Source organism: Paenibacillus mobilis, assembly GCF_058267595.1.
Genome location: NZ_JBZCMS010000002.1, coordinates 459,548 through 517,218, shown reverse-complemented (window position 1 = coordinate 517,218; position 57,671 = coordinate 459,548). Strand labels below are relative to the sequence as shown.

58 protein-coding genes and 1 pseudogene (1 of these 59 cut by a window edge) are annotated in these 57,671 nt (G+C 51.6%); 53 read left to right on the top strand and 6 right to left on the bottom strand.

Annotation, left to right across the window (positions count from 1 at the left end; translation table 11 throughout):
* From pflA to metG, 11 genes are all read left to right on the top strand, one after another.
* On the top strand, positions 1-392 hold the 3' portion of the coding sequence (pflA, locus tag AC3ZPD_RS05660; RefSeq protein WP_490983287.1) for a pyruvate formate-lyase-activating protein. 370 nt of this gene lie to the left of the window's left edge; 392 of the gene's 762 nt are visible here — the last part of the coding sequence; its start codon lies beyond the left edge, outside the window; the stop codon is at positions 390-392.
* Positions 393-581: 189 nt separating this feature from the next.
* Positions 582-1,979: an extracellular solute-binding protein gene (locus tag AC3ZPD_RS05655; protein ID WP_490983286.1), complete on the top strand. Its 1,398-nt coding sequence runs from the start codon at positions 582-584 to the stop codon at positions 1,977-1,979.
* A 108-nt stretch (positions 1,980-2,087) separates the two neighbouring features.
* A complete protein-coding gene (locus AC3ZPD_RS05650) occupies positions 2,088-2,972 on the top strand; it encodes a carbohydrate ABC transporter permease (protein WP_490983285.1) in 885 nt (294 codons plus the stop codon).
* The gene (locus AC3ZPD_RS05645) at positions 2,972-3,802 is read left to right on the top strand and encodes a carbohydrate ABC transporter permease (RefSeq protein WP_490983284.1); all 831 of its coding nucleotides are present in this window, start codon (positions 2,972-2,974) and stop codon (positions 3,800-3,802) included. Before AC3ZPD_RS05650 ends, AC3ZPD_RS05645 begins: the two co-directional genes overlap by 1 nt.
* Before the next feature lie 32 nt (positions 3,803-3,834).
* Positions 3,835-5,667, top strand: coding sequence for a cache domain-containing sensor histidine kinase (locus AC3ZPD_RS05640; protein ID WP_490983283.1), 1,833 nt, complete (start codon positions 3,835-3,837; stop codon positions 5,665-5,667).
* Complete coding sequence (locus AC3ZPD_RS05635; RefSeq protein WP_490983282.1) at positions 5,657-7,267, top strand: response regulator; 1,611 nt, start codon at positions 5,657-5,659, stop codon at positions 7,265-7,267. Before AC3ZPD_RS05640 ends, AC3ZPD_RS05635 begins: the two co-directional genes overlap by 11 nt.
* A 6-nt stretch (positions 7,268-7,273) precedes the next feature.
* Positions 7,274-8,929: a beta-N-acetylhexosaminidase gene (nagZ, locus tag AC3ZPD_RS05630; RefSeq protein WP_490983281.1), complete on the top strand. Its 1,656-nt coding sequence runs from the start codon at positions 7,274-7,276 to the stop codon at positions 8,927-8,929.
* A 163-nt stretch (positions 8,930-9,092) separates the two neighbouring features.
* The gene (locus tag AC3ZPD_RS05625; RefSeq protein WP_490983280.1) at positions 9,093-11,408 is read left to right on the top strand and encodes a stalk domain-containing protein; all 2,316 of its coding nucleotides are present in this window, start codon (positions 9,093-9,095) and stop codon (positions 11,406-11,408) included.
* A 233-nt stretch (positions 11,409-11,641) separates the two neighbouring features.
* Positions 11,642-12,082 (top strand): Fur family transcriptional regulator, encoded by a 441-nt coding sequence (locus tag AC3ZPD_RS05620; RefSeq protein WP_490983279.1) that lies wholly within the window; start codon positions 11,642-11,644, stop codon positions 12,080-12,082.
* The gene (yidD, locus tag AC3ZPD_RS05615; RefSeq protein WP_490983278.1) at positions 12,079-12,348 is read left to right on the top strand and encodes a membrane protein insertion efficiency factor YidD; all 270 of its coding nucleotides are present in this window, start codon (positions 12,079-12,081) and stop codon (positions 12,346-12,348) included. Before AC3ZPD_RS05620 ends, yidD begins: the two co-directional genes overlap by 4 nt.
* Before the next feature lie 377 nt (positions 12,349-12,725).
* Positions 12,726-14,747, top strand: coding sequence for a methionine--tRNA ligase (gene metG, locus AC3ZPD_RS05610; protein WP_490983277.1), 2,022 nt, complete (start codon positions 12,726-12,728; stop codon positions 14,745-14,747).
* A 109-nt stretch (positions 14,748-14,856) separates the two neighbouring features.
* Here metG and AC3ZPD_RS05605 read toward each other — a convergent pair.
* Positions 14,857-15,133 (bottom strand): annotated as a pseudogene (locus tag AC3ZPD_RS05605) (neutral zinc metallopeptidase); the annotation flags it as partial.
* 195 nt (positions 15,134-15,328) lie between these two features.
* Between AC3ZPD_RS05605 and AC3ZPD_RS05600 the strand changes: the two are divergent.
* Positions 15,329-16,045, top strand: a complete 717-nt coding sequence (locus tag AC3ZPD_RS05600; RefSeq protein WP_490983441.1) for a cytochrome c biogenesis protein CcdA — start codon at positions 15,329-15,331, stop codon at positions 16,043-16,045.
* On the opposite strand, the gene splB is transcribed toward AC3ZPD_RS05600, so the two are convergent.
* Complete coding sequence (splB, locus tag AC3ZPD_RS05595; protein WP_490983276.1) at positions 16,042-17,112, bottom strand: spore photoproduct lyase; 1,071 nt, start codon at positions 17,110-17,112, stop codon at positions 16,042-16,044. The genes AC3ZPD_RS05600 and splB overlap by 4 nt on opposite strands.
* Before the next feature lie 217 nt (positions 17,113-17,329).
* On the opposite strand from splB, the gene mntR reads away from it, so the two are divergent.
* From mntR to AC3ZPD_RS05580, 3 genes are all read left to right on the top strand, one after another.
* Positions 17,330-17,755 (top strand): transcriptional regulator MntR, encoded by a 426-nt coding sequence (gene mntR / locus AC3ZPD_RS05590; protein ID WP_068696119.1) that lies wholly within the window; start codon positions 17,330-17,332, stop codon positions 17,753-17,755.
* Positions 17,756-17,863: 108 nt separating this feature from the next.
* Positions 17,864-19,531, top strand: a complete 1,668-nt coding sequence (locus AC3ZPD_RS05585; protein WP_490983275.1) for a family 10 glycosylhydrolase — start codon at positions 17,864-17,866, stop codon at positions 19,529-19,531.
* Between the two features lie 98 nt (positions 19,532-19,629).
* Positions 19,630-20,598 (top strand): patatin-like phospholipase family protein, encoded by a 969-nt coding sequence (locus tag AC3ZPD_RS05580; RefSeq protein WP_490983274.1) that lies wholly within the window; start codon positions 19,630-19,632, stop codon positions 20,596-20,598.
* Here the strand turns inward: AC3ZPD_RS05580 and AC3ZPD_RS05575 are convergent.
* Both AC3ZPD_RS05575 and AC3ZPD_RS05570 read right to left on the bottom strand, forming a co-directional pair.
* The gene (locus AC3ZPD_RS05575) at positions 20,595-20,924 is read right to left on the bottom strand and encodes a hypothetical protein (protein ID WP_490983273.1); all 330 of its coding nucleotides are present in this window, start codon (positions 20,922-20,924) and stop codon (positions 20,595-20,597) included. The genes AC3ZPD_RS05580 and AC3ZPD_RS05575 overlap by 4 nt on opposite strands.
* 4 nt (positions 20,925-20,928) lie before the next feature.
* Positions 20,929-21,924: a DUF1385 domain-containing protein gene (locus AC3ZPD_RS05570; protein ID WP_490983272.1), complete on the bottom strand. Its 996-nt coding sequence runs from the start codon at positions 21,922-21,924 to the stop codon at positions 20,929-20,931.
* A gap of 197 nt (positions 21,925-22,121) precedes the next feature.
* Between AC3ZPD_RS05570 and AC3ZPD_RS05565 the strand changes: the two genes are divergently transcribed.
* The 37 genes from AC3ZPD_RS05565 to AC3ZPD_RS05385 all read left to right on the top strand — a co-directional run bounded on the left by AC3ZPD_RS05565 (position 22,122) and on the right by AC3ZPD_RS05385 (position 55,742).
* Positions 22,122-22,691 carry a YqhR family membrane protein gene (locus AC3ZPD_RS05565; protein ID WP_490983271.1) on the top strand — a complete coding sequence of 190 codons (570 nt, stop codon included), beginning with the start codon at positions 22,122-22,124 and terminating at the stop codon, positions 22,689-22,691.
* Between the two features lie 79 nt (positions 22,692-22,770).
* On the top strand, positions 22,771-23,223 hold the full coding sequence (aroQ, locus tag AC3ZPD_RS05560; RefSeq protein WP_490983270.1) for a type II 3-dehydroquinate dehydratase: 453 nt from the start codon (positions 22,771-22,773) through the stop codon (positions 23,221-23,223).
* Positions 23,224-23,225: 2 nt separating this feature from the next.
* A complete protein-coding gene (locus tag AC3ZPD_RS05555) occupies positions 23,226-24,299 on the top strand; it encodes a M24 family metallopeptidase (protein ID WP_490983269.1) in 1,074 nt (357 codons plus the stop codon).
* Positions 24,300-24,342: 43 nt separating this feature from the next.
* Positions 24,343-24,900, top strand: a complete 558-nt coding sequence (gene efp / locus AC3ZPD_RS05550) for an elongation factor P (RefSeq protein ID WP_490983268.1) — start codon at positions 24,343-24,345, stop codon at positions 24,898-24,900.
* A gap of 246 nt (positions 24,901-25,146) precedes the next feature.
* Positions 25,147-26,400, top strand: coding sequence for an aspartate kinase (locus AC3ZPD_RS05545; protein WP_490983267.1), 1,254 nt, complete (start codon positions 25,147-25,149; stop codon positions 26,398-26,400).
* Positions 26,401-26,613: 213 nt separating this feature from the next.
* Positions 26,614-26,880 carry a YqhV family protein gene (locus tag AC3ZPD_RS05540; protein WP_490983266.1) on the top strand — a complete coding sequence of 89 codons (267 nt, stop codon included), beginning with the start codon at positions 26,614-26,616 and terminating at the stop codon, positions 26,878-26,880.
* Positions 26,881-26,976: 96 nt separating this feature from the next.
* Complete coding sequence (gene spoIIIAA, locus AC3ZPD_RS05535) at positions 26,977-27,948, top strand: stage III sporulation protein AA (RefSeq protein ID WP_490983265.1); 972 nt, start codon at positions 26,977-26,979, stop codon at positions 27,946-27,948.
* A gap of 50 nt (positions 27,949-27,998) precedes the next feature.
* Positions 27,999-28,517 (top strand): stage III sporulation protein SpoIIIAB, encoded by a 519-nt coding sequence (spoIIIAB, locus tag AC3ZPD_RS05530; protein ID WP_490983264.1) that lies wholly within the window; start codon positions 27,999-28,001, stop codon positions 28,515-28,517.
* A gap of 53 nt (positions 28,518-28,570) precedes the next feature.
* Positions 28,571-28,774: a stage III sporulation protein AC gene (gene spoIIIAC, locus AC3ZPD_RS05525; RefSeq protein WP_068696094.1), complete on the top strand. Its 204-nt coding sequence runs from the start codon at positions 28,571-28,573 to the stop codon at positions 28,772-28,774.
* 10 nt (positions 28,775-28,784) lie between these two features.
* Positions 28,785-29,174 (top strand): stage III sporulation protein AD, encoded by a 390-nt coding sequence (gene spoIIIAD, locus AC3ZPD_RS05520; protein WP_490983263.1) that lies wholly within the window; start codon positions 28,785-28,787, stop codon positions 29,172-29,174.
* A 15-nt stretch (positions 29,175-29,189) separates the two neighbouring features.
* Positions 29,190-30,419 (top strand): stage III sporulation protein AE, encoded by a 1,230-nt coding sequence (gene spoIIIAE / locus AC3ZPD_RS05515; RefSeq protein WP_490983262.1) that lies wholly within the window; start codon positions 29,190-29,192, stop codon positions 30,417-30,419.
* Between the two features lie 25 nt (positions 30,420-30,444).
* The gene (spoIIIAF, locus tag AC3ZPD_RS05510) at positions 30,445-31,308 is read left to right on the top strand and encodes a stage III sporulation protein AF (RefSeq protein WP_490983261.1); all 864 of its coding nucleotides are present in this window, start codon (positions 30,445-30,447) and stop codon (positions 31,306-31,308) included.
* Positions 31,309-31,325: 17 nt separating this feature from the next.
* On the top strand, positions 31,326-31,967 hold the full coding sequence (spoIIIAG, locus tag AC3ZPD_RS05505) for a stage III sporulation protein AG (protein ID WP_490983260.1): 642 nt from the start codon (positions 31,326-31,328) through the stop codon (positions 31,965-31,967).
* Positions 31,968-32,021: 54 nt separating this feature from the next.
* Positions 32,022-32,855 carry a SpoIIIAH-like family protein gene (locus AC3ZPD_RS05500; protein ID WP_490983259.1) on the top strand — a complete coding sequence of 278 codons (834 nt, stop codon included), beginning with the start codon at positions 32,022-32,024 and terminating at the stop codon, positions 32,853-32,855.
* A gap of 266 nt (positions 32,856-33,121) precedes the next feature.
* Positions 33,122-33,592 (top strand): acetyl-CoA carboxylase biotin carboxyl carrier protein, encoded by a 471-nt coding sequence (gene accB / locus AC3ZPD_RS05495; RefSeq protein ID WP_490983258.1) that lies wholly within the window; start codon positions 33,122-33,124, stop codon positions 33,590-33,592.
* A 36-nt stretch (positions 33,593-33,628) separates the two neighbouring features.
* Positions 33,629-34,972, top strand: coding sequence for an acetyl-CoA carboxylase biotin carboxylase subunit (gene accC, locus AC3ZPD_RS05490; protein WP_490983257.1), 1,344 nt, complete (start codon positions 33,629-33,631; stop codon positions 34,970-34,972).
* A 112-nt stretch (positions 34,973-35,084) separates the two neighbouring features.
* On the top strand, positions 35,085-35,495 hold the full coding sequence (locus AC3ZPD_RS05485) for an Asp23/Gls24 family envelope stress response protein (RefSeq protein ID WP_490983256.1): 411 nt from the start codon (positions 35,085-35,087) through the stop codon (positions 35,493-35,495).
* A 68-nt stretch (positions 35,496-35,563) separates the two neighbouring features.
* On the top strand, positions 35,564-36,103 hold the full coding sequence (gene amaP, locus AC3ZPD_RS05480; RefSeq protein WP_490983255.1) for an alkaline shock response membrane anchor protein AmaP: 540 nt from the start codon (positions 35,564-35,566) through the stop codon (positions 36,101-36,103).
* A 15-nt stretch (positions 36,104-36,118) separates the two neighbouring features.
* Positions 36,119-36,352: a DUF2273 domain-containing protein gene (locus AC3ZPD_RS05475; protein ID WP_490983254.1), complete on the top strand. Its 234-nt coding sequence runs from the start codon at positions 36,119-36,121 to the stop codon at positions 36,350-36,352.
* Positions 36,353-36,537: 185 nt separating this feature from the next.
* Positions 36,538-36,984 (top strand): transcription antitermination factor NusB, encoded by a 447-nt coding sequence (gene nusB / locus AC3ZPD_RS05470; protein WP_490983253.1) that lies wholly within the window; start codon positions 36,538-36,540, stop codon positions 36,982-36,984.
* A gap of 35 nt (positions 36,985-37,019) precedes the next feature.
* The gene (folD, locus tag AC3ZPD_RS05465; RefSeq protein WP_490983252.1) at positions 37,020-37,877 is read left to right on the top strand and encodes a bifunctional methylenetetrahydrofolate dehydrogenase/methenyltetrahydrofolate cyclohydrolase FolD; all 858 of its coding nucleotides are present in this window, start codon (positions 37,020-37,022) and stop codon (positions 37,875-37,877) included.
* A gap of 90 nt (positions 37,878-37,967) precedes the next feature.
* Positions 37,968-39,296 (top strand): exodeoxyribonuclease VII large subunit, encoded by a 1,329-nt coding sequence (gene xseA / locus AC3ZPD_RS05460; protein WP_490983440.1) that lies wholly within the window; start codon positions 37,968-37,970, stop codon positions 39,294-39,296.
* The gene (gene xseB, locus AC3ZPD_RS05455; protein WP_490983251.1) at positions 39,271-39,528 is read left to right on the top strand and encodes an exodeoxyribonuclease VII small subunit; all 258 of its coding nucleotides are present in this window, start codon (positions 39,271-39,273) and stop codon (positions 39,526-39,528) included. Before xseA ends, xseB begins: the two co-directional genes overlap by 26 nt.
* A gap of 23 nt (positions 39,529-39,551) precedes the next feature.
* Positions 39,552-40,427, top strand: a complete 876-nt coding sequence (locus AC3ZPD_RS05450) for a polyprenyl synthetase family protein (protein ID WP_490983439.1) — start codon at positions 39,552-39,554, stop codon at positions 40,425-40,427.
* 190 nt (positions 40,428-40,617) lie between these two features.
* Positions 40,618-42,525 carry a 1-deoxy-D-xylulose-5-phosphate synthase gene (gene dxs / locus AC3ZPD_RS05445; RefSeq protein WP_490983250.1) on the top strand — a complete coding sequence of 636 codons (1,908 nt, stop codon included), beginning with the start codon at positions 40,618-40,620 and terminating at the stop codon, positions 42,523-42,525.
* A gap of 39 nt (positions 42,526-42,564) precedes the next feature.
* On the top strand, positions 42,565-43,422 hold the full coding sequence (locus AC3ZPD_RS05440; RefSeq protein ID WP_490983249.1) for a TlyA family RNA methyltransferase: 858 nt from the start codon (positions 42,565-42,567) through the stop codon (positions 43,420-43,422).
* Positions 43,423-43,572: 150 nt separating this feature from the next.
* The gene (locus tag AC3ZPD_RS05435) at positions 43,573-44,037 is read left to right on the top strand and encodes a hypothetical protein (RefSeq protein ID WP_490983248.1); all 465 of its coding nucleotides are present in this window, start codon (positions 43,573-43,575) and stop codon (positions 44,035-44,037) included.
* 25 nt (positions 44,038-44,062) lie between these two features.
* Positions 44,063-44,512, top strand: coding sequence for a transcriptional regulator AhrC/ArgR (gene ahrC / locus AC3ZPD_RS05430; RefSeq protein ID WP_490983247.1), 450 nt, complete (start codon positions 44,063-44,065; stop codon positions 44,510-44,512).
* Between the two features lie 27 nt (positions 44,513-44,539).
* Entirely contained in the window at positions 44,540-46,264 is a 1,725-nt protein-coding gene (gene recN / locus AC3ZPD_RS05425; protein ID WP_490983246.1) for a DNA repair protein RecN, read from the top strand.
* A 114-nt stretch (positions 46,265-46,378) separates the two neighbouring features.
* A complete protein-coding gene (gene spoIVB / locus AC3ZPD_RS05420) occupies positions 46,379-47,707 on the top strand; it encodes a SpoIVB peptidase (protein WP_490983245.1) in 1,329 nt (442 codons plus the stop codon).
* 248 nt (positions 47,708-47,955) lie between these two features.
* Entirely contained in the window at positions 47,956-48,768 is an 813-nt protein-coding gene (spo0A, locus tag AC3ZPD_RS05415; protein ID WP_490983244.1) for a sporulation transcription factor Spo0A, read from the top strand.
* Between the two features lie 592 nt (positions 48,769-49,360).
* Entirely contained in the window at positions 49,361-49,828 is a 468-nt protein-coding gene (locus AC3ZPD_RS05410) for a hypothetical protein (protein ID WP_490983438.1), read from the top strand.
* Between the two features lie 383 nt (positions 49,829-50,211).
* Positions 50,212-50,451: a Ni2+-binding GTPase gene (locus AC3ZPD_RS05405; protein WP_490983243.1), complete on the top strand. Its 240-nt coding sequence runs from the start codon at positions 50,212-50,214 to the stop codon at positions 50,449-50,451.
* A gap of 51 nt (positions 50,452-50,502) precedes the next feature.
* Positions 50,503-51,927, top strand: coding sequence for a dihydrolipoyl dehydrogenase (gene lpdA, locus AC3ZPD_RS05400; protein WP_490983242.1), 1,425 nt, complete (start codon positions 50,503-50,505; stop codon positions 51,925-51,927).
* A 187-nt stretch (positions 51,928-52,114) separates the two neighbouring features.
* Positions 52,115-53,137: a thiamine pyrophosphate-dependent dehydrogenase E1 component subunit alpha gene (locus tag AC3ZPD_RS05395; RefSeq protein WP_490983241.1), complete on the top strand. Its 1,023-nt coding sequence runs from the start codon at positions 52,115-52,117 to the stop codon at positions 53,135-53,137.
* 3 nt (positions 53,138-53,140) lie between these two features.
* On the top strand, positions 53,141-54,127 hold the full coding sequence (locus tag AC3ZPD_RS05390; RefSeq protein WP_490983240.1) for an alpha-ketoacid dehydrogenase subunit beta: 987 nt from the start codon (positions 53,141-53,143) through the stop codon (positions 54,125-54,127).
* Between the two features lie 169 nt (positions 54,128-54,296).
* The gene (locus tag AC3ZPD_RS05385) at positions 54,297-55,742 is read left to right on the top strand and encodes a dihydrolipoamide acetyltransferase family protein (protein WP_490983239.1); all 1,446 of its coding nucleotides are present in this window, start codon (positions 54,297-54,299) and stop codon (positions 55,740-55,742) included.
* Positions 55,743-55,911: 169 nt separating this feature from the next.
* Here the strand turns inward: AC3ZPD_RS05385 and prli42 are convergent, their stop codons facing one another.
* Entirely contained in the window at positions 55,912-56,010 is a 99-nt protein-coding gene (gene prli42, locus AC3ZPD_RS05380) for a stressosome-associated protein Prli42 (RefSeq protein ID WP_490983238.1), read from the bottom strand.
* A 95-nt stretch (positions 56,011-56,105) separates the two neighbouring features.
* On the opposite strand from prli42, the gene AC3ZPD_RS05375 reads away from it, so the two are divergent.
* Positions 56,106-57,236, top strand: coding sequence for a M20/M25/M40 family metallo-hydrolase (locus tag AC3ZPD_RS05375; RefSeq protein ID WP_490983237.1), 1,131 nt, complete (start codon positions 56,106-56,108; stop codon positions 57,234-57,236).
* A 146-nt stretch (positions 57,237-57,382) separates the two neighbouring features.
* Here the strand turns inward: AC3ZPD_RS05375 and mciZ are convergent, their stop codons facing one another.
* Positions 57,383-57,538, bottom strand: coding sequence for a Z-ring formation inhibitor MciZ (gene mciZ, locus AC3ZPD_RS05370; protein WP_490983236.1), 156 nt, complete (start codon positions 57,536-57,538; stop codon positions 57,383-57,385).
* Positions 57,539-57,671: the final 133 nt, after the last annotated feature.

The window sequence follows — 57,671 nt, the reverse complement described above, 5'->3', positions numbered from 1 at the left end:
TGGTTCTCCTGGACCTAAAGCATATCAACAACGAGAAGCATATCAAGCTGACCGGCAAACCGAACGACCGGATGCTGGCGATGGCCGAGTGGCTGTCGGATCATAAGCGCCCGATGTGGATCCGGCACGTCTTGGTTCCTGGAATCAACACCGACGAAGAGGATTTGCTTGAGTTGGGAAGATTTATCGGCGGTCTAAACGCCGTGGAGAAATTCGAAATTTTGCCTTATCACCAAATGGGCATCTACAAATGGGAAGCTTTGAAATGGGCTTATCCGCTTGAAGGGGTGCCGAGTCCTAATCCTGAAGAAGTAGCCAGAGCTTATCAGCTGGTGGAGCAGGGGATGAAAAAAGTGTCGACGGACAAAACTGTCATTGGTTTAACCTCCTGATAGAATCATGTTATATAGAATGACATAAAAGCGGTCAATTCACAGTTTATGTGAGTTTGAACCGCTTTCTTTTTTGCGTTTTGGATAATATTATCCCCCCATTAGAAAAATATCCTCCTTCCTAAGGCAGATGACCTAAAATTATAATAAGTTTGTAAAACAAATCAATATTCGGGGGGATTTTGGAAGATGAAGAAAAGCATGGTTCTGTTACTCACGCTGTTCCTCGCGGCCACGACCCTGCTGTCTGCCTGCGGCAGCGGCAATGGCAACAGCAATTCGGCTGCTAGCAATGCCTCAAATGATTCCGCATCATCCACGCAGCCTAGCGAATCCACAACGGACACTTCTCCATTTGAATTGACTTTACGCCATACCCAGGTAGGAGCCGACAAACAGAAACGCCTGGCGATCCTGAACGATGTCGTAAAGAAGGTAGAAGCGGATGTACCGGGCCTTACGATCAAGCTGGACGGGGTGGAATCGGACGTCAACCGCAAGGAGAAACTCCGCGGGGAAATGGCTGCGGGCAACCCGCCGGATATTTTTGATTTGTTCGGCAGCCCGGACTCCCAGGTCTATGCCAAAGAGGGGATGCTGCTCAACTTAAGTCCGATCCTGGATGAACTGGGTCTGACGGACAGCTTCTCGTCGCTGGAACCTTTTACTTATGAAGGCAACGTCTACGGTCTGCCGATCGGCGGTTCGGGCGAAGGATTTTTCTACAATAAAGGTTATTTTGAGGAAAAAGGCCTGAAGGTGCCAACCACCTGGGCTGAGCTGGAAGACCTGCTGGCCAAAATCAAAGCGGACGGCAAGGTGCCGATGGCCGCTGCATCCAAAGCGGGCTGGGTGCCGCTGATGCTGGCCAACCATCTTTGGGCCCGGTATGCCGGACCTGACGTGACGCAGAAATTTGTGTCCGGTGAAGCCAAATGGTCGGATCCGAACGTGGTGAAGGCTTTTGCGAAATATCAGGAATGGGAAGACAAAGGTTACTTCAAGAAAGGCGAACTGGGCTTTGAGTATGCGGAATATACGACCCAGTTCACCAGCGGCGAAGCGATTCTGATGTATGACGGCACTTGGAAATCATCCGTATTCAAAGAAGGCCAGTCCGGCGAAAATATGATCGGCAAAGTAGGTTTCTTTAACCTTCCGCCGGTAGACGGGGGCGTAGGCGACCAAACGGCGCTGATGCGCGACGTCAATAACGGTTACGGCTTCTCCGCCGCCGTAGAGAAGGATCCAAGAAAACTTCAGGCCGTCAAGTTGTTCATCAAATATATGTACAACGAAGAAATGCAAATCCGGGGCCTTGTCGAAGACGGCGTGCTCCCGTCGATGAAGCTCAGCGAAGACGTGCTTTCGGCAAACATCACGGACGACCTGATGAAAGAGATCGTCAACGTGCTGAACAATTCGAAATCTTCTTTCCCGGCGTTTGACTCCCTGGTGCAAGGCGATGTCACTACCGAAATCAGCAACATTCAAATTCAGAAATTGATCGGCAAGCAAACAACGCCTGAACAGATGGGCAAAGAGCTCCAGGCCGTGCAGGACGAAGCCAACGCGGATTCGGAATAAAACGGTTGTAAATCAGTTGTAAATCAGTCTTCGGGATGCGCCTTGCCGGCAGGCGGGCGCATTCTTGCCTTTGAGCGAGCAAAGAAACTGTCTTCTCTGGAGGTTCCCATGAATAAAGCGCTAAGAAGTCCTGCCGTTTTTCTTCTATTTCTCCTGCCGGCACTGATATTGTTTGTGATGTTTTTTATTTATCCGATCTTCTCCTCCCTTTACTACAGCTTCACAAGCTGGAATGGGGTATCCACCCATGTCAAAGGAATTGGCCTTGAGAATTACACGAAAGCGCTGGAGCAGAAACGTTTTTGGGTTTCCGTCAAGAACAACGGCTGGTTTATCGTGTTCTCCGTTTTTATCCAGGTGCCGCTGATTATCTTGTTTTCTCTGCTGATCGCACACGTCAAAAGGCTCAAAGGGCTGTACAAAACTACGGTGTTCCTGCCCTCCATTATGTCGACGGCGGTGATCGGGATTTTGTGGGGGTTTATTTATGAGCCGGATATCGGGCTGCTGAACCAGATTTTGGGCACCTTCGGGATCAAGCCGATTTATTGGCTGTCCGACGAACGATACGCGATGTTGTCCATCCTGATCACCAATGCCTGGCAGTGGACGGGATTTTATATCGTGATGGTGCTGGCGGCCATTTTGTCCATTCCCGGGGAGCTTGACGAGGCGGCCGCCATTGATGGGGCATCGGCTTATCAAAGAGCGGTGCGGATTACGCTGCCTTTGATCCGGCCGATCATTTCCGTAGTGATCATGCTTTCGATTGCCGGCGCGATGAAAGCCGCGGATATCGTCCTAGTCATGACCAAAGGCGGGCCGGCGGGCTCCACGGAAGTGATGGCCACCTATATGATCAAATACGCGATTACCAACTTTAAATACGGCTACGGGAACACGATTGCTGTGCTTATTTTTGTTTTCACCGTTATCATTACGGTGCTTTATCAACTGCTGGTGGCCCGCCGCAATGAAAGGATTGAATACTGATGACCCGAACCTGGAAAAAAGGACTGCCGCATCTCTTTCTGATCTTGTATCTGGTCGTCATTTTGTTTCCGTTCCTGTTTGTCCTGTTCTCTTCCGTCAAACCGGACAACAATGCCATTGCGCTGAATCCGTTTGGGATTCCGAAAAAGTTCGTGTTTCACAATTACGTGGAAGCTTGGGTAAACGCCAAGATCAGCACGTATTTTTTCAACAGCTTATATATCTCGGTATTGTCGTCGGTCGTCAGCATTTTGTTCGGTTCGATGTTTGCGTTTGCCGTCACCCGCATGAGGCACGGCCGTCTGGGGGCGGGTTTGTTCGGACTTGTGCTCGTCGGGATGCTGATTCCGAACAATGCGCTGATGCTGCCGATTTATACGCTGGTCCGCAAGCTTCACATTCTGGATACCCACCTGGCATTGATCATTCCTTACGTGGCTAACGCCATTCCGTTTACGGTCATCATCCTGGCGGCTTTTATGAGGTCTTTGCCCAGCGAAATCGAAGAGGCCGCGGTCATGGATGGATTGAGGTCGGTAGGCATCTTTGCTAGAATGATATTACCTTTAACAGTCCCTGCTATGGTTACGGTGTTTATTGTGAATTTCCTGGGGAATTGGAATGAATTCCTGCTGGCCAACTACTTCCTGTCCAACGACGATTTGAGGACGCTCCCGGTAGGGATGGTGCAGTTCCGGGACCAATATCAGATGAACTATGCGCAGATGTCGGCAGGGATCGTCTTTTCCGTTGTGCCGGTTATCGTCATCTATGCGATCCTGCAGGAGAAAATCATAGAAGGCGTGACGGCTGGCAGCGTTAAGGGATAGTTAAGGGATAATGGACCGACAGGGAGCTGCCTATGAATCTGCGCATTAAACTGTTTACGGCTTTTTTATCTCTCGTCATCATCCCTTTGTTTATTTTGGGCATTATTACTTTCTTCGCAGTCTTTCATTATATTGAAACCAAATACAGCGATCAGGCGGAATACGCGCTGAAATCGATCAGCTACAGCATCACCGGCGTCTTTGAAGACATGGACAAAGTGACGGATGACGGCATTGCCAAAGGCGTTTTTCAGATGGCCTTAAGCTCAGGCAATCCCGATAACCAGAATTTGACCGCCAAAGACCAGTTAAGCCTCAACGCCAACCAGCGGAATTTCCGCTCGTTGCTGTACAATCATCCTTCCATCGATTATGCCTTCCTCTACAATTTGAAAGAGGGGGCGCAGGACAAACCCATTTCCATTTTTAACAAAGAAAATTTTAAAATGCTTCCCTTCGAAAAGTTCAAGCAGGAGCCCTTATATCAGGAAGTGCTGAAGCTGAACGGTCAGTCCAAGTGGATCGCGCCGCACGAATATCCGGAGCTGACCGGATCGGAGCAGGTTTTTACGCAAATCAGGCTCATCAAGGAGCTCAGCTATTTGCAGAACGTCGGCATTTTGATCGTGCAGGTGAAAAACTGGGAGTTTGAAGATATTTTTAAAAACCTCCAGCTCCGCAACAACCTGGAAGATACCCGTTTTCTGCTTGTTAACGATGCGGGCACCATTCTTTATGATTACCAGAACAAGCTGGACGGTGGAAGCATCAGCGATTACACCGAAAAAAGCGTGGCCGTCGCAAGCGGCGGCTATAAAAGCTTCAAAGCCCGCTTTGACGGGAAGGAAAGCGTCGTCTCCGTCTATCATCTAAAGGATTATTCCTGGAGCCTTGTCTCCATCACGTCCTGGGACTACCTGTCTAAAGAGGTTATGACCTTTGCGGCATGGTTTATGGTGATCTTGGGCATCTGCGTGCTTACGGCTCTGCTGTTCAACGCCTTTTTCATGAACCGGATCACCGGCACGATCGGCAAAATCGTCCGTTTCATGCGGAAGGTAGAGGACGGGGACTTAAACGCCAGAGTCGAAGAGAAGGGTAATGACGAGCTGCTGCTTCTGCAGCGGGGCTTTAACAACCTCACGGAAAAAATAGGCGGCCTTCTGAACGAAGTGAAATCCGAACAGCAGCAGAAAGCGAAAGCCGAACTTCGCGTGCTGCAGGCTCAGATCAAACCGCATTTTCTCTTTAATACGCTGGAGCTGATCAATGGCTTGGCGGTGCAGAACGAAGGACGCAAAGTAAGCGAAATGGTGCTCAGGCTGGGCAACATTTTGCGGATCAGCATCCAGGACCGGGAAGAGATCCCGCTTTGGCTGGAGCTGGAGCACTTGAGCAGCTACCTGGAAATCCAGAAATACCGGTGGGACGATCTGTTTGATTATACGATCGACATTCCGGAGGAAATGATGAACTGCCAGGTCCTCAAGCTGATGCTCCAGCCATTGGTCGAGAACAGCATCCAGCATGGCTTCGAAGGCATTGCTTATAAAGGAAAACTGCATATCTCCGGGAGCGTGCAGGAGGACCGGATCCTGCTTCGGGTGGAGGACAACGGCTTGGGAATGACCGGCACCGAGCTGCTCGCGAGTTTAAGCCTGGATCCCGAGTGGAACGAGCAGCAGATGCAGGCTTTTTATCCGGGTGAGGAGCGGAGGGGCATCGGTCTTCGCAACGTGGCCGACCGCATCCGGCTTCAATACGGCAAAGAGTACGGCTTGATGGTTTGCACGGCGCCCGGGATGGGCGTGGCTATTCAATGCATTTTACCAAAATACGAATTGGGTGATCCTCATGAAGCTTAAAGCGCTGCTTGTAGACGATGAATATCCGATTCTGAACAATTTGTCCAAAGTGCTGAGGTGGGAAGAGCTGGGCATCGAAATAGCAGGGATGGCCCGAAACGGCATGGAAGCGCTCAAGCTGGCCGAAGCCCAGCAGATCGATCTTATTCTGAGCGATATCCGGATGCCCGTCATGGATGGCTTGTCGCTGGCCAAAGAAATCCGCGAGCGCGGCATGAAGACGGAAATCCTGCTGCTGACCGGCTATCAGGAATTCGAATATGCCCGTACGGCTATCCGTTACGGGGTTAAGGATTACATCAGCAAACCGATTCATTATGAGCTGCTTGAACAAACCGTCGGCAAGATTGCCCAGCAGATCCGGGCGGAACGCGGAAACAGCCGGCGCGAAAGCCAGCTGAATTCGGTCGTGAACTGGGCCAGCGAGCATTTTATGGCAAGGATGCTGGCCGGGCAGAGCGAGTTCAGTGCGGAGGAGGACGGGGACGAGGAGCTTTTGTCGGTAAAACGTTATTCCGTCCTGCTTGCCGATCTCGGCGGGTATGCGAAAGCTTCGACTTTTTGGAGCCGCGAAGAACGCAAACGGTTTAACTGTGTCATGAAAAAGCTGCTGAAGTCGCAATTGCCGTTTGGAGAGGGCCAAACCGTGCTCCAGTTGCGCGAAGGGGAATGGTTTGTATTTTATCCTGGCGACCTTCAAGCTGACCGGGCTGCGTTGTTCCCCGTCTATACGGAGATGCAGCAGTGGGCGGACACGGCGGGAGAAGAGCTGCAGGTCCGGATTTTTGCGGAAAAAGGGCCTTTTTCCTTGAGCGAGCTGTCGGTGGTTTACCACCGGATTCAGCGTTTGCTTCTTCTCACGCCTTCCAAGGAATGGCTGCTGGATGGGGAGGAGCTGAAGCAGGAGCCGACTGCCGTTCCCGAAGAAACGGCGGAATTCCAGTGGCGCTGGCTGGAGCGGATAGGCGGGGCGCTGCGCGGGGAAGACGAGGGAGCGGTCCGGAAGGTCATCGAGGAGCTGAAAACCGATCTGGCCAGGCTGGATGAACATGCCGCCCTGCGTGCGGAAAAAATGCTGCATTATATTCTCATCCATCTCCTCCGGGAGATGAGGGAGCTGCAGCAGCTTAAGGACCAAGAGGAAGAGGCCGTCTGGCAGGAGCTCCAGAAGCCGCTGGGGCTCAAGGATTTGATGAGCCTGCTGAGCGGGCTGGCCGCCCGGCCGAAGGCGCCGGGTTCTTCCCGGAAGCCGGCTGAACAGCTGATGGCTGCGGCGGGTGAATATATCATTAAACATCTAGGCGGAGATTTCGGCATCGAAGAGGTGGCGGATCATCTGGGCATCAGCTGCAGTTATTTCTGCCTGCTGTTCAAAAACCATTACGGGGAAACATTCGTCGAATATGTAACCAGGCAGCGGATGGAGTCGGCGAAACGGCAGCTGGCCTCCAGCGATGCGAGCATCACGCAGATCGGGCAGGGACTCGGGTATCAGGAGAGACGTTATTTTACTAAAGTGTTCCAAAAATACACCGGCGTTACCCCTTCGGATTACCGAGCTTCGGCCGTCGGCAGCCAGGGCGGCGCGGTGAAGGAGTGAGCATGGATGTTGAACAGGGAAGCGATGACATTGGAGCAGAAGGTCGGTCAATTGTTCGTCTGCGGTTTCCACAGCATTACGCCGGATGAACAGATCACCGCTTTGATCCGTAAATATCAGGTAGGTGGCGTCATTTATTTCCGTAGGAATGTAGAATCGGCGGCACAGCTGGCAAAGCTGTCGGCGGACCTGCAGCGGATGGGGATGGAGGTTTCGGGCGGAGTGCCCTTGCTGATGGCGATCGATCAGGAAGGCGGAATGGTTTCGCGTCTGGACCATGAAGGAATCAGCCGAATTCCGGGCAATATGTCATTAGGAGCCGCAGGCGACCCGGCCTTGACGGAGGCGATCGCGGCGCTTTCGGCGAAAGAGCTGAAGCGGCTTGGCATCAATATGAACTTTGCTCCCTGCGTCGACGTTAACAACAACCCGCTTAACCCGGTTATTGGGGTGCGCTCTTATTCGGAGGATCCTGCAAAGGTAGCCGAACATGGAGAGGCGGCGGTCCGCGGATTTCAGCAAAACGGAATGGCAGCCACGGCCAAACATTTTCCCGGGCATGGAGATACGGCGGTGGATTCCCACTTGGGCCTTGCCGCCGTTCCGCATGACCGGCGAAGGTTATATGAGGTGGAGCTGCTGCCTTTCAAACGCCTGATCCAGTCCGGGGTGAAAGCGATCATGACCGCTCATGTCGTTTTTCCGGCCTTTGAGCCCGAAGGCACTCCGGCTACCCTTTCCCGGGCGGTCCTTACGGATTTGCTGCGGGATGAACTGGGTTTCGAAGGCGTAATTGTAACCGATTGCCTGGAAATGAAGGCGATATATGACCATTACGGAACGGCGGAGGGAGCGGTAAGGGCGCTCGAAGCGGGAGCGGATCTGGTGCTGGTCAGCCATACTTTGGCGGAGCAAACGGCAGCCCTGGAAGCGGCGGTTGCCGCCGTCCGATCCGGCCGGTTGCCCGAAGCGGCGGTTGACCGGTCATTGGAGCGGGTTTTAGCCCTGAAAAGCAGCCTGGCTTCCGAGGCCGCTGCTTTCCTGGCGGCGGAACTGCCGAAACCGGGAGAACCTCTCCTTCCGGCAGAAGAGACGGTTCCTCTACTGGAGCAGGCGGCTGGACGTTCTGTTACTCTCGTGAAAAATGAGGGCATTCCGCCACAGCTCCCGCTGGATCCGGCGCTGCCTACGCTGGTCGTTTGGCCGGAGTTAAGGCATCGCACGGAAGTTGATGAGGCCGCCGAATACCGGTATACCTTGGCGGATGCTTTAAAGCCTTACCTTTCAGAGATCAAGCTGGCGGAAATTGGCACCCGCGCGGAGCCGGAAGAGGTGCAGGCCGTGCTCCAGGAAGCCCGCTTGTGCCAGCAGGTGGTCGTCGTAACCTATACGGCTGAGGGGGAGCTGCCCCGGGGGCAGCTCGACCTGGTGAAGGGCATTTTGGAGCAGAAGCCGCGGCATCTCGCGGTTGTATCCGCCAGGAACCCGTATGATCTTAAACATTTTCCTGAAGTTCAGGCTTATTTATGCGCTTATGAGAACAGGCCTTTTGCCTTGGATGCCGCGGCTGCGGTGCTTGCGGGCAAACAACAGCCGGAAGGCAGATTGCCGGTTGCGTTAGCTCATGTTTATCCAATCGGCTCGGGATTGAGCCGCGTATAATTTCTCGGAAAAACCGGAAAACAGACTGAACTCAGGTCGTTTTTACCGGTTTTTACATTTTTTTTTGACAATTAGCAACTTTCATAGTGTTGGAGCGTTTAATAGTATGTTACTTTTGAACGAGAGTTTACAAGATTTTAATACAGAGATAAAGGAGCACATAATGAAATTCCGCAGACTTTTACTTACGATTATTCTAGCAGCAACCCAGATCGCCATGGTTCTCCCGAGCGCCGGCGCAGATTCAGGTACTAGCTCGACTAAACAGACTATTCAGCAGAAGGTTGCCTCTTCCTCAGAGGCTAACGGCATGGAGTCGCCATCAACCGACCAGACCGAGCCACCGAATTCGGAAGCGACGCCGGACCCGGCAGGAACACCAGATTCGTCCGCTACACCAGACCCGGCTGCAACGCCTGATCCGACTTCTACACCGGATCCTTCTTCATCCTCCGATCCTGCGAGCGGCTCGCCTGCCCCGGGTACTGATGATCCTGGAAATCCGGCTTCTGGAGATCCTACCGGTTCATCGACCGGGACATCTGTCACAGGCAACAACGCGCCAACAGGCAATGCGCAGGCTGTTTCGGCGGCTTCACCCGGCAAACTCATTTTGCTGCTGAACACCAACATTATGTACCAGAACGGGATTCAATATAAAGCTTCTGAGCCGATGACGGTCAAAAACGGCGTTTCTTACGTAGCGATCCGCTCGCTGGTCAACCGTGTTGGCTTGGCGATTCGTTATGACAGCGCTACTAAAGAAACCGTGATTACGCGCGGCTTGGATGAAATGCGCTTTAAGCTGAACAGCAACACTTACAAGGTCAACGGCGTAGTCACGACGATGAAAGGGAAATCTTACGCCACCAAAAACAGCAATTTCATGGTGCCTTTTACGTCCATTACCGCAGCGCTTAAGCTGCCTTATGTGCTGGATATGAAAACCAAACAAATCACTTTGGACATCACGGCCAAGCCGGTAGCAAAATTTACCGTTTCGCCAAGCGAAATTATTGCCGGGGAAACGCAGGTTACCTATCAGACTACGTCTTCTTCACCGACCGGACTTGCCATCGTGAACGAGGAATGGACAGGGCGTCAGGATATATTTTCTACGCCGGGCTCCTATGTGGTCAGCTACCGCGTTCAGGATTCGGCAGGGAATTGGAGTGACTGGTATTCGGTAACGATCAATGTGCAGAAGCCGCATACCCCTCCGGTGGCTGCTTTTACAACCGATAAAGACACCTACAAGATGGGTGAAAAAATCACTTATACCGACCAAAGCACGGACGAAGAGAACTCCATCACTTCCACCGTGTGGGAAAATAACAAGCTGGCCTTTTTTACGCCAGGACCTCAGACGATCCGTTTGAAGGTGACGAATAAATTCGGACTGACTTCGACGGTCGAACATACAATTATGATTACGGACGAAACGTTGTATAACGAGTCGGACTTTAACAAATTGTTTGTGCCGGTAGGAGACAAATATCAATTCGAAGGCAGTCAGGTTCCAAACTGGGAGAGAGTGAATTACTCCTTCACGACCGAACCGGTTACGCTGATCCGCAGCAACAGCCCCGAAACCAACTACAGCGAAGGGGTTTTGTACCGGGAAACGACGGTTGGACGGGCCCGTTTCATGATTCACCATGCCAACGCGGTGGGCAAAGACGTGAAGATGTATGTCATCGCCACGAATTTGAATGATTCCACGGCCAATCTGTTTATCGATTCGATGGGATTCGCCGGTCCAAATGAAAATGCCATGGCTACGGGGAAAGCTTCCGTACAGAGATATTTCAGCTCTATGCAAACCCGTTCGGCCGAACAGGATATCAGTCTGGCTCCTAAGGAGCAGAAGGTCATTTTCAGCGAGCTCAGCGCCCAAAAAATGAAACCGAATCAGGTCATTTCCTTGTTGTCCGATATCTATACGGATTATCCGGTCCAGTTTGACGTCATTATGATCGATGCGGCCAAGGACCCGATCAAAACGCTGCCGCAGCTCAGCATTTTGGCCCGGGACGGCGTTCATAACCGGGGAACCTACACGGATGCAACCCGTGTCATTGAATACGACGACGTAATTGGCGATAAACCGAAACGGCTTTTGATCGGAGACAATTTGAGCGATCCGTTCCAGTCGGGGTTTGATACGCCTTTCTATACCCAATCTACCAATGCCGGCAACTTTGGCGTGCTTTACAAGATTAGAACGGCCAAGGTAGCGCCTCACACGCTGATTACCTTTAACCCGCGCGGCGGCACTTATGTAGGCAGCATTATGGTTAACGGCGTGATCGTGGACCTTCCGAGAAGCGGCGTGCTGAACGCGCCGAATGATGCGGCGGTGCTCTATCGTACAGGGGATACGGAAGAAACGGTTGATTTTGTATTTACGGCGGCGCCGGGCAGCAACCTGTCCGTCAATCTGCTTTTCCAGCCGCTGCCTGAAGAAAAACCGGAATAATGCAATAAATAATGGATGAATGATCTCATATTAAACCTTATACCGGCAAAGCTGACGACGGCCGGGGTCCACGACCCTGCGCCGTCTTTCTTTTTGGAGAAGAGTATGGTTTCAGGCGGGAAGTTCCAACGGGGCAGGAGGGTGCTTCGTTGACGCTGCAGCCAAATTGAGGCATTATTAAAGATAGGTTAGGTTATACAGGAATTGAGGAATACCGGAAGGGAAGTGCCTTCATGCTTTCAGCAGATGAAATTATTCAGAAGATGTCAAGCCAGGGCCTGCGGATTACCGACCAGCGCCGGACGCTTGCCAAACTTTTTGTGGATACGGACGGTTATTTGACGCCAAAAGACGTTTACGATTATATGTGTAAAAAATATACGGGTCTCAGCTTTGATACGGTATACCGCAATTTGCGGATTATGGAGGAGATGGGCGTGCTCGAGCAAATCGTGTTTGAGGACGGGCTGAAGTTCAGGGCAAGCTGCAGCGATGAGCATCACCACCACCATATGATTTGCCTTGGCTGCGAGAAGACCTACCCGATTCATTTTTGCCCGATGCCGCTGGCGGATGCTCCGGATCATTTTCAGGTCGTGAAGCATAAATTTGAGGTCTTCGGCTACTGCAAGGATTGCCAGGCCGATCCGAAACGGCAGGAGCAAATGTCATGAAAGTAACCCGGAGAGCGGTGCAGGTTCCAATTCATTTTTACCGGAAGTTTATTTCGCCGCTGAAGCCGCCGACCTGCCGCTTTTATCCGACCTGCTCGGCTTACGCGCTTGAAGCGATTGAAGTGCACGGCGCGCTTAAGGGCAGCTGGCTGGCTGCGAAACGGATCGCCAAATGCCATCCGCTGCATCCGGGAGGCATCGATCCGGTGCCGCCAAAGGCGGGGAGAAGCGATTCCGTAGGCAGCGAGCAGGGCGGGCACGCTTGACAGAGGAGTTTACTTTTCATATATTTAGGAAATAATAGTTCCAACATAGGTTATCCAGTGAACGGATAAGTACAGTGGCGAAACAGCAGCAGAGAGCCGGGGAAGCTGAAAACCGGTCTGGTGAACCGCTGGAAGATGGTCCGGGAGGATCTTCCTCCGAGCCGTGTCTACGGTAAGGTTGAAGCGCGAATCCGGCGTTAACGGAACGGTTCAGCATTTGAACCTGCTAAGCCTGCTGTCTGTGAAGCTGCAGGAAAATTGGGTGGTAACACGTGAGTTTGCTCTCGTCCCGAACCGGGACGGGAGTTTTTTGCGTTCAGCGCCCTTTTATTCTACAGGATACAGAGTGCGGACTATTTTAAGAAGGAGTGATTAACTTGGCAGCAGACAAAAAGACCTTTTACATCACAACCCCGATTTTTTACCCGAGCGACAAGCTTCATATCGGACACGCTTACACGACGGTAGCCGGGGACGCTATGGCCCGCTACAAACGCCTGCGCGGTTTTGATGTCCATTATTTGACGGGGACCGACGAGCATGGACAAAAGATCGAACGCAAAGCGCAGGAAAAAGGCCAGACGCCTCAGCAGTTTGTAGATCAAATTGTAGTAGGCATCAAAGAGCTTTGGAACAAGCTTGATATTTCCAATGATGATTTTATCCGCACTACCGATTCAAGGCACAAACAGGTTGTACAGGACATTTTTGACCGTCTGCTTCAGCAGGGGGACATTTACAAAGGCGAATACGAAGGCTGGTACAGTATTCCGGACGAAACCTATTATACGGAAACGCAGCTCGTAGATATGGTCAAAAACGAAAAAGGCGAAATTATCGGCGGCAAATCGCCGGACAGCGGCCACCCGGTCGAACTGGTCAAAGAAGAATCTTATTTCTTCCGCATGAGCAAATATGCCGAACGCCTGCTGCAATATTACGAGGAGAACCCGGGTTTTATCCAGCCGGAGTCCCGCAAAAACGAAATGATCAACAACTTTATCAAACCGGGACTGGAGGATTTGGCGGTCTCCCGTACGACGTTTGAATGGGGCGTAAAAGTGAAAGGCGATCCGAAACACGTCGTTTACGTGTGGATTGACGCCTTGTCCAACTATATTACGGCGCTTGGCTACGGTACGGACAATCAGGAGCTGTATAACCGCTTCTGGCCGGCAGACGTTCATTTGGTCGGCAAAGAGATTGTGCGTTTCCACACGATTTATTGGCCGATTATGCTGATGGCTTTGGGGCTGCCGCTTCCGAAAAAGGTATTTGCCCATGGCTGGCTGCTCATGAAGGGCGGCAAAATGTCTAAATCCAAAGGCAATGTCGTGGATCCGAATACGCTGATCGACCGTTACGGCCTGGATGCAACCCGTTATTATCTGCTGCGTGAGGTGCCGTTTGGCGCGGATGGCAGCTTTACGCCGGAAAGTTTTGTAGAGCGCGTAAATTCCGATTTGGCCAACGACCTCGGCAACCTGCTGAACCGGACGGTTGCGATGGTAGGCAAATATTTTGACGGCGTGGCGCCTGCGTATATTTCCAATGCTACGGAATTCGACGCCGCCCTTACGGCAGCTGCGCAGAAGACGGTGGAGAAGGTTGAAGAGGTTATGGAGAACATGGAATTCTCAGTCGCGCTCGCTACCATCGGCCAGTTTATCAGCCGTACGAACAAATATATCGACGAAACCCAACCTTGGGTCATGGCCAAAGACGGCGACAAGCAGGAGCAGCTCGGTTCCGTTATGGTGCACCTGATGGAATCGCTGCGTATTGCTTCGATCCTCCTGCAGCCGTTCCTTACGCAGGCCCCAAGCAAGATCTGGAGCCAGCTCGGCATAAAGCCGGGCGAATTGACTTCGTGGGAAAGCGCCAAAAGCTTTGGCCTGATTCCGGCAGGAACACGTCTCGGCAAAGGAGAGCCGATTTTCCCGCGTTTGGATGCCGAGCAGGAAATCGCGTATATTGCCGAGTCCATGACCGGCGGGGTACCGGCAGCGGAAGAGAAAGGCGGGGCGGCGGCCGAAGGCTCCCAGCCTAAAGCGGAAGAAGCCGCTGAAGTCAAAGAAGAAATCGGCATCGAGGATTTCGCCAAGGTAGAGCTGCGAGTAGCCCAGGTGCTGGCGGCAGAGCCGGTGAAAAAAGCCGACAAGCTGCTGAAGCTGCAGCTGGACCTTGGTTTTGAGCAGCGCCAGGTGGTATCCGGGATCGCTAAATTTTACAGCCCGGAAGAGCTGGTTGGACGCAAAGTGATCGTGGTGGCAAACCTGAAGCCGGTGAAACTGCGCGGCGAGCTGTCGCAGGGCATGATTCTGGCGGCTTCGCAGGGGGATCAGTTGACTCTGGCGACTGTGCCGGACAATATGCCTAACGGCGCTGTAGTGAAATAAGAAGAAAGCATAACAACATATGGCGGCGGAAACCCGCCAGAGGAAAGAGGCCTTCCGCGTGAGCAGCGTTCACGTTGAAAGGCCTCTTGTTCATTCATATAAACCGAATCTATAAACGGCTGGCGCTGAAGGTATCTCCGCCTTCAATCGTGCCATTCTCAAACCCTTTGGAAAACTACCGTTTCCTCTGCTCTGACGTGCCGTGGGCAAAACTTTCGGGCACTACGTAGCCCTGGGCCGCTTTTTGGATGGCGTCATCGCCTACCGCGCTGGCCGCCGTCAGCGCTTCCTCCAGGTCACCCTGCTCGAGCAGGTTTTTCGACCTCATGGGCGATGACATAAGCCATGGCAAAATCGCCGGGGCAATAAAATGGTCCAACCGCCGACTGCACGGTCAAGGCTTTAAGAGACGGCCGGCAGATTTATTCATGAGCCCTGGACCGGACATTTTTTCTCTTTGAAATTTATATAGTAAAAGATAACGGACAAAAAGGACAAACCTCGATACTCCATTAGCGACGAACGTTGAACGGTACGACCGGTTCGGAAAGAAAGCTGCTTTTGAAGGAGGAAAAAGAATGATGGAACAGCTTCACATCGGGGCCGCTTTTGCGGCGGGAGTGGCCTCTTTCGTTTCTCCCTGCTGCCTGCCGCTGTACCCTTCCTTTATTTCTTATATAACGGGTTTATCCCTCAATACGCTGAAACAAGGCTTAAACGAGCGGGAGAACCGGAACAAGGTTGTCAGGCATACGGCTGTTTTTATAGCGGGTTTTTCAGTCGTTTTTTATTCGCTCGGTTACGGGGCGGGTGCAATAGGAGCTTTATTTCAAGAAAACAGGGTATGGCTGCGGCAAATTTCCGGCGTGCTGATGATCATTATGGGGTTGTTCCTGACCGGTCTGATTCAGCCGGCACTGCTGCTCAGGGAGTGGAAACCGGGATGGAAAAGGAACTCGGCAGCCGGTTATTTAGGGTCCTTTTTGCTGGGGATCGGGTTTGCGGCCGGATGGTCTCCCTGCGTGGGGCCGATTCTGGCCGGGGTCATTGCGCTGGCTGCAAGCGAACCCGCCGCCTGGCTGAAGCTGATTACAGCTTATACGGCAGGTTTTGCAGTTCCGTTTTTTCTGTTTGCGTTCTACGTAGGTTCCGTGAAAAAGCTGAACCGGTATTCGGGCTGGATCATGAAAGCGGGCGGCGCCGTAATGGTGCTTATGGGCCTGCTGCTGTTCACCGGGCGGCTGACCGGAATTACTATATGGCTTCAGCGGATCACGCCCGACTTTTTGATCTTTTAAGTAAAATAATCGATTCTGGCCTGCGGAAAATGCTCAAATATTTGTTCGGTGATAAACTCGCGCAGCACGGTTTGCTGATCATCCGGATATACATATTTGTATTGGCCGTAACGGCCCCATTTCTTTTTCCGTTTCTCTATGTCCAAATCCAGCTTGGTTTTGGGATAACGCTGCTCAATGACGTTTTTTGCGGTTTTGGTAAACCGGTGCTGGATCAATTCGAACGTCAAATCGTTCAGATTTTGTGCGGGAAGAGCGGCGGCCAGCTTTTCTAGCAGCTCGGCGTACCCGTTTTCCCAGCCTTCGTACCAAATAATCGGTGCGATTATGAAACCGAGCGGATAACCGGCTTTGGCGATTTTTGCAGCGGCTTCGATTCTTTCCTCAAATCTGGAGGTAGCGGGCTCAAAATGACGGATAACGTAATCCGAGTTCACGCTGAAACGAATCCGTGTGTGGCCTTTATGATCCAATCCGAGCAGGGGCTCGACATGATGATATTTGGTCACGAATCGGAGCCGGCCATATTCCTCATCGGCCATAAATTCGATCAATTCCTGCAGAGATCCTGTGATGTGCTCAAGTCCAACAGGATCAGAAGTACAGGCCGCTTCGAAACGGGTAATTTCCGGGTTTCGTTCATCGATGTAAGCTTTGGCAGCCTCCAGAATTTCATTGGTGTTCACGTAAACGCGAATATAAGGTTTTGCTCCCAAGGTCGTTTGCAAATAACAATAATGGCAGTGGCCCATACAGCCGGTTGAAATGGGGAGGGCATATTCGGCGGATGGTTTGGACTGGTCAAATTTCAAGGTTTTCCGCACGCCGACAACGAGGGTCCGTTTGGCGTTTTTATATTTTTCCAGATCGCTTTCGCCTTTGATTCCGGTAATCCGGTTGTGGGAGGGAGTCAGCTTAAAGGGAATTCTTTTTTCCTCCACCCATTTCATAATTTTTTGACCTTTTGGATATTTGAGCGCTCCCGGTTCAAAATAGACAAAGTCCGGGATAAACGGAGCTGTCGCTTTGAGGGATTTGGGAGTCCTTCCGGATATGGCAGTCGGCATCTTGAAACATCCTTTCTTGGCATAAAGTGGTTAACCATAAAGCTTAATTAGCCTGGGCATAGTATGGGTCCGTTCCGGTTCCGTGACTCGTGGAAATATGATCAAAGAGTGGCGGACAGGTGGCGGGACTTGCCAAGAAGTTGCAGAAACATGTATCATTAACAAGAGTGAAAGTGCCGGCCGGTGGCCGTTTAACTAAGGAAAAGAGGGAAGCAGGATGCCAACGCCCAGCATGGAAGATTACTTGGAGCGCATCTACAAGCTGATTGACGAGAAAGGATATGCTCGCGTTTCCGATATCGCGGAGGGGCTGGAGGTTCATCCTTCATCCGTGACGAAAATGATCCAGAAGCTGGACAAAGACGAGTATCTGATCTACGAGAAATATCGCGGCCTTGTGCTGACGAGCAAAGGGAAAAAGGTAGGGAAACGGCTCGTTGACCGCCATGCGCTGCTGGAAGAATTTCTGGAGATGATCGGCGTTCAGGAAGAGAACGTTTATAAAGATGTGGAAGGCATTGAGCACCATTTAAGCTGGGACTCCATTACATGCATAGAAACATTGGTGGAGTTTTTCCGCCGCGATAAAAATCGTCTCGAAGAACTTCAAAATATTCATAACGAAATGATCAGCGGTTCGTAATAAGGCATCTGTCTTGCGGCAGATGCCTTCGTATTTTCAGCAGAATGAACCATGGGGAACGAGGAGAAACAAAGCTGAGGATTCAGCAGGTCTTGGGGAGGATCTAATATGCGCTATTGGAAAAAAGCTATGGCAGCCGCAACAGGGCTGTTTCTGCTGGCTTCGCTGACCGGATTAACAAATCCGAATTCGGCTAAAGCAGCCGAAACGCCGATTACGATGCAGCTGGATGGTGCCGTATTAACCAGTGATGTAGCACCGTACATAAAGTCGAACAGAACTTTTGTCCCTTTAAGAGTGATCTCTGAAGGCATCGGAGCTTCTGTGAACTGGAACGCGGCTTCAAAGTCGGTAACCATTAGCCAAACGGGTACCCGGATAGAAATGGTGATGGGAAGCGAAACGGCCATAGTGGGAGGCAGCCCAATACAATTGGACGTGCCTTTGCAGTCCGTTGCAGGACGGACGATGGTTCCTATTCGTTTTGTGAGCGAGCAGCTTGGACTGAACGTCGACTGGAACCAGGCAGCCCAGTTAATCACGCTTACTACTCCCGGCTGGTCAGGCGGGAATACAGGCCCAGGCACGGGAGGCTCAGAGAACGGTGGTGCTAACAGTGGCAATGACAGCGGTTCTCCAGGCATGCAAATCGGCAGCAACACCCTTCGCGGAGCCTGGATTGCTTCCGTAACCAATCTGGATTGGCCAAGCAGCGCTTCCAAAGGGAATGAAACCAAGCAGAAAAAGGAATTCACCACGATGCTGGACAGTCTTCAGGCTGACGGCATCAACGCGGTGTTTGTGCAGGTCAGACCATCGGCGGACGCATTGTATCCCTCCAAGCTTGTTCCGTGGTCGCAGGTATTGACCGGAACGCAGGGGAAAGATCCGGGTTATGATCCGCTTGCCTTTATGGTTCAAGAAGCGCACAAACGGGGCATGCAGTTCCATGCCTGGTTTAACCCGTTCAGGGTTACGGCCAGCGGAACCGACACCAGCAAGCTGGCGGCGAACAACGTGGCGATTAAGCATCCCGAGTGGATTGTTAAGGCTAGCAACAAGCTGTTCCTGAATCCGGGCATTCCAGCGGCCAGGCAGCATATTGTTGATGACATTATGGAAGTCGTAAACAACTATGAAATTGACGGGGTCCATCTGGACGATTACTTTTATCCTTCCGATGAATCCGCTGCTAATCCGTTCAACGACAGCGCCGCGTTCAAAACGTATAATACCGGAGGTTTTAAGGACAAGGGAGACTGGCGCCGGAATAATATCAATACGTTTGTCCGTGATCTCGGGGCCAGTATGCATGCGGTTAAACCTCAGCTCGTGTTTGGCATAAGCCCTTCGGGTATCTGGCGAAATCAATCGCTGGACGCTACAGGCTCCGCAACTTCGGGACGTGCGGCGTACGATACCGAATACGCGGATGCAAGAGCCTGGATCCAAGGCGGGTATATCGATTACATCGCGCCTCAGGTTTATTGGAGCTTTGATACCGCTGCGGCAGCCTATAATAAAGTAGTAGACTGGTGGGCGAACGAAGTCAAAGGTACGGCAGTCAAGCTGTACATCGGACTGGCCCCTTACAAAGTAGGAGATTCCCAATATCCGGAGAAAGGCTGGAAGACGGCCCAGGAAATCATTAACCAATTGAAATACAACGAGCAGTACAGCCAGATCCAGGGCAGCATTTTTTACCGGTCCAGCAATTTGATCAGCAGCCCTTTAGGCCTCGCCGATTTGCTGAAAAAGTATTACGGAGTAAATTAACTTCATTTCCGATCCAATCATAAGACAGCCTCTGTCCTTCATACATAAGCAATAGCCTTGAGAAAGGCTTAGCTTGTTAAGGACGGAGGCTGTTTGCTGTGCTCATAAATGGAGTGTTTCAAGGCGGAGGCGTAAAGGGGATATCGCTGGCAGGCGCAGTGAAGGCGGCGGAACAAAACGGGGTTCGTTTTAACAAACTCGCCGGGACTTCTTCCGGCTCTATTGTGGCGGCTCTTCTAGCTGCCGGTTATACCGCCGATGAACTTAAGGAAATTATAATGGGAACCTCGTTTTCCAGCTTTTTGAAGAGGGCGCCGCTGTTCAGCATCACCTTGATCGGGCCCGCCCTGAGGGTTATATTCAAGAAAGGATTATATTCGGGGGAAGCGCTGGAGGACTGGGTGCGAAAGGCTTTGCTGATGAAAGGCATCCGCACCTTTAACGATCTGGAGCCCGGAAAACTTTCCATAGTCGCTTCGGATATTACGCACGGCAAAATCCTGGTTCTCCCGAATGATCTGGATCAGCTGGGTTTTGATCCTGGCCGATTTGAAGTGGCCAAAGCCATCCGGATGAGCTGCAGCATCCCTTACTTTTTTGATCCGGTCATGCTGAGGATGGGGCCGGGCGTAAGAAGAAGCAAAACGTTTTCCGATCAATTCGTTTATGTGGTGGACGGGGGCGTGCTGAGCAATTTGCCTTTATGGCTGTTTGACCAGCGTACACGGCCTTCGGAAGGGGCGGGTATTCCGACGGTAGGGTTTCAAATGGTAGGGGAAACGACGGGCAAGCCGCATAAAATCCACGGGCCTTTTACAATGCTGGAGGCGATCGTGGAAACGATGCTGTCTGCGCACGACGAACGTTATATCGAGCAGTCCAAACGTTACCGGACCATCAAAATCCCTACGCTGGGGGTCAGTACCACACAGTTTTCCCTGGAACAAGAAGAAAGCCTGCGGCTTTACCAATCAGGTATAAGCGCAGGCCGGGAGTTTTTTAACAATTGGGATTCGAAACATTATGAAACGCAGTATCTCAAATACATGCCCATGCTGAATCCTTAATGAAACTTGGGCTGGTCTCCATCATTTTTTCCTTTTTGTCCGTCGATGACCTGGAAAGGATAATGTTTCCTTTTTCCGTCGGCCGAAGGACGGGGGGAAGAGGAGGAACGCCGCTGGGAGGCTGCCATTTTGGCGGCCGTGCGGGCCGAAGGTTTAATCTTTGGCCCTCTCCGGAAGCGTTTGGGCGGGTATTTGTACAGGAAGTAAACCAAGACAATCAAGGCCACCGGAATCACAAAAGAAATCCAGTTGCTGAGCAGCATGTTGACAAGGCCGGCTGCAGCCAACACCATTACCGTCCAGAAAATAATTGCTTGTCTTCTCATGTTATCACCCTTTCACGGGATCCAATGGTGAACTGCCGGGCACAGAGGTGTGCACCATTTCGTTTTCAAGCTGGGCGTCCAGCTCGCGCATGCGGTTAAACGATGCGATCGATACTTCAACCTGCTCATCGGTAGGTTCTTTTGTTGTCAGCAGCTGAAGCCACAGGCCGGGATAACCCAGGAAACGAAGCAGAGGGATGTCGCGGACCGAGTTAGTGAACTTTAACAGCTCGAAAGACAAGCCGATGACTACGGGAAGAAGCAGGACACGGATGTACATTCTTTCCCAGATATTATCCCAATGGAAAAAGGAATAGACGATGATGCCGACAATTACCGTCAGAATGATAAAACTGCTGCCGCAGCGGTAGTGCAGCCGGCTGTATTTTTGCACATTCGCCGGGGTCAGCTCTTCTCCGTGCTCGTAGGCGGTGATCACCTTGTGTTCGGCGCCGTGATATTGGAACAGACGTTTCACCACTGGCGTCATGGAAATGATCCATAGGTAAGCCAGCAGCAGTATGATTTTGATGATGCCTTCAATTAGAGTGTCCAGCACGCGGTTTTGGACAATTCGCTCGAATAGCAAATCCTCCAGCACGGCCGGTACCAGCGTGAAGACCAGTTTGCCGAATATAAAGGATAAAATCCCTGCAATCGTGACGCCGACGATCATGCTGAGCGACCAGGACGACTCTTCCTTCTCTTTCTGTTTGGCGCGTTCTTCCGGATCCATGCTGTCGTCCGCCATTGCTTCGGCGGAATAATTGAGATGCTTGGAACCTTTGGCGCTGGAATCGATAATGCTCACTATGCCTCTGATCAGCGGAATTCTACGGAGCGATTTTACCCACGATTTGTCCTCTCTCGGCACTTCAAGAAAGGTAATTTCGCCGTTTTTCCGGCGGACGGCGGTTACGTTTACGTGCTTGCCGCCGAACATCACGCCTTCCATAACGGCTTGGCCGCCATAGATGACAGGAGTATCTGTTTTCGGCACAACTTCACCTTCCCTAATTGTAATAAATAACTTCAGACGTAAGGTCCGATTCGGGGGTTTCAAGGGTACACCCGCCCCGGTCCCTTTATTGTAGCGAATTTCGGATGCAAATTCTAGTTGGTTTAGGCTTTTTCAAATTGGTCATAATAAGGTACGACCCAATACCGGAAGGAACAGGCACAGAAGGGAATGATATTATGGCCAATCAAAGCCAAGCCGAACGAAGACAATCCGGATCAAACCAATCCAGACCCAAACAAACTGGAGCTTACCGGGATAATCAGGTGGTTCAGAAGAAACATGAAACGCCTGTACTGTTTTTCTCGCTGCAGCTTGGTTTTTTTGCAGGTTTGATCTGGGGAGCCATTCATGGCTTTTTTTACTTTATGCGTTTTACGGTCGTGGTGCCGGGTTTCCTGGCGGAGCCGTTTTTCAAGAACAGCTTTCTTAAAAGCCAGCCCGGCTATTATATAGGATGGTTGTTTTTCATCGTGTTTTCGATCCTTGCTGCGGTTATTTATACCCTGCTGTTCCGAAAGCTGCACGGACCTTGGCCGGGAATCATTTACGGCGTCTGGTGGTGGGCGATTATTTACGGCATCCTGTCCCCTTTATTTTCGCTTACTCTTCCGCTCCGGCGGATGGGCTGGACCAGCCTCATTAGCGAGATCTGCCTATTTCTGCTGTGGGGGCTGTTTATCGGCTATACGGCAGCGACCGAATATACGGATGACAGGCTGAGAGAACCCCAGAAAGCCCCGGTTTAAGGGAAACTACTTCTCAACTCTATCTTTCCTATGGTAAAATGAATTCTGGTTGTTTTAGAGGAAAAGGGGAGAGGCATCCATGAGCCGAATCTTGGTAATGAACGGCCCTAACTTAAACATGCTTGGCGTCCGGGAGCCCGGCATCTACGGTTCTTCCACGCTTGCCGATATCGAGTCGACGCTGGCCAGGCTTGCGGGTGAATGGGGCATTGAACTCTCATTCTTCCAATCTAATCACGAAGGAGCCCTGATTGACCGTATTCATGCGGCTTTTGGGAACATTGACGGAATCCTGCTGAATCCGGGAGCGCTTACCCATTATAGCTACAGTTTGCGCGACGCCCTGCAAACGGTGAACATCCCGGTTGTGGAAGTACATATGTCCAACATCCATGCGCGCGAAGCTTTCCGTCACACCTCGGTTATTGCGCCCGTGGCTGTCGGTCAAATCGCCGGATTTGGCGCCGCCAGTTACGAATGGGGACTTGCTGCGCTGCACCGGCATTTGTCAGCAGGCCGTAAGGAGATATGAAGATGGCAAATCAACGAGTAAGTAAAGTGCGCGAAGCACTTCTTGAACGTAAATTGGACGGACTTTTGGTTGCCACCCCGATCAACCGCCGTTATTTGACGGGATTTACCGGCTCTTCGGGGTTTGTGCTGATTACAGCGGACAAAGCTTATTTGCTTACCGATTTCCGGTACATGAGCCAGGCTCCTCAGCAGGCGGTTGACTTTGAAGTGGTGGAAGAACACCGCCAGGATACGCTCGACATTATGAAAGAGCTGCTGCTGGCGGCTAACGTTAAACGTCTTGGATTCGAGAACGAGCTGATGTCCTATTCGGCATACGTCAGATATTCGGAAGCCTTAAAGCCGATTGAACTGATTCCGGCCAGCGGGCTTGTAGAAGAGATCCGCATGTTTAAGGATGACGAAGAACTGACTGTAATGAAGGAAGCGGCCGATTTGGCCGACCGGACTTTCCTGCATATGCTGGATGTGATCAAACCCGGCATGACGGAGCTGGATGGAGCTCTCGAAATGGAGTTTTTCATGCGCAAGAACGGCGCGACGGCCATTTCTTTTGATACCATTTTTGCTTCCGGGGAACGTTCAGCCCTGCCGCACGGCAAGGCAAGCCCGAAAGTGGTCGGCGCCGGAGAGCTGTTGACGATGGACTTTGGCGCCCTGGTTAAAGGCTACTGCTCGGACATCACCAGAACGGTAATGGTGGGTACGCCCAACGAGAAGCAGCGTGAAATCTACAATATTGTTCTTGAAGCCCAGCTCCATACGATCGAGCAGCTCCGCCCGGGAATGACCGGCCGTGAAGCCGATGCGCTCGCTCGTGACATCATCACGCGCCACGGCTACGGCGAACAGTTCGGACACAGCACGGGACACGGTCTTGGCATGGAGGTCCATGAAACGCCAAACCTGTCCAAAGTAAGCGATATGGTGCTTAAGCCGGGCATGGTGGTCACCGTAGAGCCGGGGATTTACATTCCGGGCTTCGGTGGCGTGCGAATTGAAGACGACGTTGTTGTCACGGAAACGGGCGTACGCCGGTTAACCGAATCCAGCAAAGAGTTGTTTATTTTGTAAATGATCTGCAGGTGCTCTGCAACTATTTTGAGGAGGTTTTTTTGTGATTTCAGTAAACGATTTGAAAACAGGCCTTACAGTAGAAGTGGAAGGAGATATCTTTACGATTATCGATTTCCAACACGTTAAACCAGGTAAAGGTGCGGCATTTGTTCGCACAAAAATGAAAAACCTCCGCAACGGCAACACCGTTGAACGTACTTTCCGTGCAGGTGAAAACATTGGCCGTGCACAAATCGAAAACCGCGACGTACAATATTTGTATGCAAGCGCCCAAGAACACACTTTCATGGACAATGAAACCTATGATCAATTTACGCTGACTTCCGATCAGCTGGAATGGGAACTGAACTTCCTGAAAGAAAACATGAACGTTAAAATCTCCAGCTACCAAGGTGAAATCCTCGGCATTAACCTGCCGATGAGCGTTGAGCTTAAAGTGGTTGAAACGGAGCCGGGCATCAAAGGCAATACGGCTACTGGCGCAACTAAAAACGCCAAGCTGGAAACGGGCCTGAACGTTCAAGTGCCTCTCTTCATTAACGAAGACGACGTGCTTCTGATCGATACACGCGAAGGAAAATACATTTCCCGCGCATAATCCAGTTTGCTGCTCCGCAGCCGCATAAACCGTGCTGCGGTTGTGCCGCCGCGAGCGGCGGAAGAATTCCTCCACCGCCTGGTGGGGGAATTTTTTTGCAAGAAGAGAAATTTTGGATGACCGCCTGCATAGAAAAAAACGTGAAAAAGATTGACTTCCGAGGCTGACTTTCATATTATACTGAGTTAAAGTGATAAAATAACAGCGGAAGTTAGATTTTTAAAGAGCGAAATGGGAGTGAACGTTTTGGCATTATACGTCATGAAGTTTGGCGGCAGCTCCGTTGGAGACATCGAGCGGATGCAGCGCGTAGCAAGACGGGTTATCGAGAAACAGGAAGAGGGCCATAGCTGTGTTGTAGTCGTCTCCGCGATGGGAGATACCACGGATGATTTGATTGATCAGGCTAAACTGCTGAATCCGAATCCGCCGGCCCGGGAAATGGATATGCTGATGACGACGGGAGAGCAGATTTCGATTGCTTTGTTGTCCATCGCCATTCATCAGCTCGGGGGCAAAGCGGTTTCATATACAGGCTGGCAGGCCGGTTTCCGTACCGAGCCGGTTCACGGCAATGCCCGGATTACCGACATTCAGCCGGAGCGTGTGCTGAAGTCCTTGGAGGAAGGGAACATTGTTGTCGTTGCCGGATTCCAGGGCATGTCGGAGGACCATGAAATTACGACTTTCGGGCGCGGCGGCTCTGATACGACTGCGGTTGCGCTCGCGGCTGCGATCAGTGCTGATGTTTGCGAAATCTACACCGATGTAGACGGCATCTATTCCACCGATCCGCGAATCGTATCTTGTGCAAGAAAGCTGAGCGAAATTTCCTATGACGAGATGCTGGAGCTTGCTAATCTTGGAGCGGCCGTGCTGCATCCGAGAGCGGTAGAATATGCCAAACATCATCAGGTTAAGCTGGTTGTCCGCTCAAGTTTCAATAAAAATGAAGGAACGGTTGTTAAGGAGGATGTCACCATGGAGCAAGGTGTTGTAGTCAGTGGAATCGCATACGATAAAAATGTCGCCCGAATCACGATTATGGGGGTTTCCCACGTACCCGGCGTTTTGGCCAAAGTGTTCGGCGCGCTTGCGGAAGCAAAAATCAACGTAGATATCATCGTTCAAAACGGCGCGCAAAACGGGGAAGCCGATTTCTCCTTTACGGTAACGCTCGGCGAACGCCAGAAAGCTCTTGATGTCATTGCAAGCATCCGCAGCGAGGTTCCTTACCGCGAGGCGAGCTCCGAGGAAGATCTGGTCAAAGTCTCCATCGTGGGGGCCGGGATGGTCAGCCATCCGGGCGTGGCGGCTAAAATGTTCGACGTCATCTCCCAGCAAGGCGTCAATATCAAAATGGTGAGCACCTCGGAAATCAAAACGTCCTGCGTTATTGACCGCGAGAAGCTGAATGAGGTGGTTCGCGCGCTCCATACCGCTTATGGACTCGATACCACCGAAAAAGCTTTTGTCGGCGGGCCGTCGGAACGCCGGTAACATCAAATCTTTCGTTTGTGACGGTTTATATTTAAACCCTGTCCTTCTAATTCCAGATAGAAATAAAAGCAAAGCTGCTCCTGTCTTGTTAAAGACCGGGGGCGGCTTCTTTTTTTTGCCCGTGTCCAAAGACGGAAAGCTTGAAAATAGTGGACTAATTGAAGATAGCGGCGCATATCGATAAGTACATCCGGACAAGTAGGAGGTTTATGGATGCTGGATAAATTTGTGCTTAGTATGGCGTCGCTGCGTATATTGTCGGGTTCGGCCGAAATTTTGGCGGCCCTCCTGATGCTGAAGCTGGGCAGGGTGGACAAGGCTCTGGCCGTGAACTCCGCGCTGGCTTTCGTGGGTCCCACGATTCTGATCTTGACCACTTCCATCGGTCTCGCCGGCATGGCAGACAAGCTTTCATGGAGCAAAATGGCCTGGATCGCCTGTGGTGTATCTTTTCTCTTAATCGGGATTTTAAAGAAATAATAGATTCCCGTCATAAAAGATAGGTACAAGCATAAAATAAAATAGACTTCAAAGATCAAGGTCTAGCAAAAAGCCGGAAATGGAGGTGATGCCTGCATGAACGAGAACGAAAATGAGTCCTGGCTGGCCGTTTTCCCCGACCGGATACGCTCTCTCCTCCTGCGGCTGCCGCCGCGTTTGCTCGGCGAGCTTGAAGAGGTGAGAATCCGCGAGGAACGTCCGCTGGAAATCAATGCCGGAGGGCGGTTCTATTTCCTGAAAGCAGAGGGGACGCTGACGGATCAGGCTGCGGATGCCGTTCGGACAGGCCGGGAAGACAGCCACAGGCTGCTTGACCTCATCACCAATCATTCCGTGTATACGATGGAAGAAGAACTGCGAAAAGGGTTTATTACCCTGCCCGGCGGACACCGGATGGGCCTGTCCGGACGAACGGTGCTCAGCCGCGGCAAAGTGGAGCACATTCGCGACATCAGCGGGTTTAACCTGCGGATTGCGAGGGAAATCAAAGGGGCCGCGGCAGGCGTTATGCCTCATCTTCTTGATTACCGGGGAAAAAGCGTGCTGCATACGCTGATCGTCGCTCCCCCGCAGCAGGGGAAAACAACGATGCTGCGGGACATCGCAAGGCTTGTCAGCAGCGGACAGTTCGGCCCTCACAGAGAGAAGTGGCCCGGACTGAAAGTGGCGATCATCGACGAACGGTCGGAGATCGCCGGATGCCGCCGGGGAGTGCCCAGCTTCGACATCGGGCCTCGAACGGACATCATGGACGGATGTCCGAAAGTGGAAGGGATCATGATGATGATCCGTTCCATGTCGCCCGACGTCATCATCGTGGACGAGATCGGCCGGCCGGAGGATGCGGAAGCGCTGACCCAGGCTCTGCATGCCGGAGTGAAGGTCATCGCCACCGCGCATGGCTCCGGCCTCGGCGGCATGCCGTCAAGTCCGCTGCTGAATGGAGTAGCAAGCGGCAGGTTGTTCCAGAGGTTTGTGACCCTGGGCCGTGCAGATCATGGCTTCGCCTTCAAAGTGTACGACGGGGAGTACAAGCCGCTGCTGTAGCTCCACAGCCGGCAACTTTATGATTTTCAGGCTGGAAAGGCGGTGAAGCAATGCTCAAAATGTTGGGCGCCGTTCTGGTCATTTTGGCCGCCACGCTGGCCGGCTGGGTGCAAGCCCGCCGATTTGCGGCCAGGCCCAGCGAAATCAGGCGTCTCATTTTATCCCTGCAAAGGCTCGACACGGAAATCGGGTACGGCTTCACTCCGCTTCCCGAGGCTTTCAGACGGATTGGGGCACAAAGCAGGGAGCCGTTGAATCGCATTTACAACGATGCGGCGGCATCCATGGAAGCCCCCCGGAACTGGACGGCCCAGGACAGCCTGCACGATGCGCTTAAAGAAAACTGGAAATTCACATCTATGAAAGCGCCCGAGAAGGAAGTGCTGCATCAGCTGGCTTTTACTCTGGGAACCAGTGACCGCACCAACCAGAAAAACCATATCCAGTCGGCGGTCAAGGCTTTGGAAGCGGAGGAGGCACAAGCTCTGGAAGAGCAGGCCCGTTACGAAAAGATGTGCAGAAGCCTCGGACTGCTGGTGGGCGCGTTTATTGTGATCCTGATCTATTAAAACGGTAACTCTCCCGGCAGGGATTGCGGAGAAAACAGCGAGGTGCCTTTGTCATGAACATAGAAGTGAACGCTATATTTCAAATCGCCGGAATCGGAATTATTATCGCCATGATTCATACCGTGCTGAAGCAGATGGGGAAAGAGGACATGGCCCACTGGGTAACCCTGATCGGTTTTGTGGTGGTGCTGTTTATGGTTGTCCGAATGCTGGACAGCCTGTTTCAGCAAATCAAAACGATCTTCCTTTTTCAGTAGGTGACCGGAAATGGACATGATTCAAATCGTCGGACTGGGCTTGATCGCAGCCGTACTTTCCCTCCTGATGCGGGAGCAGAAGCCGATTTTTGCTTTCCTGATCGCCGCTTTTGCCGGGATTACCATCTTTCTGTTCCTGATCGGCAAAATTGGCATGGTGCTGGATACGCTCGAGGAGCTGGCTGCGGCGTCAGGCGTTCAGAACGTCTATCTGAAAACCATCCTTAAAATAATCGGCATTGCTTACATCGCGGAGTTTGGTGCCCAAATCGTCCGGGATGCCGGACAGGAATCCATTGCTTCCAAAATCGAGCTGGCGGGAAAAGTTTTGATCATTGTACTGGCAGTTCCGATCATCGGCATCATTATTGAAACCGTGGTAAAGCTGCTGCCTGCCTAGAAACGAGGAATGAAGATGAAACACCGGTTCCGGACGATCCTGGGGATTTTGATTTTGCTCCTGTGGCTGGCCGCCTTCTTTTCATCTCCCGCCACAGCCTCTGCATCCACTGCCGGCGAAAGCGAATCCCTTTCGGATTCTACCGCTGCAGTGTCGGGGCAGCCGCAGGCAGCGGCCGGGCAGCAGGTGGATACGGACGAAATTGAAGGCTATTGGCAGGAGCTGATGAAAGAATACGGAGGTTTTTTTCCTGAAGGAAGCCTTCCGGCTTTTAAGGACATGATTCTCCCGGGCGGGGATGGCTTCAGCCTTTCGGCAGGCCTGTCGGGCCTGTTCCGGTTCATGTGGCACGAAGTGCTGTACAACGCCAAAATCCTGGTCACCATCGTTGTCCTTACCGTGTTCAGCATGCTGCTGGAAACCCTGCAGAGCGCGTTTGAAAAAGGAAACGTCGGCAAAATCGCTTTCTACATCTGTTACATGGTTTTGATTATTCTGGCGATTAACAGCTTCCATGTGGCCATTTCCTATGCGGCCAAAGCGATAGAGGGCATGATTGACTTCATGATGGCGATGGTTCCGCTGCTGTTTACTCTGCTGGCCTCTATGGGCAATGTCGTTACCGTTTCGGTTACGCATCCGCTGGTCGTTTTTATGGTCCACAGCGTCGGTACGCTTGTCCATATGGTGGTGTTTCCGCTTCTTTATTTCTCAGCCGTTCTTCATATCGTGAGTTCCATGAATGAAAGATACAAGCTGTCCAAGCTGGCGGACCTGCTCAGAACAGCTGGGATGGGGATTTTGGGCGTCATGCTTACGGTCTTCCTGGGCGTCATCTCCGTTAAAGGCGTCGCCGGCTCGGTGGCCGACGGGGTGACGCTCCGTACAGCCAAATATTTGACCGGCAATTTTGTTCCGGTCGTTGGGAAGGTGTTCTCGGATGCGACGGATACGGTCATATCGGCTTCGATTCTGGTAAAAAACGCAGTCGGGATTGTGGGCGTAGTCATCATCTTGTTCCTGTGCGCATTCCCGGCCATCAAAATCCTCACCCTGGCGCTGATCTACAACTTTTCGGCAGCGGTCATGCAGCCGCTTGGCGACACGCCCATAGTCGCCTGTCTGGAGACGATCGGCAAAAGCATGCTGTATGTTTTCGCCGTATTGGCGGCGGTCGGCCTGATGTTTTTTCTGGCGATAACGATTATGCTCACGGCGGGCAACATTACAGTAATGATGCGCTGAGGCCGGAAAAGGCGGGAGTGAATTCATGAACTGGTTAGGCGAATGGCTGAAACAAATCATTTTTATAGTGCTGTTGGCGGGCATTGTTGAAATGCTGCTTCCGAGCCGTTCCATGGAGCGGTACGTGAAGCTTGTGCTCAGCCTGCTCGTCCTGATGACGCTGCTGAGCCCGATCCTGAAGCTGCTGGACGGCAACCCGATAGAAAAGCTGCAGCAGGCGATCGAAGAGCAGCTCAGCCCGAAATCCGCAGGCGAATCCAGCCTGGAGCAAATCTTGAAGCAGGGCGAACTGCTCAGGCAGTCCAGTCTCGAGGATTCCTTGAAATGGGCGGGCACGGAAACGGCGCAGCAAATGAAAACGCAAATCGAAGCCGCTACGGGGCTGGATGTGAATCGGGTGGCTGTTTCGATCAAGGTAGTACCTGTTAACAACAAAAACGTAGCCCCCGCAGGTGCAGACGGACAGCAAAAATACGATAAGCCGGAAATCAGCAGCGTCAAGGTGTATTTGAACCCGGCAGCGGCGGACACGCCGGTTATGGCCCATACGGCAGAGTCGGAGGCGGGAGCTGAAGCGGATTTTTCAGCGGATTCATCGGGCGGAAAGATCCAGATCCCTTCAGTGAATTCCATACAAGTCCAGGTGGGCCCCGTTGGCGTCAAACCCGAGGATAACCGGACGCAGGAGGTTACGGAAGATTCGGCAGGGACGGATAACGAACCTGGAAACGGGGAAACCGGCGGTCTGGAAGCGAATGGGGATCAGATTGCCGTGGCGGCCCCTCAAACGCAGGAAACAAAGGAAATCAGCCGTTTGCTAGCCGGCAGCTGGGGGGTTTCCGAAGAACGGATCGGCATCTACCAGATTCAGAGCGAAGTCCAACCGTAAAGGAGGTGAGAACGGGAATGAACTGGTTCAAAAAACTTGAGCAGTGGATTGGCGGAGGTGAAGGCGGCGGGAAGAAAATACATACCTTCAGGCTGCTCATCATTATCGGGCTCATCGGCATCGCGATCATGCTGTTTAATTCCTTTGTCCATGTGAAGAAGATCGACACGGGCGGCGTCGGGAGAGAACCTCCCTCCGAAACGGCGAATACGACTGCGGCAGCCGCGGCGGACAGCGGAGACGGGAGTCCATTCGATGGCATTGAAGGCGAGATGGAGAACAAAATGAAAGACATTTTGGAGCAAATGGTTGGGGTCGGATCCGTGGATGTGATGGTAACGGTGGATTCTACGGAAGAAACCGTCTTTCAGCGAAATGTCAAGGACAGTCAGCAGTCTACGGACGAAACCGATGCCAGCGGGGGGAAAAGGCATGTCACGGAATACACCAGAGACGGCGAAATCGTAACCTATGAAATGTCCGGCAACCAGCAGCCGATCATTACCAAGAAAGTGAAACCACAAGTTCGCGGCGTGCTGGTCGTCGCCAAAGGCGCCGAAAACAAAATCGTTAAGCAAATGATCGTCGACGCCGTGGAAAAAGGATTGAACGTACCTGCGTACCGCATTTCTGTTGCTCCGAGAAAAACCGCTCAGTAAGGATCAGAGGTAAACCCAGCTTTCCTATATAACTCTTTGAGGAGGAATTATTCAATGAAAACAAAACGTCAAACAATTTGGCTCGTCTCCATGCTCAGCTTGATGGTGGTCCTTTCGGCTTATTATCTGTTTACTGAGGATTCAGGGCCTGCCGCAACCCAGTCGGCCGACGGACAGCAGGTTTCGGTTTCCGATACCCAGGGGGCGGCCTCCGGAGATTCCGGCGGCGCGATCGTCTCCGAAGTAACGGATGATTCCCAAGCCGCAGATGATGCGGCCGCAGCCGATGACAACCAAACGGCCGCAGCCGATGACAGCGCGGCAGCCGACAGCCAAACGGATACAAGCGGAACGGCAGCCGATCCGTCCAAAGCTCAGGCAGACGCCTCTGCGGCTACCAAGGGTGGAGATCAATCGGCAGCGGCTTCCTCCGGAGATAAAACCTCTGCGGACGATAAGCAGCAAGCAGCGGACCCAACGGCCAAAACGGACGAGGAAGTGCTGGAAACCGCTCAGGCTCAAGGCACTATAGGCAGCGATCAGATTGACCAATATCAATACGAGCGTGTGGAAGCCAATGACAAAAAAGCCGAAGAGCTGCTGCAAACGATGAATGACCTCAGCAAATCCCCTGAGGAAAACGCGCAAGCGGCCAACGAATATAATGCTCTTCAAGACAAAGAGTCCAAAATCAATGATATCGAGGAACAGGTTAGCCAACGTTACGGCAAAGCCGTTGTGACCGAAGACGACAACAGCTTCAAAGTGGTGGTCGCGAACGACAAACTGCAGGCTAAAGACGCCGCCACGATCATCGATCTTGTCATCAGCGAATTGGGCGTATCCCAAGATAAAGTGAAAGTTCAATATGTAAGTGCGGCAAAGTAATCGGTTTCAACAAACTTTATGCCAAAGAGTCCAAGGTTCTGCTTGGACTCTTTCTATTTCACCATCTTGTGATATAATACATAAAGTTATGTTCTGACCAAGTACCAAAGCTTTGCGGTGTCAAAGGAAGTTAAACGGTTTCGGCTGTGCGGATGACCGGTTTGCAATGCTTTCTTTACCAAGGGGACATGCCCGAAGCATCGGTCAGGGGTTACCCGGCTAGGTATTCTGGCGTTCTTCAAAAAAGCTGGAGGAGTGAATAGTTGATGTTTAAATTAAATGAAATCAAAGAATTGATCAAACTGGTGGACGAAACCTCTGTCCAAGAATTGGAAATCGAAAACGAAGGATCCCGCCTTACAATCCGCAAACCGGGCAAAACGGAAGTTGTGCAGGTGGCGGCAGCTCCGGTTGTCCAAGCGGCTCCGGCAGCTGTGGCAGCGGCTCAGCCTGCCCAAGAAGCCAAAGCTCCGGAACGTAAAGCGGCGGATTCCAACTTACATACGATCGTTTCCCCGATGGTGGGCACCTTTTACCGGGCTTCTTCCCCTGAAGCGGGTCCTTTCGTCGACAAGGGCGACCGTGTTTCGGACAAGACGGTGGTCTGCATTATCGAAGCAATGAAGCTGATGAATGAACTTGAAGCCGAGGTTAAAGGTGAAATCGTCGACATTTTGGTTGAAAACGGACAGCTTGTGGAATATGGGCAGCCCCTCTTTTTGGTGAAACCGGAATAAGAAGAACTCAAGAAATTGGTACCAGGAGGAAAAACCATGGAATTTCACAAAGTATTGATTGCCAACCGCGGCGAAATCGCGGTCCGGATTATCCGGGCCTGCCGGGAAATGAATATTTCCACGGTGGCCGTTTACTCCGAAGCGGACAAGGACTCCCTGCATGTACGTTTGGCGGATGAAGCCTACTGCATCGGACCTACTTTGTCCAAGGACAGTTATTTGAACTTTACGAACATTATGAGCGTCGCTACGCTTACGGAATGTGACGCCATCCATCCGGGATACGGCTTTTTGGCCGAAAACGCCGATTTCGCTGAAATCTGCGATTCCTGCAATATTACCTTCATCGGTCCTTCCGCTGACGCAATCAGCCGCATGGGCGACAAGTCGGTGGCTAAACAGACCATGAAGGAAGCCGGCGTTCCGGTTATTCCGGGCTCCGACGGCATTATCGAAGATCTGGACGAAGCGGTCATGATTGCCCGGGATATTGGATATCCTGTCATTATTAAGGCTACCGCCGGCGGCGGGGGCAAAGGCATTCGTTTGGCTGAGGATGAAGAATCCCTGATTCAGCAAATTACAACGGCTCAACAGGAAGCTCAAAAAGCCTTCGGCAACGCCGGAGTTTATCTCGAGAAATTCCTGACCGGCATGAAGCACGTTGAAATTCAAATTATGGCGGACCGCCATGGCAACGCTGTCTATCTGGGAGAGCGGGATTGTTCCGTACAACGCCGCCGCCAGAAGCTGGTCGAGGAATCCCCATGTCCGATATTGTCCCCTGAAAAACGGGCCGAAATGGGCGAAGCAGCCGTACGGGCTGCACTTGCCGTAGATTATTGCGGCGCAGGTACGCTTGAGTTTTTGCTGGGACCTGACGGACAGTTTTATTTTATGGAAATGAATACCCGCATTCAGGTCGAACATCCGGTTACGGAAATGGTGACCGGCGTAGACTTGATCAAAGAGATGATTTCCGTTTCGGAAGGCAACCCTCTGTCTTTTTCCCAAGAGGACATTGTCCTTAACGGCTGGTCGATTGAATGCCGGATCAATGCGGAAAATCCGGATCGCGGCTTCCTGCCGTCTCCGGGCAAAATCCAGTTTTATCTGGCTCCGGGCGGACCCGGCGTACGGGTGGACAGCGCAGCGTATCCGGGATATACGATCTCCCCGCATTATGATTCCATGATTGCGAAGCTGATCGTCTGGGCGCCGACCCGCGACGAAGCCATCGCCAAAATGAAACGCGCCTTGGCCGAATTTGCTGTGGAAGGTATTCACACCACCATCCCGTTTCATCAGAAATTGATGGATCATCCCGTGTTTATCCGCGGTGATTTTGATATTAAATTTCTGGAAGAACACGAGGTTTAAAAATTGGGCCAAGTTTGTCATAATGCAGGCGAAATGATATATTATGTATAATAAGTGCGCTTGCCTCTATGACGCTGGTCTGACGCAAACTTATTGAGAGGTGGAGAAGAAGATGAGTACTTTGCCGACTGAATTTGAACGTACCGATATTGGAGAAATTCAAATTGCACCGGAGGTAATTGAAGTGATTGCCGGTTTGGCAACCGTTGAGGTGAAGGGCGTTGCCGGGATGAGCGGCGGATTTGCCGGCGGGATTGCCGAATTGCTCGGACGCAAAAATTTGTCCAAAGGCGTTAAGGTCGAAGTGGGCCAGCGCGAAGCGGCTGTCGACGTATCGGTCATCATGGAATACGGGAACCGGATTCCTGAAGTGGCCAGCGAAGTTCAGCGTAACGTTAAACGTTCCATCGAGCAGATGACTGGGCTTTCCGTCGTTGAAGTCAACGTACATATTCATGACGTGATTTTCAAGGCGGCCGAGAAGCTTGAAGAAACCATCGATTTAAACAACAGGGTGAAATAACTGGAGTAAAATAAACCCCCGACGATTGAGTCAGGGGTTTACTATAATTTGGGGAGGCTGCAGATTTCGTGGCAAAGATTTTAGACAGGATTTTGCTTTTTATATACAGTCTAAGCATCGGCATCATCAGTGTAATTGCAATCCTCCTGCTCACAAACGCCGTTCCGGTTTCATTGGATTCCAATGAACAAAAGGTGCTTTATATTACCGTTTTGGTAGCAGCGGTCGTTTTATTCCTGCTCAGCATCCGTTTCTTCTATATCTCTATTCGCAGGGATCGTTCCTCGTTGCCGTCGATCGATCAGAGAACCGAATTTGGAGATATTCAAATTTCGGTCGAAACGATCGAAAACCTGTCCTACAAAGCCGCTTCACGGGTACGCGGGGTTAAAGACGTCAAAACGAGAATCCGGGTTTCGGAATCCGGTCTTGAAATCAACGTCCGTGCGCTGGTCGACGGCGAAACGGCCATTCCTCCGCTGACGGAGGAAGTGCAAAAGCAGGTTCATGATCAGGTGGAGGAAATTACCGGCATTCCGGTTTCTTATGTCTCCGTATATATTGCCAACCTGGTGCAATCGCCAGTCATCAAGAGCCGGGTGGAATAGGGGGAGTTCGTCCCGATGTTTTGGAAAGAATTGTGGACCAGCTATAGGGGACGCCTGCTGGGGGTTGCCGCTGCTGTATTTTTGATTATCATTTATTTAATATCCGGTTTTTGGAACATGATGTTTTGTGCTCTGATTCTGTTTATCGGCTATACGGCCGGTAAATACAAGGATCTTGATCAAGGCTCTTTGATACCATGGAAGGAAATAAGGGACTGGCTGTTAAGCAAATGGCGTCCTTTCCGATAATTCCTGTGATATGCTTTTCTCCTGAAAAACAGATGAAGCTGAATAATGCCCCAGGCGGCGGTGGAGAATAGCATTTCGCAGGTTTTTTCGTTTCGGGAGCTTCATCCCGGTTTCCGATTCCAGTGGGAGCAGTTGAGTCAGCTAGCTTAGGTTAATGCGATTGTATGAAATCAGGAGGAAATTAAGTGAAAAAACGTTTAACAAGGGAACTTGCCGTACAAAGCTTGTATCAGATGGAGATGAACGAAGTAGGCGCGCAGGAGGCGGTAATGATGCTGCTTACCGAAGCCGCTGAAGACAACGAAAGCGGCGTCGGCAGCGTCGGCAATCCGGATGAAGCCAGAGCACAAATCATGGAGCTGGTTGCAGGGGTAACCGAACGCAAAACCGCGATCGACGGGATATTGGAGCAGTATCTGAAGAATTGGCAGATCAGCCGGCTATCCCGGGTAGACCGCCAGATTCTCCGGCTGGCCGCATACGAAATGATTTTCCGCGACGATGTCCCGGCCAAGGTTGCCGTCAATGAGGCGATTGAACTGGCCAAACATTTCGGCACCGAGGAATCCGGCAAGTTCGTAAATGGCGTATTGGGCAAAATGATTCAGGATTTGGACAAGCTTAAAAATTAAAAATATAGCTGAGGGTTAAAGGAGACGGGGAAACGATGACAGCACCTATTATCAACGGGAAACAGGTATCAGAAGAAATTCGCGGCCAAATTCGTATTGAAGTAGAAGAGCTTAAAGGAAAGGGAGTCCAGCCAGGTCTTGCCGTCGTGCTTGTTGGCGAAGATCCGGCTTCCCAGGTTTACGTCCGCAACAAAGAAAAGGCCTGCATCGACCTTGGCTTTTATTCGGAGGTTCATCGTTTGCCGGCATCCACTACCCAGGAAGATCTGCTTGCTCTTATTGAAAAATTAAACGGACAAGCCAGCATTCACGGCATTTTGGTCCAGCTGCCGCTTCCTTCCCATATCCTTGAGAAATCGGTGATCGACGCCATTTCGGTTGAAAAAGATGTGGATGGCTTTCACCCAGTTAACGTAGGGAATCTCGTGATCGGGGATGACAGCCTGCTGCCCTGTACGCCAGCGGGGGTAATCGAGCTGATCAAACGTGCGGGCATTGAAATCAGCGGCAAACATGCCGTTGTTATCGGCCGCAGCAATATTGTGGGCAAGCCGGTATCCCTGCTGCTCCAGCGCGAGAACGCTACGGTGACGATGTGCCATTCCCGCACGGCGAATATGAAGGAACTGACCAAACAGGCGGATATCGTGGTTGTGGCGATCGGCCGGGCCAATTTCGTGGATGCTTCCTACATCAAACCGGGTGCGGTTGTCATCGACGTCGGCATGAACCGTTTAGAGAACGGGAAGCTGGCCGGTGACGTGGATTTTGCAAGCGTGCAGGAGGTTTCAGGTCCGATTACGCCGGTGCCCGGCGGTGTAGGTCCGATGACCATTACAATGCTGATGAAAAATACGCTGATCGCCGCCAAAAGGCTGAACGGCTTGTCCTGATGCCTGCGGGCATCCTAGCGGCCTGATAAAGGAGGCTTTGCTGTGGAACAGCGCATTTATACGATCAAGGAATTAAACAAATATATCCGCATGAAAATGGAAAGCGATCCGCTGCTGTCCGAAGTATGGATCCGCGGGGAGATTTCCAACTTCACGCACCACTCCAGCGGACATATGTATTTTACGTTAAAAGATGCCGACAGCCGGATCAAAAGCATCATGTTTGCTTCGCATAACCAGAGGCTTCCTTTTATTCCGAAGGAAGGCTCGAGGGTTATTGCCCGGGGCAACGTATCCGTATTTGAACGAGACGGCCAATATCAGTTTTATGCGACGCATATGCAGCCGGACGGCATCGGCAGTTTGTATCTGGCTTATGAGCAGCTGAAGAAAAAGCTGGAGCAGGAAGGCCTTTTTGAGGCTTCCACTAAAAAAGCGATTCCGAAATTTCCGCGCAGCATCGGCGTTGTGACCTCGCCGACAGGCGCGGCGGTCAGGGACATCATGATCACGCTGCAAAGAAGGTATCCGCAGGCGAATATTGTGCTTTATCCCGTGCTTGTGCAGGGAAAAGGCGCTGCGCCTTCGATCGTCAAGGCCATCCGCGAGCTGAATCATCTAGGCGAGGCGGATGTGCTGATTGTGGGACGCGGCGGCGGCTCACTTGAAGAGCTTTGGGCCTTCAACGAAGAAATCGTAGCCAGAGCGATCTATGATTCGGCGATCCCTATTATTTCGGCCGTCGGGCACGAAACGGACTTTACGATCGCCGACTTTGTGGCCGATCTGCGGGCGGCCACGCCGACGGCTGCGGCCGAGCTTGCGGTGCCGCATATCGCGGATTTGAAGGAGCTGCTGCGCCAGCTCCAGCGTTCGCTGCGGCAGGGGCTGCAGCATAGGGCGTCCCGCGAGCGCGAGCGCCTCGCGCGCCTGCAGAGGTCGCCGGCGCTGACGCAGCCGCGCCGCCAGGTGCTTCAGCATGTCCAGCGTTTGGACATGCTGAAGCATCGGCTGTCCCGCACGATGGACAGCCGGGTGAAGCTGACAGCCGGCCGGCACGGGCGGCTGCATGAATCGCTGCTGCGCTACCATCCGCAAGCGCAGCTGAACCAGGCTTCAGCCCGCGGGGACGAGCTTGACCGCCGGCTGAAGCAAAACATGGCTGCGCTGCTCAAAGATCGCTCCGCCGCGCTCGGCAGCACGATCAGGCAGCTTGACGCGCTGAGTCCGCTTAAAGTAATGGGCCGGGGCTACAGCCTCGTCTACGATGAGAAAGAACAGCAGCTGATTAAGTCGATCCGCCAGGTGCAGCCCGGGGATCAGTTGAAGATCAAAGTGACCGACGGTGAACTGGACTGTCAGGTTTGGGGCATAAAGCCGGAAGGAGAAGACCATGGAAGAACAGAAACAGGAAATTAGTTTTGAAGAAGCCATGAGCGAACTGGAGGCCATCGTCTCCCAGCTTGAGCATGGGGACGTTCCGCTGGAGAAAGCGATCGATCTGTTTCAGCAGGGAATGAAGCTGTCCCAGCTTTGCGGTCAAAAGCTGGAGCAGGTCGAGCGCAAAATCGAAATGATCGTAGAGGTTGATGGAAACGTCGTTAAGAAACCTTATAGTGAAAACGGTGGAGGAAGCGGTGATTTTGCTTGATCCAACCATCGTTCGGGCAATATATGGAGGACATTTGCGGCCATATCAACACGGCATTGGAACGGTTTTTGCCGGAGGAATGGCGCGTTCCGGACACGCTTAAGGAAGCCATGCTTTATTCATTAACCGCCGGGGGAAAAAGATTGCGCCCTCTGCTGGTCATTGCGGCGGCCGAAAGCCTTGGCGGCAGCCGGGAGGCGGCGATGCCCGTGGCCTGCGCGGTCGAAATGGTCCATACCTATTCTCTCATCCACGATGATCTTCCGGCTATGGACAATGACGATTACAGACGCGGCAAACCCACCAACCACAAAGTGTTCGGGGAGGCCGCGGCCATTCTTGCCGGAGACGGCCTGTTGACGCATGCTTTTTACAGCATTGCACAAGCTTCTGATCGGTATCATGTGCCGGCGGAGCAGACCTTGGCCATTGTCGAGGAGCTTTCCCGATGCGCGGGACCTTGCGGCATGGTCGGAGGACAAGCGGCGGATATGGAAGCGGAGCAGGGGGTAACGGATCTGGACGGACTCCGGTATATTCATGAGCATAAAACGGGCGACCTTATTGTATTTGCGCTCAAAGCGGGCGGACGGATCGCATCCGCTTCTCCTGCGCAGCTCCGGGCTCTCGAGATTTTTGGACGAAACATAGGATTTGCCTTTCAGATTCAGGACGATATTTTGGACCTGATCGGCGATGAAGCCAAACTCGGGAAAAGCACGCAAAGCGACGTTAAGATGAACAAAGTGACCTACCCTTATTTCGCCGGGCTCGAAGCTTCACGCGCCGAGGTTGCAAGATTGACGGCGGAAGCAAAAGAAGCCCTGTACGAAGGCGGCATTCCGGATCCGCGGCGATTGCTGGAGATTTCGGACTTTTTGCTGAAGCGGGACCATTAATACGGAACCAATAAGCATAAAAATAAAGGGTTTTGCGTATTCATAACGGCAAAGCTGCGCCAGAACGATTGCATCCTTGTAGGACAAACGGCGCAAAATTTGCCGTTATTTCTGCTGCATGCTCTTTTATGATATAATTGGGAACACTACTACTGAATGTTATTTAAACCATGGAAAGCGGGGAATTCAAATGCTGCTTTCGCAAATCAGCGGACCTGAAGATATCAAAAACCTGTCCGTCGATGAGCTTGCACCCCTGGCGGCGCAGATTCGTCAGTTTCTAATTGAGAAGCTGTCCGTTACGGGAGGTCATCTGGCTTCCAATCTGGGGGTAGTGGAATTGACGCTTGCGCTTCATTACCGCTACAACAGCCCCAAAGATAAATTTATATACGATGTCGGCCATCAGGCTTATGTCCATAAAATTTTGACCGGACGAATGGACAAATTCGACACTTTACGGAAGCAGAACGGATTGTGCGGTTTCGTCAAACGGAGCGAAAGCGAACACGACGTTTGGGAAGCCGGCCACAGCAGCACTTCTTTGTCTGCCGCTATGGGCATGGCATTGGCCCGCGATTTGAAAGGCGAGGATTTTAAGGTCATTCCGGTTATCGGAGACGGTGCCCTGACGGGCGGCATGGCTTTTGAAGCGTTGAACCATATCGGCCATGAGAAGAAAAAGCTGATGGTTATCCTGAACGATAACGAAATGTCTATCGCGCCTAACGTTGGGGCCATGCACAACTATTTGTCGCGCATCCGTTCGGACCGTACTTATTTGCGGGCTAAAGACGAGATCGAAATCCTGCTGCGAAAAATACCCGCGATCGGCGGCAAGCTGGCCAAAACGGCCGAAAAGGTCAAAGACAGCCTGAAATACATGATGGTTCCCGGCATTTTGTTCGAGGAGCTCGGTTTTACTTATTTAGGGCCTATAGACGGACACGATCTGAACAAACTGCTGGAAACCTTCAAGCAGGCGGACAACGTGGACGGTCCCGTGCTGGTGCATGTGTTGACTACCAAAGGTAAAGGTTATCAGCCTGCGGAAGCCGATTCCCACAAATGGCACGGCATTTCGCCTTACAAGATCGAATCCGGCCAGGTGCTTAAAGCCGTCGGTAATCCGATGTATACGGAGGTTTTCGGTCAAACGCTGATTGAACTCGCCGAACACGACGAACGGATCGTAGCGGTAACGCCCGCCATGCCGGGAGGCTCCGGACTTGTGCCGTTTTCAAAACGTTTCCCGGACCGTATGATCGATGTCGGCATCGCCGAACAGCATGCGGCCACGATGTGTGCCGCGCTGGCATTGGAAGGCATGAAACCCGTTTACGCGGTATATTCGACCTTTATGCAGCGGGCTTATGACCAGATCGTGCACGACATCTGCCGTCATAACGCCAACGTGATGTTTGCCATTGATCGGGCCGGTTTTGTCGGAGCGGACGGAGAAACGCATCAGGGCGTTTATGATATTGCCTTTATGCGCCATATTCCAAATATCGTACTTATGATGCCCAAAGATGAAAACGAGCTCCGCCACATGATGAAAACGGCGCTTGAATATAACGACGGTCCGATCGCTTACCGTTATCCGCGCGTTAACGGAACCGGAGTCAAGCTGGATGAGCGGCTTGTGCCGATTCCGATCGGGAGCTGGGAAACGCTCCGCCAAGGCGAGAGCATCGCCATTGCGGCCATCGGGCCGATGGTTCAGATCGCCGAAGAAGCAGCGGAAGTTCTTAAAACTTCCGGCATCAAGGTGACGGTCGTCAACGCCCGGTTCCTTAAACCGCTTGATGATCAGCTGTTAGCCGAACTGGCTAAAACGCACCGTACGCTGATTGTACTTGAAGAAGCCAGTCAGGCCGGCAGTTTGGGCAGCGCGGTTCTTGAATTTTACGCGGAGCACGAAATGGCTGGTTGCGAAGTGAGACTGATGGGCATTCCTGACCGCTTCATCGAGCACGGCAGTGTGAAGGAGCAGCGCGAGCAGGTTGGTTTGACCGTAGAAGCGGTGGTTCAGCATGTGCAGAAAGCAAGGAACGAACAAGCTTTTGCTTATGCGAAAAAGACGTTCCCGTCTTAGTTCCACTTGATCGGATTAACATACAGACAGGAGAAATACATGTCAGGTTCAGGTACCAAAGAACGGGTGGATGTGCTGCTCGTCGAGCAGGGTTTTTTTGACAGCCGGGAAAAAGCGAAAACGGCCGTCATGGCCGGTCTCGTCTACGACGAGCACGGCCGCGTGGAGAAGGCCGGCACGAAGCTGCCTCGCACGGCTGCGCTGAAGGTGAAGGGTGCGGTGCATCCTTATGTCAGCCGCGGAGGCCTTAAGCTCGAGAAGGCCATCAAACAATTTGAAATCGATCTGCAGGGCCGGACGATGCTGGATATTGGTTCCTCCACCGGAGGTTTCACCGATTGCGCCCTTCAACATGGAGCATCTTACGTTTATGCCATTGACGTAGGGTACAATCAGCTGGACTGGAGCCTGCGCAACGATGAGCGGGTTAACGTGAAGGAAAGAACCAACTTCCGTTATATGACGGCGGAGGATTTGGACGGACCGGAACCCGATTTTGCGAGCATTGATGTATCTTTTATATCGCTGCGGATCATTTTGCCTCCGCTGATGCAGCTGCTGAAGCGACCGGCGGATGTCGTGGTCCTTATCAAACCCCAGTTTGAGGCGGGCCGCGAGAAAGTCGGAAAATCTGGAGTTGTCCGCGATCCCAAGGTGCATGAAGAAGTGGTGCTGCAGATCCTTTCATTAGCGGAGGAGCTCGGCTTCATCATTAAAGGATTAACCTTCTCGCCGATTACGGGGGGAGAAGGAAATATCGAATTTCTGGCTCATTTTGGCCTTGCGCCGGAAGAACCGGAGGAGGGAGCTGCTAACCCTCTGCATGCGTGGGAGCCGCTTGCCAAACAAACCGTTGAACAGGCCTCCAAAACCTTTCGTTCTTCGCCTTCTCATTAATTGAATCATTTGCTTTTTTAAGGCTTCCGTGGAGCTTAGCTCCCGGAAGCTTTTTGCGCGATAAAGCCGCAGACCCCTTTACGGAGGACTTGATTTGCGAACGTTTGTTTGTTTATAATAAAAGCAAGAAACCGGAAATGGGGTGCGCGGATGGGCGGCGGGTCTGATAAATGGTTGATGATCGCCATGGTGTTGGTGATTCTGTTTCTGCTCTGGAGGTCACTTTCCTCCTGGCTGTACCGGCCTGCCCCTTTCCGGCCGGGACACGGTTTTGAAGTAAATGAGGATTTTGAACATACGGCAGCCGTGGAGCTGCTGGAACGGCATGGTTATGAAGTTGTCAGCGGGAAACTGAAGGTTCCGCTGTCGTTTCAATGCGAGGATCAAATGCTTTACAGCCGGCTTTTTATAGATTATGTGGCAAGCAAGGACGGGGAATACTACATTGTTAAGGAAGCCCGCGAAAGATTGCCTCTGGAATGGACAGGCAGCGGGGTAAGAAATGCCCTGCTTCCGTATTTGCTGCTTTATCCGGATTGTGAAGGAATGTTATATATAAACGGCGAAATGAATGAAATTCGCAAGATTCGTTTAGTAAACGAAGAAGAGTATTAGCCATTTAGGCAGTTGGAGGAAATGAATGAAAGGTCTTCGCCATATCAAAATACGAGAAATTATTACCCAGCAGGATATTGAAACTCAGGACGAGCTTGTTGATTCGCTTAGGCAGGCCGGTTTCCAGGTAACCCAGGCTACGGTTTCCAGGGACATCAAGGAGCTGCTGCTGATTAAAGTGCCAACGGATGACGGACGGTATAAATATTCAATGCCGACGGACCAGCGTTATAATCCGGTTCAGAAGCTCAAGCGGGCATTGGTGGACAGTTTTGTCCATATTGACTACACGGGCAATCTGGTGGTCATGAAATGTTTGCCGGGAACGGCAAATTCCGTATGCGTGCTGCTGGATAATATGGAATGGACAGAAATTATGGGAACCATCTGTGGGGATGATACCATCCTCATTATTTGCCGCACGGATGAGAACAGTGTTTCCGTAGTGGATCAAATTATGAGTTATATTTCCTGATCATAAGGAAGTTAAGGAGGGTTTGGCGTGCTGTTTTCTTTATCCATCCGCAATCTGGCCGTTGTAGAGGCCGTGGACATTACCTTTGACCGGGGATTTTTGGTCCTGACAGGGGAGACCGGTGCCGGTAAGTCAATTATTATCGATGCGCTTGGTTTGATTGCCGGAGCAAGGGGGTCTGCGGACTTGATCCGTTACGGCTGCGAGAAAGCCGAGATGGAGGCCGCCTTTGACCTTCCTGCGGAACATCCCGTTTGGGGAAAAATGAAGGAATTCGGGTTAACCGGGGATTCCGGAGAACTGCTGATTATCCGGAGAGATATCAGTCTTCAAGGGAAAAGCACGGCGAGGATTAACGGCCAGCTCGTTAATTTGACCATGTTGAGGGAAATCGGAGAACGTTTGATTAATATCCATGGTCAGCACGAGCACCAAACCCTGCTGAGACCTGAACGCCATTTGGATCTGCTTGACGCCTATGGTTCTTCGGTCATCGCTCCTTTAAAGGCCGATTACCAGGAAACTTATGCCGAGTTTGCCCGGACAAACCGGGAATATAATGAACTCCGGAGCACCAGCCAGAAAATGCTTCAAATGCTCGACATGTACCGTTTTCAGCTGGAAGAAATCGCGGCAGCCAAACTGAAGGCCGGGGAAGATGAATCGCTTGCGGAAGAAAAGCTCAAACTATCCCACAGCGAGAAAATGATGGATGCGGTAGCCGGAGCTTACGAGCAGCTTTACGGACCACAGGGAATTGATGTGATCGCTTCCGCCATATCCCGTTTGGAGGATATTGCTGATTATGACCCTAAAAAAATCAGTCCGCTCGTCGAACAGCTTCAAAATGCATATTATCAGCTGGAGGATGCGGCATTTGGTCTCCGCGACTACCGGGATAATCTGGAGTTTAACCCGGAACGGTTGCAGGAGGTCGAAGACCGTCTGGACGATATTTCCTCTCTGCGCCGCAAATACGGGGATTCCATCGAGTCCATTTTGAATTATTATGAGAATATCCGCAGGGAAACGGATACTTTAGAGAATAAAGATGAAATTCTGGAACAGCTGGAAGCCAAACGGTCAGCTCTGCTTGAGCAGTTGATGTCAAAAGCCGAGGCTTTGAGCGAAGCAAGAAGAAATTGTGCGGCGGATTTGGCCATGCAGATTGAAGGCGAGCTTAAAGACCTGCAAATGCAGCGCACCTCGCTTAAGGTCGAGCTTGGCATGATTGATGATCCTTCCGGCGTTGAATGGAAGGGACGGCGTATCCGCCTCGGCAAACAGGGGATGGATACGGCTGAATTCCTGATCTCGCCAAATCCGGGCGAACCGCTGCGTCCGCTTTCCAAAATCGCATCCGGCGGCGAATTGTCACGGATGATGCTTGCGCTAAAGAGCATTTTTGCCCGGCACGACCAGGTTCCGGTACTGATTTTTGATGAGGTGGATACGGGAGTCAGCGGCCGTGCGGCCCAATCAATTGCCGAAAAGCTTTATAAGCTTTCGTCTTCCTGCCAGGTATTCTCCATTACCCACCTGCCTCAGGTAGCCTGCATGGCTGACAATCAGTTTCTTATTGAGAAAACGGTCACGGGCGGAAGAACGATGACCATTGTGGAGCCGTTAAGTCCGGAAGGCCGCATCAAGGAGCTCGCACGAATGCTTGGAGGCGTTGAAATTACGGAGAAAACGCTGCATCATGCGCAGGAAATGCTTAATTTGGCGCAGGGGCAAAAGGGTATTTTTTAAAGTTAGGAACAATGATTAACAGTAATAAAAGATCAGGCCGGGGGTATCTTATAGTTACGCGATTGGCGACCACCTTTTCGTCAGGCGAAAGAAGCAGAGGGAGCGTGACAGCCATTGAACCGTAACCTTAAGCAAAGGATTCTCGGTCTTTTTGTTGCTTTCTTTTTATGTTTAATTGGTACCACCGCAGCTGCCAAATATCCGTTTTTGACCAGTGAGCTGCGCATGTTTGAGGGGCAGGCGGCGCAGGTGGCTATGGAACTGCCGGTTCAGGCCCAAGCTTCGTTGGACCGTCCGGGCGTCGTCGCCATGGAAGGCGCATCTTCTCTTCAGACGAATGTTGAACCCGGACATTCTCTCCGTCTCACTTCTTTAACCAGTGGCGACACGGATTTGAAGCTGAAGTTATTCGGGAAATTGCCGTATAAAACGGTAAAAGTGAAGGTTGTTCCCGACTTGAAAGTGATTCCTGGCGGTCAGACGATTGGAGTCAAAGTAAAATCGGACGGTATTTTGATTGTGGGTCATCATCAAATCAGCGGAACCAGGGGGAAGGTTTCACCCGGTGAAGAAGCCGGCTTAAAGCTCGGTGATCTGATTACCCACCTCAATGGCATTAAATTATCCGATGCTAAAGAGGTGTCCGGAATTGTGGAGAAGGCCGGCAAAAGCAAAAAACCGCTAGAAGTGACCTTCAAAAGGGGCAATGAAGTTAAAACGACCAAGCTAACGCCCGGCTTTGATGCCAAAGATAAAGTTTGGCGGCTGGGGCTGTACATTCGTGATTCCGCAGCCGGTGTAGGAACCTTAACCTTTTATGCTCCCAAACAAGGGGTCTACGGGGCTCTGGGACACGTGATTACTGATATGAATACCCAGACGCCGATTGTTGTGGGCAGCGGACAGGTGGTTCAGTCCAGCGTTACATCCATCTCCAAAAGCGAAAACGGCGAGCCTGGCGAGAAACGCGCCATTTTTGTTAAAGAAGGCAAACAGCTTGGAACCATCGAACGGAATACCAGTTTCGGAATCTTCGGGAAAATGGAACAAAACCCGGATCACAGCCTGTATGGCGAGCCGGTTCCGGTCGCTTTTGCCGAAGAGGTAAAGGAAGGCCCTGCCGAAATTTTGACGGTTGTTAACGGTCAGCAGGTTGAACGTTTCAAGGTGGAAATTGTTCATGTCGCCAAACAGCATACTCCCGAAACCAAGGGATTGGTTATCCGCATTACCGATCCAAGGCTGATTAATAAAACGGGAGGGATTGTCCAGGGGATGAGCGGCAGTCCGATCATGCAAAACGGAAAACTGATCGGAGCCGTGACCCACGTCTTCGTTAATGATCCTAAATCCGGTTATGGATGTTTTATTGAATGGATGCTTAAAGATGCGGGAATATCTATGGTTCCGAGCAGCACAGAAAACAATCTTAAGGCGGGATAACCCCTTAAGATTGTTTTTTGCTTAATAAGACATAAGTCCTGAACAGGACCTTAGAGGGAGCTGTTTGTGTCGAATTGTAACGAAAAAGCAATGATATTGTAAATAAATAATTAATTATAGCCCACCTTAGAAAAAAAATAAAGAAAAATAATTTTCGACAGAAGGGATTCTAAAGTCGGTGTCGAAAGTATAAGCCTAGGAAAAAAAACTACAAGAAACATTGACACATAATAAGGAGGAATAAGGACTTGCAGAAGATAGAGGTATTGTTGGCGGATGATAATCGGGAGTTTACGAATTTATTGGCAGAATACATTTCCGAACAGGATGACATGGTCGTTTCCGGCATTGCTTACAACGGGGAAGAAGTGCTGCAGGCTATAGAACAAGGCGGCAAACTGCCGGATGTATTGATTTTGGACATCATCATGCCTCATCTTGACGGGCTTGGCGTTCTTGAACGCTTGCGTGAAATGAATTTGAATCCGCAGCCTAAGATCATTATGCTGACGGCATTTGGCCAGGAAAACATTACGCAGCGTGCAGTTCAACTCGGGGCTTCTTATTACATTCTTAAACCGTTTGACATGGATGTTCTGGCCAGCCGGATCCGTCAGCTTGTTAACGTTCAAACCATGGCCAGCGGCAGTGCCCCTGCATCGTCGTTGTTTGTTAAATCCAATAATGTGGTACCTATTGCCAAAGGCAAAAACCTGGATGCGAACATTACGTCGATCATCCATGAAATCGGTGTACCCGCCCATATTAAAGGTTATCAATATCTTCGTGAAGCTATTACGATGGTGTACAATAACATTGAAATTCTTGGCGCAATTACCAAGACGCTTTACCCTGCAATCGCAGAAAAATTTAAAACGACGCCTTCCCGTGTGGAACGCGCTATCCGCCATGCCATTGAGGTAGCCTGGACGCGCGGCAATATCGATTCCATCAGCCACCTGTTTGGCTACACGATTAACATCAGCAAATCCAAGCCGACTAACAGCGAATTTATCGCCATGGTGGCAGACAAGCTGAGAATTGAGCATAAGGTATCGTGAAAGGGCAAGGAAGATTAACGAATTCTCTCTTAGAAAACTAAAATGGTTTAATAAAAAATGAACCTTCGAAATTTCCATTTTTATACCTTCATGGTTTAAAACAGCAAAACAACGAATGCCACTTATAAATTGGTTCTTAAAAAATCGATTAATAAGTGGCATTTTTATGACCGATTGCGTATATTTGACGAATAACTGAGCACGAAACAGCTTTATGTTTTTTTCCTGCTCCCTGTTTAGTTCTCCATGATCTGTATATTGCACTTCTATTTCTGGGATACATATTTCTATATCATTCCAAAAAAGTATAATAACCCATTATATATGACAGATTATGAGTTAAATGAAATCTGCAGCCTGTTTTGGGGATTTTATTTTTCGGAAATGTAATAGCAATGTTAGAAGAAGGTTTGTATAATTGTCTAAAATAATTCATAATAATGTTTAAAAGCTGCCTCACATTAGACGACTTTCGTCGTTCTAAAGCATCAGGAAGAGGGGGTTTTGATTTCTTTCTGAAAGTATAGTACAGTATCTGATGATTAAAGGAGGCTAGCAGCAATTGAACAAACAGAATGATACGCTCTACATCATGACCTACACCTTGAACAGCGGTATCAAAGGAACCGTTCCTTTGTCGCCTGATCAAATCAAGATTTGGATGGAGTGTTATAGAAGCGGTGGAAAATTCGTTACCGAAATCGGTCAAGAATTTTTTGGCTTAAACCCCGATCTGGTCGCCGATTTTAAGGTACATAACAAGTATTCCAGCTATCAGGAAACGATTGTGCCCGTTCAGGCACAGCAAAACTCCAATTTGAACCAACAGCAGCTCTCAAGCGCATATAAGAAAAGTGAATCGTTAATTAAGGTAGAATGTAAATGCGGGGCTTCCTATCTGACCCATTCGCCGCTGAAGAGAACAAAATGGTATTGCAACGAATGTAATGAAATTGTTTTCCTGGATATGAAAAAAGGTCTGGTTGATACGTCAAAAGGACCGGCTCATTATATGACCAACAAATATTTCGTAGAGCGCGATTCTGCGCCCCTTACGTAGGGATCGGACCCAATGTCGGGCCTTCCATAAGAAACGCCTTGTCCATGGAAAGATGGAGCAGGGCGTTTTTGTCATGCTGCAAATGTTGTTTAAAAAAGCTACCTCCGTTTGCCGGGCTTAAGGATTTTTGAAACTCCCGTGACCGCGCAGTAGATGCCGGCGGCGCCAAACAGCGTGAGGGCCTATGGGTAACTCTCTGTTTGACGGTTGCGGCTAGCAAATAAATAAATGAATGAATGAATGAATATAGGTTTGTTAAGGGCAAATGAAGCATTAAGGGAAGAAAAGAAGCTTGTCCTGCAGGGTTATGGTAAAATAACGACGTTGGTTATTCAAGGAAACCCGGTTTTGACAAATCATCGATCAGAAAAGGTGCAGAAGATATGGATCCGAATCCAAAAGCAAACAAGGAAAACGCCAGCGAAGAAACCTCGCTTTCCGTCGACCGTCTGCTGGCCGCCCATCCGGAATGGGACGAATCGGCCAGGCGGCTTATTTTGCAGCTGAACTCCGAAGTTCAAACGCTCAAGGCTGAAAACGAAAGGCTTAGAAAAGCCGTTTTGGCCGGGCGGGCAAAGGGACCCAAGATGTCGACCAAACTTCGGGATGCGCTGTATGAATAGAAGAAGGACACAAACACTAAACCTTATAGAAGAATAATGGAGGAGATAAACATGTCAATCACTTGTGATGTAGCCGTTTTGGGCGGGGGAACCGGAGGATACATAGCGGCCATTCGCGCCGCACAGCTGGGGAAAGAGGTTATCGTGGTCGAACAGGACAAGCTGGGCGGAACCTGCCTGCACAGGGGCTGCATTCCGAGCAAAAGCTTGCTGCGGAGCGCGGAGCTGTTTGCGCAGATGAAAGAAAGCGAAAGCTACGGAATTGAGACGCAAGGCGTAGCCCTGGCTTTTCCGAAAGTACAGGCTCGTAAATCCGCGATCGTCGAGCAGCTGCACAAAGGGGTGCAGTATTTGATGAAAAAGCATAAAATCACGGTCATTCAAGGAAGAGGACGGATTATCGGGCCTTCCATCTTTTCTCCAAAAAGCGGAGCGTTGGCGGTAGAACTTGCAGACGGAGAGATGGAAACGATCGTTCCGGCCAATTTGATCATTGCGACGGGTTCGCGTCCGCGTTATCTGCCGGGTATGGAGCCTGACGGACAATATATCCTGAGCAGCGATGAGGCGTTGGAAATGTCGGCGCTGCCTTCGTCCATCCTGATCGTGGGCGGCGGTGTCATCGGCGTAGAGTGGGCTTCGATGCTGCATGACTTCGGTGTCAGCGTCACGGTAGTTGAAGCGGCTCCCCAGCTGCTGCCGAATGAAGACAAGGACGTGGCCAAAGAGTTGAAACGCCTGTTTGAACGCCGGGGCATCAAGGTGCTGACCGGAGCCAAAATCAAACCCGAAACGCTGCAAAAGGAAAACGGCATGGTAACGATCCAAGCGGATTTAGGCGGGAAAGAAACGGAGCTATCCGCGGATAAGCTGCTGCTGTCGATCGGCCGCCAGGCCAACGTGGAGGGCATCGGACTGGAAAATACCGATGTTGCGCTGAAGGACGGTTTTATCCGCGTAAACGAACAGATGCAAACAACCGAACCGCATATTTACGCGATCGGCGACTGCATCGGCGGCCTGCAGCTGGCGCATGCGGCCAGCCATGAAGGCATTACGGCCGCGGAGCATCTGGCCGGCGAACCTTCCCGCATGAAGGCAAACGCCCTTCATACGCCGCGCTGCGTATATACCAGACCGGAGGTAGCTTCCGTGGGCATGACCGAGCAGGACGCAAAGGACAAAGGTTTTAACGTGAAGGTCGGTAAGTTTCCTTTTTCCGCTATTGGCAAAGCTCTTGTATACGGGGAGAAAGACGGGTTCGTCAAAATGATCGCGGATGCAAAAACCGGGGATCTGCTCGGCGTGCATATGATCGGCCCGCACGTGACTGATCTGATCAGCGAAGCGGCACTGGCTCAGGTGCTGGACGCCACGCCGTGGGAAATCGGCCATACGGTGCACGCGCACCCTACTCTTGCGGAGATTATGGGCGAAGCGGCCCTTGCGGTGGATGGACTTTCCCTGGGGATGTAAAGGAATCAGAAGTAATATTTTCTTTTTGCGGAAAAAGCGATTATAATAGAGTTACCCCAAGTCTTAGTACCAGGTTTTAAAACTTGGCTACTATTCTTAGGAGGGAAATCGTTGGCTGGTCTGTATCTCTCTTTTTGAAGGAAAATCGGCAGGTCGCAAAGCCAAAAAGAAATGGAGGCAACTCCCTATGAATGCTAAAACAGCTTTGGATCAAAAACCTAAACATGAGCAGCTTGGGCTTTCGGATGAGAAAGTCGTGGAAATGTACAAATATATGCTGCTCTCACGCAAATACGATGAACGGCTTTTGCTGCTGCAGCGGGCGGGGAAAATCAATTTCCACGTTTCAGGCATCGGGCAGGAAGTGGCGCAGGTCGCTTCCGCGTTTGCCCTGGACCGGGACCGGGATTATTTCCTCCCCTACTACCGGGATTACGGTTTTGTGTTGTCGGTGGGCATGACGTTAAAAGAACTGATGCTTTGCGCTTTCGCCAAAGCCGAGGACCCGAACAGCGGCGGACGGCAGATGCCGGGCCACTTCGGCTCCAAGAAACTTCGTATCGTTACGGGCTCAAGCCCTGTAACCACACAGGTGCCGCACGCCGTTGGCGTTGCGCTGGCAGCTAAAATGCAGAAGCAAGACATCGTGTCTTTCGTCACGTTTGGCGAAGGCTCGAGCAACCAGGGTGATTTCCATGAAGGCAGCAATTTTGCAGGCGTTCATAAGCTGCCCGTCATCATCATGTGCGAAAACAACCAATACGCGATTTCCGTGCCGATTCACAAGCAGCTCGCGGGCAAAGTCAGCGATCGCGCATTGGGATACGGTTTCCCGGGCCTCCGCGTGGATGGCAACGACGCGCTTGAGGTTTACCGCGTAGTTAAAGAAGCCAGAGAACGTGCGGTGCGCGGCGAAGGGCCGACGCTGATTGAAGCGATGATGTATCGCCTTTCCCCTCATTCAACTTCGGATAATGATCTTGCTTACCGGACAAAAGAAGAGGTGGAGGAAAACCGCAGGAAAGACGGCATTCCGAGATTCAAGCAGTATCTGATCGAATGTGGCTTGTGGTCGGAGGAGCAGGAGGAAGCTTATGCGAAAGAGCTTTCCGAACAGCTGAAGGAAGCGATCGAATATGCGGACCGGGCTCCTTTCCCGAAACCGGAAGATACGCTGCTTCATGTCTATGCCGACGAGGGGGAGGAATAAGAGATGCCGGTAATGGAATATATCGACGCCATCCGTTTGGCGATGAAAGAAGAAATGGAACGTGATGACCGGGTGTTTGTGCTCGGCGAGGATGTAGGCGTTAAAGGCGGCGTATTTACGACAACCAAAGGACTGCAGGAGCAGTTCGGGGAAGACCGGGTCATGGATACGCCATTGTCCGAATCCGCTATCGCAGGGGTAGCCATTGGCGCGGCCATGTACGGCATGAGACCGATTGCCGAAATGCAGTATTCGGATTTTATGCTGCCGGCCACCAACCAGATTATTAGCGAAGCGGCTAAGATCCGCTATCGCTCCAACAATGACTGGAGCTGCCCTGTCGTTGTGCGCGCGCCGATCGGCGGCGGGATTTTCGGGGGCTTGTACCATTCCCAATGTCCGGAGTCCATTTTCTTTGGAACGCCGGGATTAAAGATCGTAGCCCCTTATTCGGCTTATGACGCCAAAGGCTTGCTGAAGGCTGCGATCCGCGATGCGGATCCGGTGCTTTTTTTCGAGAACAAAAAATGCTACAAGCTCATCAAAGAAGATGTGCCTGAAGATGATTATATCGTGGAAATCGGCAAAGCTAATGTGCTGCGCGAAGGCGACGACATTACGGTGATCGGCTACAGCCTGCCGCTTCATTTTGCGATGCAGGCTGCGGAGGAGCTGGAAGTCGAACAAGGCATTACCGCACATATCCTCGATCTGCGGACGATCCAGCCGCTTGACCGCGAAGCGATTATTGCGGCTGCGCGCCGTACGGGCAAGGTGCTGATCGTGCATGAGGACAACAAAACCGGCGGCGTCGGCGGAGAGGTTTCGGCCATTATCGCCGAAGAATGCCTGTTCGAGCTCGATGCGCCGATTAAACGGCTGTGCGGGCCGGACGTTCCGGCGATGCCGATCAGCCCTCCGATGGAGAAATTTTTTATGCTGAGCAAAGACAAAGTGAAAGAAGCGATGTTGGAGCTTGCGCTTTATTAAGGCCTTAAGAGCCTAGTTATGCTGTTTGCATCAGCCGCCCTCTGGCGGCTTTGATTTCGTATACCCGCTGTTTAGGAGCAGTTAAACCAAGACCCAGTGCAGCCCGCCGGGGAACCGCGGCTATAGGCGCAAACCTGAAGTCTCCGGGCTGCAGACAGGAGTGATATTAATGCCATCTACCAAACAATCTATTGAAGTGGTTATGCCACAGCTTGCAGAATCCCTCGTGTCGGCGACGATCGGCAAATGGCTGAAAAAACCGGGCGATCCGGTGGAAGCCTATGAACCGATTTGCGAAGTCATTACGGATAAAGTCAACGCCGAAATTCCATCCACCATCGACGGCGTGATGGTCGAGCTTCGGGCTGCGGAAGGAGAAACCATCAGCGTAGGCGAGGTGATCTGCGTCATCGAAACCGGAGCTGAAGGAAACGGAGCCGGTGCGGCCGGAGGTAACGAAAATTCGGGCGCAGCGGCATCGGCAGCGCCTGCATCGGCGCAGAGCGCTCCAGCAGGTCAAGCCGCATCGCAGGCGGCCGGCGACCAAAGCCAGCGCGGGCGTTATTCCCCTGCGGTTCAAACGCTTGCCGCCGAGCATGGCATCAACCTGCAGCAGGTTAGCGGCACAGGGATGGGCGGCCGGATTACGCGCAAAGACGTGCTGGCTTACATTGAACGCGGAGGAGCAGCGGGGGCCCCGGCACAGGAGCCGGTAGCTCATATCAGCCAGGCTTCGTCCGCTGCTCCACAAGGCGCACCGGTAACCCAGCAGCCAGCGCAAACGGCTCCGCAAAGTCCCGTGCCTGCAGCTATCCCTGCACAGCCTGGGCAGGCCGCTTCTGAGCCGGTCCGCCATTCGGGCCTTCACCTGACGGAAATGCCGAGAATTCCGAAGATCGAAGTGGAAGGCGGCCAGTCTGAATATTTTATCGACGTAACGCCTGTCCGCAACACGATTGCGACCCGAATGCGCCAGAGCGTTTCGGAAATTCCGCATGGCTGGATGATGATCGAAGTCGATGTGACCAATCTCGTTCAGCTGCGCAATAAGCTGAAGGATGAATTTTTCCGCAAAGAAGGCATTAATCTGACTTACCTGGCTTTCCTGCTGAAAGCGGTCGTCAATGCAATCAAAGATTATCCGATTATGAACTCCGTCTGGGCAGTGGATAAAATCATCGTCAAACGCGATATCAACATCTCGCTCGCCGTCGGAACCGAAGATTCGGTTATGACGCCGGTGATCAAAAAAGCCGATCAGAAAAACATCGCAGGCCTTGCCCGCGAAGTGGAAGAGCTGGCCCGCAAAACGCGCGAAGGCAAGCTGAAGCTGGACGATATGCAGGGCGGTACTTTTACGGTCAATAACACCGGCTCTTTCGGTTCGATTCTGTCCCAGCCGATTATCAACTATCCGCAGGCAGCGATTCTGACCTTCGAATCCATCGTGAAAAAACCGGTTGTTATCAACGATATGATCGCGGTCCGTTCCATGGCCAATCTCTGTTTGTCTTTGGATCACCGGATTTTGGACGGCGTCATTTGCGGACGTTTTATGCAGCGGGTTAAAGATAATCTGGAGAGCATGTCGCTGGAGAATACCAAGTTATACTAATAAGCATAAGCAGGGGAATTGAGCGGAGCGGCGGTCATCTTGGAGTGACGAGCTCCGCTTGCTGCCTTTGTGGGGAGTACGGGGGCCATCCTCGGGGCAAGGGGACCAAGGGGTCAGGCTCTACGGGCCGGTATTTCTGCCGAACGGTAATTTTACTGAATCGGTACTCCTACTGGAAAAGAAATGGTTCAATGAACGCCATCAGCGCGGAACCCAAAATGGCAATCAGCATGACATAAACAAATACCTTCATCGATTTTTTTGGCATGCAGAGGCCCTCCTAATGTTTTATAATTAGAGACAATTCAGTTCATTTCCGGCTCGTCCTCATTTTATCGTAAAGAAGAAAGCGGGGAAAGTAAAGTGATTAACCAAGAGCGACTAATAAAGCTGTTTCTGGAGCTTGTGCAGGTGGACAGCGAAACCGGCCAGGAACGTCAGATTGCCGATCTGCTGATCCGCAAATTCGAGCAGCTGGGCCTGCAGGTAGTGGAGGATGACTCTCAGACCGTGACCGGTCACGGTGCAGGAAACCTCATTGCCACGCTGCCGGCAAACGGGGCGGCGCATGCCGATCCGATCTTTTTTACCTGCCATATGGATACGGTAATGCCGGGTAAAGGTATTAAACCGGTAATTACGGAGGACGGCTGGATCCGCAGCGACGGAACTACGATTTTAGGTTCGGACGATAAAGCGGGTCTGGCTTCCCTGCTCGAAGTGATCCAGGTACTGAAGGAAACCAACGTGCCGCACGGTCAAATCCAATTCGTCATTACGGTTGGCGAGGAGTCCGGTCTGGTCGGCGCGAGAGCGATGGATCCCAAGCAGATGAACGCCAAGTTTGGCTACGCCCTCGACTCCAACGGGGAGGTTGGTTCAATTTGCATCGCGGCCCCTACGCAAGCCAAACTGGAGATTGAAATTTATGGCCGTTCCGCTCATGCCGGCGTAAATCCGGAGGACGGAATCAGCGCCATCCAGGTGGCCGGCAAAGCGATTGCCCGAATGAACCTGGGCCGCATCGACAGCGAAACCACCGCCAACATCGGGAAATTCGAAGGCGGAGGCGCGACCAACATTGTGCCTGATTATGTGAAGCTATATGCAGAAGCGCGCAGCGTCGTGCAGGAAAAGGTGGAAAAGCAAATCGCCGACATGAAGGAAGCCGTCGAATCGGCCTGCCGGGATTACGGCGCGCGCGGCGAAGTGCACAGCCGGATCGTTTATCCGGCTTACCGTTATGACGACGGCGATGCAGTTGTCCAGCTGGCGAAAAAAGCCGCAGGCGTTCTTGGTTTCTCCGGCCGGACCTTTGTGTCCGGAGGCGGCAGCGACGCTAACGTCTTTAATGGGCATGGCATACCGACCGTTAATTTGGCCGTCGGCTACGAGAATATTCATACCACCTCCGAGCAGATTAAAGCGGAGGACATCGGGAAAGCGGCCCAATTTGTCCTGGAAATTATCAAACAGACGGCAAATCCTTCCTGATTACCGATCGAGCATGAACCACTTTTATTTCGTAATAAGCGGTTCCAGCCCGCGCCAAACCGGCGCGGGCTTTTATGGCAAGGCGATACGGCTTGTCAGGAAATCCGGCTCTGGGCTGCAGCCCTTTCGGCATGAAGGGAATGTTTTTACGGCCGGGAAGTTGTGCCGCCTGTTTGTTCCTGAATCCAATCCTTCAATAAAAGGCCGGACTTCGCCTGTCGTTCCCACTGTTTGAGGAAATGGCGGATTTGCCAGGCTTTGCCCGATAAACGGATTTCGTCTTGCGACAAATAGCTTTTCATGGATTAAACTCCTTCTGTTCGAGGTTATAGTAAGACCATATGAGCTTGCTGGACAAGTTATGCTCAAGAAATCCAAAACCGGATATGAAACCTCCATCCTACAATTCTGTATGCGCAAAAAAACGCGAAAATA

Bases quoted from the DNA above. Each gene is read 5' to 3' on its own strand.
- AC3ZPD_RS05655 (WP_490983286.1), top strand. From the start codon at position 582: ATGAAGAAAAGCATGGTTCTGTTACTCACGCTGTTCCTCGCGGCCACG.
- AC3ZPD_RS05650 (WP_490983285.1), top strand. From the start codon at position 2,088: ATGAATAAAGCGCTAAGAAGTCCTGCCGTTTTTCTTCTATTTCTCCTG.
- AC3ZPD_RS05645 (WP_490983284.1), top strand. From the start codon at position 2,972: ATGACCCGAACCTGGAAAAAAGGACTGCCGCATCTCTTTCTGATCTTG.
- AC3ZPD_RS05640 (WP_490983283.1), top strand. From the start codon at position 3,835: ATGAATCTGCGCATTAAACTGTTTACGGCTTTTTTATCTCTCGTCATC.
- AC3ZPD_RS05635 (WP_490983282.1), top strand. From the start codon at position 5,657: ATGAAGCTTAAAGCGCTGCTTGTAGACGATGAATATCCGATTCTGAAC.
- nagZ (WP_490983281.1), top strand. From the start codon at position 7,274: ATGTTGAACAGGGAAGCGATGACATTGGAGCAGAAGGTCGGTCAATTG.
- AC3ZPD_RS05625 (WP_490983280.1), top strand. From the start codon at position 9,093: ATGAAATTCCGCAGACTTTTACTTACGATTATTCTAGCAGCAACCCAG.
- AC3ZPD_RS05620 (WP_490983279.1), top strand. From the start codon at position 11,642: ATGCTTTCAGCAGATGAAATTATTCAGAAGATGTCAAGCCAGGGCCTG.
- yidD (WP_490983278.1), top strand. From the start codon at position 12,079: ATGAAAGTAACCCGGAGAGCGGTGCAGGTTCCAATTCATTTTTACCGG.
- AC3ZPD_RS05600 (WP_490983441.1), top strand. From the start codon at position 15,329: ATGGAACAGCTTCACATCGGGGCCGCTTTTGCGGCGGGAGTGGCCTCT.
- splB (WP_490983276.1), bottom strand. From the start codon at position 17,112: ATGCCGACTGCCATATCCGGAAGGACTCCCAAATCCCTCAAAGCGACA.
- mntR (WP_068696119.1), top strand. From the start codon at position 17,330: ATGCCAACGCCCAGCATGGAAGATTACTTGGAGCGCATCTACAAGCTG.
- AC3ZPD_RS05585 (WP_490983275.1), top strand. From the start codon at position 17,864: ATGCGCTATTGGAAAAAAGCTATGGCAGCCGCAACAGGGCTGTTTCTG.
- AC3ZPD_RS05575 (WP_490983273.1), bottom strand. From the start codon at position 20,924: ATGAGAAGACAAGCAATTATTTTCTGGACGGTAATGGTGTTGGCTGCA.
- AC3ZPD_RS05565 (WP_490983271.1), top strand. From the start codon at position 22,122: ATGGCCAATCAAAGCCAAGCCGAACGAAGACAATCCGGATCAAACCAA.
- aroQ (WP_490983270.1), top strand. From the start codon at position 22,771: ATGAGCCGAATCTTGGTAATGAACGGCCCTAACTTAAACATGCTTGGC.
- AC3ZPD_RS05555 (WP_490983269.1), top strand. From the start codon at position 23,226: ATGGCAAATCAACGAGTAAGTAAAGTGCGCGAAGCACTTCTTGAACGT.
- AC3ZPD_RS05540 (WP_490983266.1), top strand. From the start codon at position 26,614: ATGCTGGATAAATTTGTGCTTAGTATGGCGTCGCTGCGTATATTGTCG.
- spoIIIAA (WP_490983265.1), top strand. From the start codon at position 26,977: ATGAACGAGAACGAAAATGAGTCCTGGCTGGCCGTTTTCCCCGACCGG.
- spoIIIAB (WP_490983264.1), top strand. From the start codon at position 27,999: ATGCTCAAAATGTTGGGCGCCGTTCTGGTCATTTTGGCCGCCACGCTG.
- spoIIIAC (WP_068696094.1), top strand. From the start codon at position 28,571: ATGAACATAGAAGTGAACGCTATATTTCAAATCGCCGGAATCGGAATT.
- spoIIIAD (WP_490983263.1), top strand. From the start codon at position 28,785: ATGGACATGATTCAAATCGTCGGACTGGGCTTGATCGCAGCCGTACTT.
- spoIIIAE (WP_490983262.1), top strand. From the start codon at position 29,190: ATGAAACACCGGTTCCGGACGATCCTGGGGATTTTGATTTTGCTCCTG.
- spoIIIAF (WP_490983261.1), top strand. From the start codon at position 30,445: ATGAACTGGTTAGGCGAATGGCTGAAACAAATCATTTTTATAGTGCTG.
- spoIIIAG (WP_490983260.1), top strand. From the start codon at position 31,326: ATGAACTGGTTCAAAAAACTTGAGCAGTGGATTGGCGGAGGTGAAGGC.
- AC3ZPD_RS05500 (WP_490983259.1), top strand. From the start codon at position 32,022: ATGAAAACAAAACGTCAAACAATTTGGCTCGTCTCCATGCTCAGCTTG.
- accB (WP_490983258.1), top strand. From the start codon at position 33,122: ATGTTTAAATTAAATGAAATCAAAGAATTGATCAAACTGGTGGACGAA.
- accC (WP_490983257.1), top strand. From the start codon at position 33,629: ATGGAATTTCACAAAGTATTGATTGCCAACCGCGGCGAAATCGCGGTC.
- AC3ZPD_RS05485 (WP_490983256.1), top strand. From the start codon at position 35,085: ATGAGTACTTTGCCGACTGAATTTGAACGTACCGATATTGGAGAAATT.
- AC3ZPD_RS05475 (WP_490983254.1), top strand. From the start codon at position 36,119: ATGTTTTGGAAAGAATTGTGGACCAGCTATAGGGGACGCCTGCTGGGG.
- folD (WP_490983252.1), top strand. From the start codon at position 37,020: ATGACAGCACCTATTATCAACGGGAAACAGGTATCAGAAGAAATTCGC.
- xseA (WP_490983440.1), top strand. From the start codon at position 37,968: ATGAAAATGGAAAGCGATCCGCTGCTGTCCGAAGTATGGATCCGCGGG.
- xseB (WP_490983251.1), top strand. From the start codon at position 39,271: ATGGAAGAACAGAAACAGGAAATTAGTTTTGAAGAAGCCATGAGCGAA.
- AC3ZPD_RS05450 (WP_490983439.1), top strand. From the start codon at position 39,552: ATGGAGGACATTTGCGGCCATATCAACACGGCATTGGAACGGTTTTTG.
- dxs (WP_490983250.1), top strand. From the start codon at position 40,618: ATGCTGCTTTCGCAAATCAGCGGACCTGAAGATATCAAAAACCTGTCC.
- AC3ZPD_RS05440 (WP_490983249.1), top strand. From the start codon at position 42,565: ATGTCAGGTTCAGGTACCAAAGAACGGGTGGATGTGCTGCTCGTCGAG.
- AC3ZPD_RS05435 (WP_490983248.1), top strand. From the start codon at position 43,573: ATGGGCGGCGGGTCTGATAAATGGTTGATGATCGCCATGGTGTTGGTG.
- ahrC (WP_490983247.1), top strand. From the start codon at position 44,063: ATGAAAGGTCTTCGCCATATCAAAATACGAGAAATTATTACCCAGCAG.
- AC3ZPD_RS05410 (WP_490983438.1), top strand. From the start codon at position 49,361: ATGACCTACACCTTGAACAGCGGTATCAAAGGAACCGTTCCTTTGTCG.
- AC3ZPD_RS05405 (WP_490983243.1), top strand. From the start codon at position 50,212: ATGGATCCGAATCCAAAAGCAAACAAGGAAAACGCCAGCGAAGAAACC.
- lpdA (WP_490983242.1), top strand. From the start codon at position 50,503: ATGTCAATCACTTGTGATGTAGCCGTTTTGGGCGGGGGAACCGGAGGA.
- AC3ZPD_RS05395 (WP_490983241.1), top strand. From the start codon at position 52,115: ATGAATGCTAAAACAGCTTTGGATCAAAAACCTAAACATGAGCAGCTT.
- AC3ZPD_RS05390 (WP_490983240.1), top strand. From the start codon at position 53,141: ATGCCGGTAATGGAATATATCGACGCCATCCGTTTGGCGATGAAAGAA.
- AC3ZPD_RS05385 (WP_490983239.1), top strand. From the start codon at position 54,297: ATGCCATCTACCAAACAATCTATTGAAGTGGTTATGCCACAGCTTGCA.
- prli42 (WP_490983238.1), bottom strand. From the start codon at position 56,010: ATGCCAAAAAAATCGATGAAGGTATTTGTTTATGTCATGCTGATTGCC.
- mciZ (WP_490983236.1), bottom strand. From the start codon at position 57,538: ATGAAAAGCTATTTGTCGCAAGACGAAATCCGTTTATCGGGCAAAGCC.